This window comes from Polynucleobacter sp. JS-JIR-II-50, assembly GCF_018687895.1.
GTDB lineage: Bacteria > Pseudomonadota > Gammaproteobacteria > Burkholderiales > Burkholderiaceae > Polynucleobacter.
The window spans coordinates 740796-798466 of the sequence record NZ_CP061307.1 but is presented as its reverse complement, the minus strand read 5'-3'; the positions used below and the strand labels follow the sequence as shown (position 1 = coordinate 798466).

The following is a 57671-nucleotide window of genomic DNA, read 5'->3' as shown; positions in this document are numbered from 1 at the left end:
CTTTCCAAGAAATTGACTGCTGCGCGAATACTCAAAGGTCGCACATGCTTATCAGCCAAACGGCAGTTTGTGAAATACGCCTCTGGTAAGAGCAGCTCGAACTCACAACCAGGGAGTAGAGATGCAATCGGCTCCTGCATTGCAGTTTGCCAACCAATCAAACTCACACCCCGCTCTTGGCGAGCTGGTGGCTCAGCCTGCCAACGGAAAATGGGGGAGCCGCTCGGCGCACTTAAGGCGGCAATAATAAAACGCGGATCTGCTAATACGGCAATCGTTTCCGACATATTACGCAACTCAAGCTTGACATCTTTTCCGGAGATTGCCGCGGTTGCCAATGCTTCAGTCAGTACGCGCGTTTGACAATGGGAATGCGGCATTTGATCAATGCTGTAAAGCCAAGGAACAATGGCAATGCGCGTGTCAGTTGAAGCAATCGCGCTATGTAGGGCCTGAGCAGTTGACTCAATAATATTGGCAGGCAATGGGCCAGATGGAATCTGATAACGAGTATGCGCAACGATAGGCATAGCTAGTAACAACACATCCCACTCCCGCCCTTCATGCTCAACCCTCAAAGACTCAGCCAAGGTTTCGGCTATGTCAGCAAGCACTTCAAAGGCTACCGTATTGATGCGAAAGGTTTGATCTAGGGCGGCATCAATCACGTTTTGATTTTGACTTTTGAGCAAGCGCATTAAGCGCACGTTCAGGCGCTCTTCCCAGAAGCGATCCTCGATCTGACTGCCAGATGCGGCCAAAGAAATAGCGTCAGCTACCATCTTCTCCACTTCTGGAGAATTCCGTTGCGATGCTTTAGTGCGATGCACGGCCATTATTTTCTTTCTGCCCTTCTAAATACAGGCTTATCTACTTTTGATTCAGCGGCATAGTACTTGTAACCATCTAAATTAAAGCCCTTTAAATCAGCGGGATCCGTAATGCGATTCTCAACCACATAGCGAGCCATCAAGCCGCGAGCTCGCTTGGCATAAAAAGAAATAATCTTGTACTTACCATCCTTAGCATCCTGAAATACCGGGGAAATGACCTGGCAATCCAATTCTTTAGGCTGGAGTACCTTGAAATACTCTTCTGAAGCCAGGTTCAGAAGGACTGGCTTCTTTTGCTTTTCTAGAACCTTCTTGATGGAATCGGTTACGCGACTCCCCCAGAATGCATAAAGATCCTTACCTCTGGCGTTTTTGAATGAGGTGCTCATCTCTAAGCGATATGGCTGCATCAAATCCAGAGGCTTGAGCGCACCATAAAGGCCGGACAAAATTCGGATGTGATCTTGGGCAAACTCTACCGCTTTGGCATTCAGCGTCTTAACGTCAAAACCATCATAGACATCCCCATTAAAGGCATAGATCGCCGGCTTACTGTTTTCTTCTGTGAATTTCTTAGACCAATCCCGGTAGCGACCGACATTCAGAATGGCCAGCTGATCGGATAAACCCATCAATTTGGCAATGTCTTGCGGTGCTAGCTTCTTGAGATCAGCAATCAGCTTGGCTGATTCCGAGACAAACTCGGGCAAAGTCGGTGCCTTAACCTTGGCGGGGGTCTTGTAATCCAAGGATTTAGCAGGTGAAAGAACGATCAGCATGGCACAATTTGTTTATGTATTTTTACCATTCTAGCGACTACCGGATATATCCGCTGTAAAAGACCGATCATTACCCCTGCCCTTATGAAACCGCTAGAGACACCGTCTTTTCCAAGTCGCCTACCATACGTTGGAACCACCATCTTTACAGTGATGTCCGCTCTAGCGGCAGAGCATCAGGCGATTAATCTTGGGCAAGGTTTTCCGGACTTTCCATGCGACAGAAAACTCATTGCTGATGTGAATGCCGCCATGTTGGCAGATCACAATCAATACCCACCTATGGCTGGAGTTGCAGAACTTCGTCATGGCATTAGTCAGAAGATCAGCAGTTTATATAGCCACCACTACGATGCTGAGACTGAAATCACGATTACTGCGGGTGGTACACAGGCCATATTTACAGCCATACTGTCTTGCGTTGGTCCTGGCGATGAAGTCATCATCATCGAACCCGCCTTTGACTGCTACCGACCTGCAATAGATTTAGCTGGAGGTAAAACGATTGCCATTTCATTGCAGGTTGTACGTGATGAATCAGGACAAGTGGCTTCGTATCAAATTCCGTGGGATGTATTAGCAAATGCAATCAATCCTAAAACGCGACTCATTTTGATTAACACTCCGCATAATCCGACTGGTATGGTGTGGGATACATTAGACCTTGATCACCTAGCAGCCTTAGTTCGCAATACTTCCGCCTTGATTCTGAGCGACGAAGTCTATGAGCATATGGTCTATGACGGTGCCAAGCACCATAGTATCTCCTCCCATCCAGAGTTAGCAGCTAGGAGCTTTCTAGTTTCCAGCTTTGGCAAAACTTATCACGTCACCGGTTGGAAAGTGGGTTATGTGGCTGCGCCATCTGCGCTAACAAAAGAGTTCCGCAAGGTACATCAGTTCAATGTATTTGCCGTCAATACCCCTATGCAATATGGCTTAGCTACTTATCTTGCAGATGAAAACCATTATTTAAATCTTCCCGCCTTTTATCAAGCTAAGCGAGATTTTTTTAGGGCCGGCTTAAGTAAAACCAAATTTACATTGCTTCCTAGTCCCGGTAGTTATTTTCAATGCGCTGATTACTCCGCGCTAGGAATCCCTCAGGCTAAACTGAATGAGGCTGATTTTTGCAAATGGCTTACCAGTGAAGTTGGGGTAGCCGCCATTCCAGTTTCTGCTTTTTATGAACAACCTACCGAGTCTGGCGTCATTCGTTTTTGTTTTGCAAAGCAAGAGCAAACTCTCGCCAATGCGTTACAGCGCTTACAAAATTTATAGAGGAAAAAATGGCAACCCCAAAATCAAAAGAAGTGATTGATGTTTACAGTTGGCCAACCCCAAATGGCCATAAGGTGCACATCATGCTCGAAGAATGTGGCTACCGCCTAGGTCGCGACTGGATTGCTCATCCGATTGATATTGGTGCCGGCGATCAATTTACGCCTGAATTCCTCAAGATTAGCCCCAACAATAAGATTCCAGCAATCGTTGACCCTAGTGGTCCAGACGGAAAACCGATCAATGTCTTTGAGTCTGGCGCCATCCTTCTCTATTTAGCCGGCAAGACTGGCAAATTCTTGCCCCAAAGCACCCGCGGTAAGTACGAGGTGCTGCAATGGCTGATGTTCCAAATGGGTGGCCTTGGCCCCATGCTTGGGCAAAACCACCACTTCAGACTCTACGCACCTGAGAAAATTGAATACGCCATTAATCGTTACACCAATGAAGCCAAACGCATCTATGGAGTATTGGATGGTCAACTGAAAGATAATCCTTATATTGCAGGCAAAACTTATTCCATTGCTGATATTGCGATTTATCCATGGACTCGTAATTGGAAAAATCAAGGCATTGAAATCAATGATTACCCGCATTTCAAAAAGTGGTTTGAAAAGATTGGTGCGCGACCAGCAGTTATACGTGGTTGTGAAGTATTAACCGCATTACGCAAACCCTTGCACGATGACAAGGCTAGAGAGCAGTTATTTGGTTCCACACAGTATCAAAAGAGGAAATAAGATGAGTATTCAATCTGTAGGCGTCATTGGTGCAGGCACTATGGGCAATGGGATTGCACAAGTATGTGCAGTGGCCGGTCTGGATGTCGTGATGGTTGATATTAATGAGGCAGCGGTGCAACGTGGACTTGAGCAAATCAGCAAGAGTTTGGATCGTCTTGTCAAAAAAGAAACGTTGACTGTTGAAGCAAAGGAAGCTGCTCTCAAACGTATTAAAGGAAGTACTTCTTATACTGACTTCAAAGGCTTGGGATTAGTGATTGAAGCTGCAACCGAGAACCAAGCAATTAAAGAAAAGATTCTCAAGCAAGTAGACGAGGTCGTGAGCAAAGACACCATCATTGCCACCAACACCTCCTCCCTATCGATTACCAAACTAGCGGCACTTGACTCAAACCCTGCCCGCTTTATTGGCATGCACTTTTTCAACCCGCCACCCTTAATGGCTTTAGTGGAAGTCATTCGTGGCTTGCAAACTAGTGACGCTACCCACACTGCCATTATTGACATGGCTAAGCGTGTTGGCAAAGAGCCGATTACTGTTAAAAATTCACCTGGCTTTGTGGTGAATCGCATTTTGCTACCAATGATCAATGAGGCTTTCTTTGTTTTATCGGAAGGTCTTGCTAGCCCAGAAGATATTGATGCTGGCATGAAGTTGGGCTGCAATCAACCGATTGGCCCACTAGCCTTAGCAGATCTCATTGGATTAGATACTTGCTTAGCGGTAATGGAAGTGTATTTTGAAAACTTCAGCGATTCCAAATACCGCCCTTGCCCATTACTTCGTGAAATGGTTGCCGCTGGATATCTCGGTCGCAAAACAGGTCGCGGCGTATACGCCTACGATAAATAATTTCATTCACAACCCCTTAACCTAGATATCCCCATCGTGAACCCCATCCCACCTTTAGTTCGCAAACTTGGCTATGCCGGTCTTATTCCATTTATTGGGCTAGCCCTCATGGTGCAATTGGCACCAACACCCATGAATTATTTAAGCGCTGAATCTTTAGCGGGTTATGGTGCCGTGATTACCTCCTTTATGGGGGCTTTGCATTGGGGCGCCAATTTACATCTTCTAGGTAAGGCGCCTGCTGGTGATCGCTGGGAAGACCGTAATGCATGGATCTGGGGTGTCATCCCCGCTTTAGTAGCTTGGTTAGCACTTCATATTTACATTCCAGTGGGCTTGCTTATTTTGGCTTCCACTCTAATCATTCAGCGCAATATTGATCAGAACACCTATCAATATTATTTTGCCGACGAAGCCGCCCGCTCTGCTTTTATGACCATGCGCAATCGCTTGACTTATATTGCAGCAGCCTGCCTTACTTGGGCATCCTTAGTTATTCTCTTTATTCAAGCCTGATGCAATGAGCAGTCTTTTTGATAGCGCGCCGCCTCCACCCTTAGCAGAGGCACTGCGCCCAAAAACGATTGAAGAAGTGATTGGACAAGCGCATTTATTAGCCAGTGGTAAACCACTCAATCTAGCATTTGCCTCCGGCAAGCCTCACTCGATGATTTTGTGGGGTCCTCCAGGCGTTGGCAAGACTACGCTAGCGCGTCTCTCCGCCAAAGCATTTGATCGTGAGTTCATTGCGATCTCTGCAGTCCTAGCGGGCGTTAAAGAAATCCGGGAATCCATTGAGCAAGCCCAACAAAATATGGCTCAGTACGGCAAGCAAACGATTTTATTTGTCGACGAGATTCATCGCTTCAATAAAAGCCAGCAAGATGCCCTGCTACCCCATGTGGAGTCGGGTTTATTCACCTTTATTGGTGCCACTACCGAAAACCCATCATTTGAAGTGAACTCTGCACTCTTGTCGCGTGCTCAAGTCTATGTCTTGAAATCACTCACTCCTGAGGAGCTGAAATTACTCTTTGATCGAGCCCATCAGCACGCGATGCCCGATGTGCAATTTGAATCAACAGCAATCGATACCCTTATCTCTAATGCTGATGGTGATGCGCGACGCCTTCTCAATTTAGTTGAACAAGTGCGCAATGCGGTCCTCACACCAAATGCGGAAGTAAAAATCGTTGATCAGAAATTTATAGAGAACGCACTGAGCGCTCAAGCGCGGCGTTTTGATAAAGGTGGCGATCACTTCTACGATCAAATCTCCGCTCTACACAAATCCGTTCGTGGATCCAACCCCGATGCGGCCTTGTATTGGTTTTGCCGTATGCTAGATGGCGGCGCCGATCCCCGTTACTTAGCCAGACGCATTATTCGGATGGCTTGGGAGGACATTGGCCTAGCTGATCCAAGAGCCATGCAATTGGCTAACGATGCCGCGCAGACCTATGAAAGACTAGGATCCCCTGAGGGTGAGTTGGCTCTTGGGCAAGCAGTGGTTTATCTTGCAGTTGCCTCTAAGAGCAATGCAAGCTACAACGCTTTTAATGCTGCTCGCGCTTATGTAGCAAACGATCAATCCAAACCCGTTCCGAATCATTTGCGCAACGCACCTACCAAACTGATGAAAGAGCTTGGACATGGAAAAGAATATCGCTACGCCCATGATGAGCCGCATGGCTATGCCGCCGGTGAAACTTATCTTCCAGAAGGCATGAAGGAGCCTCATTGGTACGAGCCAGTGGAGCGTGGCCTAGAGTCACAGATCAAAGAAAAGCTAGCGTTCTTAAAAAAGCTCGATGAAGAGCATAAGAAGAAATAAGGCGATATGAGTACAAAGATTTCGGCTACTTTTTATTACGATATTGTTTCGCCATTTGCTTATCTGTACATTAAGCAAAGACAGCGCCTTGAAAGCAAGCTAGAGATTAAACCTGTTCCTATTCTGCTGGGTGGCCTACTCAGAGCTTCTGAAAATAAGGGTCCAGGAGAAGTTGCTGCCAAACGCCCTCATACCTATCAGTTTTGTGTATGGCAGGCGGAGAAGTTAGGCATTCCGTTTCGCTTTCCAGAGCATCACCCTTTTATGACAGTTGCCGCCCAACGCCTTTTGGTTGAACAAAATGCCGATTGGGTGATGGTTGAGAGCGCTTTTGATTATGTTTGGGTGGAAGGTAAGGATCCCAACCTATCTTGGCCAGAATTTTGTAGCTACTTAGGACTTCCCTCAGATACACCTAAACCTGAAAATCCAGAAGTGAAGGCAAAGCTGATCGCTAATACCAATCAAGCAAAAGCCGATGGCGCCTTTGGAGTGCCGGCCCTGATAGTGAATCAACATTGCTTTTGGGGTGTTGACACTATTGACTGGACACTGGACTACCTTGCAAGACCGGGCATGTTTGATGAGGCTTCCTATGCTTATGCCGGCAATGTTCCTAATGGTCTAGGCTAATAAATCATTTAACCCTCTAGTGGTCTTGGGCAATACAATCAAATACAAGCTATTTTTATCTTATTGAAGGAGTTCTTATGCGTAAGCTATTTGCCGCCCTTGTTGTTGCTGTTTCTTGTTTTACTAGTCAAGCAGCATTTGCAGGTCCTAAGGTTGAATTTAAAACTACGATGGGTAACTTCGTCGTTGAATTAGATGATGCGAAAGCACCGAAGAGTTCCGCCAACTTTTTGAACTACGTTAAGAGCGGTTTCTATAACGGCACCATCTTTCATCGTGTGATTGATGGCTTCATGATTCAAGGTGGCGGGTTTACGCCGGACTTGAATCAAAAGCCAACTGATTCCCCAGTGGTTTCTGAAGCGCAAAATGGCTTGAAGAATAATGTTTACACGATTGCGATGGCTCGAACTTCAGACCCTGATTCTGCAACTTCACAGTTCTTTATTAATGTGAAAGACAATGCGGCGCTCGACTACCCTAATGCGATGGGCAATGGCTATACCGTGTTTGGCAAAGTGATCTCTGGCACGCAAACCATAGATGCCATTCGCAAAGTACCGACCATGATTGCCCCAGCTCCGCGTATGGGCAGAATGTCTGATGTTCCTACTAAGTCTGTCATCATCGAATCTGCAACGATTCTGAAATAATTAGAAATTGCTAGGTAAGCTGCGATGATTTTGCTCGATGATGCGCAAAGCACCGCGGCCTTACCCACTAGTCGCCAATATGAAAATGCACTGCACTACTGGCGTGTTCTTCCAAGCGGTGATCATGCGGTAGATTTAATCGCCACCCAGCAGTGCCTTGCTGAAATTTCTGCCGCGCTTGCAAAGGGCGAATTTATTGTTGCTGCCTTTGCTTACGAGTTAGGTAGACAAATTCATAATCTACCTGAGCGAGTCAATCACTCAGATCATCACCATCCCCTCATTGAAGCCTGGTCTTTTGCGGAATTCAAAAAACTGTCTAAGCAGGATGTCGATAGCTTCATTGCTGAGAAGCTGGCTTCGCTAGATCTAGCTCAAGCAAGCGCCGGAGTAATGGATGTTCAGCAATCCTTGAATGAGGAGCAATTTACTGCCGATATTGCAGCGATACAGGAATATATTCGTAGTGGTGATAGCTACCAGATTAACCACACCTATCGAATCACAGGCAAGACTTATGGCACTCCACTCGCCTTATATAAAAGCTTAAGGGATCGCCAGCCTGGGCGCTTTGGTGCTTTTATTGAACATGATGGCAGCTTTTTACTGTCGCAATCGCCTGAACTATTTATTGCGCGAGATGGCGACACTATAAAAGCTATGCCAATGAAGGGTACTGCAAGCGCCCTATCTGCTGTTGCGAGCGCCTTATCGGATGACCCAAAGAATCAAGCTGAGAATGTCATGATTGTTGACTTGCTACGCAATGATCTCAGTCGCATCTCTCTTCCGGGTACGGTATTAGTGCCCAATCTATTTGAAGTTGCAAGACATGGTGATGTGTTGCAAATGACTTCTACCGTGCAAGGTCAGATCAAACCTGAAATTTCTTTATTCGATATTTTCAAAGCGGTATTTCCATGTGGCTCTGTTACAGGAGCTCCAAAAAAACGCAGCATGGAAATTATTCAAGAACTAGAACCCGAAGATCGCGGCTACTATTGCGGTGCCTTAGGCTGGCTTGACCCCAACGGCAATTTTGCCCTTAGTGTTCCCATCCGTACCATCGAAATTAGGCAAGATCACGACTCTCATGCATCAAGCTTTACCCTTGGGGTTGGCGCAGGAATCACCAATGACTCAGATGCAGGCCAAGAATGGCAAGAGTGTCGAATTAAATCCGCATTCCTGATGAACCTACCCAGCGCCACTGGTTTATTTGAAACCATTGCGGTTGTTAATAACGAGCCCCAGAAATTACATGCTCACATGCACCGTCTGTCTAATTCTGCTGCAGCTTTAAGAATCCCTTTTCAACTTGAGACAGCCAAGAATTTGATTTCAAGCACTTGTGCATCGCTTGATAAGAGTTTGTCATATCGATTAAGACTAGACATCTCGCCTGCTGGTGAGATGTCCGTTGCAACTGCTGCAATGGATTTAATCAATCAACCAGTCAAAATATTTTGGGCCAAGGATATTCTTCAAGGTGATGTGACGATGTTCTCTGGGGATGCTTTACTGCGTCACAAAATTAGCAATCGATCCCTTTATGACCAAGCTTGGCAAGAAGCCGTGAACTTAGGTGGATTTGATGCCTTATTTATCAATGAACAAGGCTTTGTTACTGAGGGCGGAAGGACTAGCATTTTTGTCAAACCTCACCGCAGCTCTGAATGGCTTACACCGCCAGCGTCAGCTGGCCTCTTGCCTGGGGTAATGCGTGCCGCCCTGCTTGCAGACCCCATACTAAATGCCCGCGAAGCCAACCTGACTATTAATGATGTTTCAATAGCAGATGAAATTATGCTTAGTAATGCACTACGCGGCGCCATCAAAGCCCATTTTTAGAAAGTCAGCATGAAGTATTGCTCTAACTGCGCCTCTGTATTAACCATCAAAATTCCAGCGGATGACTCTCGTGAGCGTCATGTCTGTGAAGCGTGCGGCAGCATTCATTATCAAAATCCTCGCAACGTAGTCGGAAGTATTCCGGTATATGGCAAGCAAGTTCTCTTATGTCGTCGTGCGATTGAACCTCGTTATGGCTTTTGGACTTTGCCTGCGGGCTTTATGGAGTTAGGTGAAAGTACTAGCCACGGGGCTGCGCGCGAGACTCTGGAAGAAGCTGGTGCCGCCGTGGAAATTGGACCACTCTATTCTTTACTGAATGTGCCCCACGCAGAACAGGTGCACCTATTCTATTTAGCCACAATGACTAATCCAGAATTTTCTGCCGGCGAAGAAAGTCTTGAAGTAGCCCTTTTTCATGAGCATGAGATTCCATGGGAAGAATTGGCCTTTCCCACTGTCAAGCAAACCCTTGAATGGTTCTTTGCTGACTGCGCTGCTGGCAACTTAGAGGCTGGTAAGGAATTTCATGTGCGCAGTCGTGACGTCTTACCCTCTGAGAGAATCTAAAGAGTCAACATGGGTCAGATTGCCTGGCTAGGGCCCAATGACCCTTTCCCAAATCCACTGCTTGAGGCTGATCCCGATCCCAGCGTTCCTGGGCTCATTGCCGTCAGTGAGCGGATATACCCAGGTCAACTAGCTCGCGCCTATCAACAAGGTATTTTTCCCTGGTACTCAGACAACCAACCTATTCTCTGGTGGTCGCCTGATCCTAGAATGGTGTTAAAGCCCAGCGCCTTTAAATGTAGTGAATCTTTGCAAAAGAATATTCGACTCTTTTGTCAAAACACGCAATCACAGATATTGGTTGATGCCGATTTTGGCGCAGTCATACGTTCATGCGCAACGAGCACTCGCAAAGATCAGGATGGCACTTGGATTACCCATGAAATCATTGATGCCTACACCGCACTTCACGAAGCAGGCAACGCCCACAGTATTGCCGTAATTGAAGATGGCCAACTTACTGGCGGACTTTATTGCGTTGCCTTTGGAGGAATGGTATTTGGTGAATCTATGTTTAGCCGTAAGACCAATGCGTCAAAAATCGCCTTAGCAGCCCTAAGTGCATGGTGCCTGATAAATGAAGTCCAGATGATCGACTGCCAGCAAGAAACGGCTCACCTATTGTCCTTAGGCGCCACCCCAATATCCAGGCAGGCCTTTTTAGAGCAACTGCAAATATCCTTAAATCAAACTAAGATTGAGAAATCCTGGACTTTTGACAAAGCAATCTTGCATCACTGGTTATGACTCAGCTTAAAGAACTTCCCCTAACCACCCTGCAGTTCTATGCAACCGCTCCCTATGCTTGTAGCTACCTGCCCAATAAAACAGCTCGCTCACAAGTAGCCACGCCATCTCATCTGATTCATGCGGATGTGTATAACGATTTACTCAACGCAGGCTTTCGACGAAGTGGTTTGTATACCTATCGACCATATTGCGACGAATGCAAAGCCTGTATTTCTACACGTATTTTGGTAAATCAATTTACGCCTTCTCGCAGCCAGCGCCGCGCCCAGAAAAAACACTCTGATCTTCAGGCCTCCGTCCTCAATCTGGGTTACCAAGAGGAACATTACCAACTCTATCAACGTTATCAAACTGAGCGGCACGCGGGTGGCGATATGGATAGCGATGATCAAGATCAATACATGCAGTTCTTATTACAAAGCCGAGTGAACTCCCGTATTGTGGAGTTTCGGGATGGCCCGCATGACCCGCATCCAGGTCGCTTACGGATAATCAGCATGATCGATATCTTGGAACAGGGGATCTCTTCGGTTTATACCTTTTATGACACCACAAGCCCTACTGCAAGTTATGGCAGCTATAGCATTCTGTGGCAGATCGAACAGGCTCGCATATTGGGTTTGCCTTATCTTTACCTTGGCTACTACATCAAGGAAAGCGACAAGATGTCGTATAAGGTGAAATATCAACCCATGGAAGGTTTGATTGATGATCATTGGCAAGAGCTCCCTGAGTCATAATATCTACCCATGATCGATCGTTACTCCCTCCTCCGCCCCTGGCTGTTTTCTATAGACCCAGAAAAGGCGCACAACCTCACCTTAAGCAATATGGACCGTGCGCAGCGCTGGGGTTTATTGGAGCATTTAGTAAGCAAGCCCATTAATGATCCACAAACACTCTGTGGCATTGATTTTCCTAATCCAGTTGGATTAGCGGCAGGCTTAGATAAAGATGGCAAGCATATCGATGCACTCGCTGCATTGGGATTTGGATTTTTAGAAATCGGCACAGTCACGCCACGGCCACAGCCTGGCAATCCTAAGCCACGCATGTTTCGTTTACCGCAAGCTCAGGGCATTATTAATCGCATGGGCTTTAATAACGATGGTGTTGATGCCTGCGTTGCCAGAGTGCATCGCTCTCAGTTTTGGCAAAGTGGTGGTGTACTTGGTTTAAATATTGGTAAGAACGCCAGCACCCCGATTGAAGAAGCTTCTCGAGATTACATCCTAGCAATGGAAGCTGTTTATGAAATCTCTACCTATATCACCGTCAACATTTCCTCACCGAATACCAAAAATCTGCGTGCCTTACAAGGCGAAGAAATGCTCCGCGAATTATTGGGAAGTCTTGATGAAGCCAGGAAGCGCCTAAGCGATCGTTATGGAGTACGCAAGCCACTCTTCTTGAAAATTGCACCCGATCTAGATCATGGTGACATTAATCTCATCGCTGATCTCCTGCTTGAGTTTGGCATTGATGCTGTCATCGCTACCAATACAACCATCTCTCGCGATGCAGTCAAGGGAATGGAATTTGGTGAAGAGGCCGGCGGCTTATCTGGCGCGCCTGTGCGCAATGCTTCTAATATTGTCATCAAAGCTTTAAAGGCGAGATTAGGCAATCAATTACCCATCATTGGCGTGGGCGGCATTATGAGTGGCGCAGATGCCCGTGAAAAGATCATTGCAGGTGCCAGCTTAGTGCAGCTCTATAGCGGCTTGATTTATCGAGGCCCAGACTTAGTCAACGAGTGCGCCGCCGCTTTAAGGCAAGCCTAAAACAGCCCTAATCCCCTGTTTCCCTATAAAACGGGATATTTTCAGCGGATGCGTTTGTAAAATAGGATTTCATAATATGCAATTTCGTCCGAAATCGCTACAATGAGGCCTATGAACACCAGCAAAATCATCAAATCTCCCAAACCTACCGGCGAGGTTGGCAAAACAGCCATCCAGGTAGTGGAGCGCATGATGAATTTGCTGGACGCTCTTGCCGAGCAAGAAGAGTCCAGCAGCCTGAAGAATCTCGCAGAGACAACTGGTCTGCACCCTTCCACTGCCCACAGAATTTTGAATGACCTGGTTGCTTGCCGATTGGTTGAGCGTGGCGACGGCGGTACCTATCGCCTTGGCTTAAAACTTTTAGAGCTGGGTAATTTAGTGAAGGCGCGCTTATCCGTGCGTGAGGCCGCTCAACTACCGATGCGTACCCTGCATAAGCTCACTGGTGAAACCGTCAACTTATCCGTACGTCAGGGCGATGAAATCGTCTACGTTGATCGCGCATATAGCGAACGCTCAGGCATGCAGGTGGTACGCGCCATTGGTGGTCGTGCACCTTTACACCTCACGTCGGTTGGCAAACTCTTCCTAGCAAGCGATGATCCTGGACAAGTACGCGCCTATGTCACTCGCACAGGTTTATCCGGACACACTCGGAACAGTATTACCGAATTAGGCAAACTGGAAACTGAACTTAATCACGTTCGTAAAGTGGGTAGCGCTCGCGATGATGAGGAATTGGAATTAGGCGTGAGCTGTTTAGCTGCAGCCATTCTGGATGACACTGGAAAATTGGTTGCCGGCCTCTCTTTGAGCGCCCCAACGGATCGTATACAAGCAGATTGGCTCCGCGCCCTTCAAGAAACTGCCCTGCAGATATCCAAAGGCATGGGTTTTAAACCCAAGTCTGCCGAGCCGGGCTCAGCAGCTTAATTCCTCAGTTACATCAAGCGACGAATGGGTTGCGCGCCAGATGGCATGCGCTCATACCAATCGCGCACCCGCACTGCATCGGCAAAACGGGATTGCGTTCCTACCGAATCTAAAAAGACCAATAGCAATGGCGTGTTATTGACTCTCGCCTGCATGACTAAACATCGACCTGCAGCATTAATGAAGCCCGTCTTCTGCAATCCGATATCCATATCCCCAGAGCGCACCAAACGGTTTGTATTCAAAAACTTTTGCGGGCGATTGGCGATCACCATAGTTAAATCTGGCCAGGTTGAAAACTCACGAATAGTTTTGTACTGATAGGCAGCATTTAGCATCCGCGTGAGATCTTCAGCCGAAGCAACGTTCTCACTAGTCAGCCCGGTAGGATCCTCAAAATGAGAGTGCTCCATGCCGAGATCTTTTGCCTTACGGTTCATAGCAGACACAAATGCTGGTAGGCCGCCAGGATAGTTTCTGGCCAAGGTATATGCAGCACGATTCTCAGAGGACATCAAAGCTAAATGGAGTGCATCTTCACGAGTCAGTGCAGTACCTTCAGCCAAACGGGAGTGCCTATAAATATGGGCGTCTTCAGCATTAATGACGATGACCTCATCCATTGGCAATTTTGCATCGAGCGTCACCATGGCAGTCATAAGCTTGGTGATGGAGGCAATGGGCAAGCTAACAGATGGATTCTTCTCGTAATAGACTTCCTTCGTATCTTGATTGACCACCATTACTACGGTGGATTTAAGATTGAGCTCATCTCGTTGACCACGCAAACCTAATGCAGTAGCCAATGATGGAGGTCCTGCAACTACGGGAGTGGATGATCTAGTAACAGTGACGCGGACAGTCTTGGCTCTTTTGGGTGACTTAGTCACCACTTTTGTCGACTTTGCCTGCTTTTGCTTATCATTTGTTGAGGCATGAACAGATGCATTACCCAGTACCCCAAGCGAAAAGAGCAATGCAATGACGAGGGGCCAAAATCGATTCAAACGCATCCCAAAATACCTTCCAAAACTTTCAACATACGGAATGATAATTAATTTCCAAAGACAAAGCGCTTTTATTCGCCCCAATCTAGGTAATTTATCCCACCAAATCACTGCCCTACTCGGCAATTGTCGCCACTGTATTGGTCTGACGAGCATTCACCAGGACCACGCCAGTCATCGTCAAACACAAACCTACCGCCATCAGCAATGTAAATGGTTCACCAAATAAGAGCCAAGCCATTGCAGCAGTAGTCGGTGGAACTAAATAAAGAAAGCTTGTGACTTTAGTAGCAGCTCCCTTGCGAATCATCATAAATAGCAAACTAATCGATCCAATTGACAGGGGGAAGATGGCCCATAGTAAGGCGCCAACAACAGATGGGTTCCAAACCATCACGCCAGACTCAAAGAAATACATACAAAAGAAACACAAAACTGCCGATACCCCAAACTGAATAGAGGATCCGGCACGCAGATCAAATACGGGGCAGAATTTCTTTTGATACAAAGTACCAAACGTAATAGAGAGCAGTGCAATAAATGCCAAAACGTAACTAACAAAAGGAATGTGTGCAAAGCCAATCTTCTCGGCGACTACCAACGCAACACCCGCAAATCCAAATCCTAGACCTATCCATTGACGCGAGCTAACCTTCTCAGAAATCCAAGCAGCAAACCAGGCTGTAATAATGGGTTGCAGACCAACAATAATGGCCACTAAACCTGCCGTCATCCCTAGGCGGACAGCAAACCATACGCCCAGCAAATAGCCAAACTGCAGCAAGATCCCAGCAATGGCGATGTGCTTGATTTGCGACCAACTGGGCCAAGTAATCTTCCAAACTAGACTGAGCGCTGCCATGGCTGCCAGAACCCCTGCAAAACGCCAAAATAGAAAGGTGGCTGGCTCTACATATGGCATCGCTAATCGCGCAATTACAAAACCAGTACTCCAAATGAGGACGAAGATCGGTGCAATGGCGTTATCAAGCGAAAGCTTCATGGGTAACTTACTGAAAATATTAAGATTTTTTACTGAAGCCCTGATTTTAGGCTCTTTTCTCGTTTGAACTATTCATCGATGGGGTGTGTTACTTATGCTGCAACGCAACATCTATGCCATACAATGGTGCAAAGAGAGTACATTAGATAAAAGCCGAAGATCAAAATACACGAAACAGTTAAACGGAAAGAGATGCAGATGAACTTAACTCCAGAACAAATTGCAGCCGCACAGAAAGCAAACTTAGAGACTTTGAGTGGCTTGACCAATCAAGCATTGCAAAGCATTGAAAAGTTGGTGGAGCTCAATATGCATATTGCTAAACAAAGTTTGAGTGACAGTATGAATAGCGCTAAGAAAGCACTGGAAGTGAAAGACATTCAACAGTTGCTAGCCCATCAAGCCGAGGCAGTGCAACCAATGGCAGAAAAAATTATGGCTTATAGCCGTCATTTATATGAGTTGGCACATGAGACTCAAAACAGTTTCACAGAATCTGCTGAAAAAGAATTCCAAGCTGGCCAAAAGAAAATTAACTCTTTAGTAGAAGAGTGGACAAAGAATGCGCCGGTGGGATCAGATGCAGCCGTGCAAGCAATGAAGCAAGCGATTGCCTCTGCAAACAATGTATTTGAAACCAGTCAAAAAGCAGTCAAACATGCAGTTGAAGTTGCGCAAACCAATCTTAGCGGCGCAACAGAAACTGTATTGAAGACTGCAGAGAAAGCTAGCAAGGCGACCAAGAAGAAATAATTTTTAGCGAGTGTCTTGACTGCAAAAGCCCCGATTGCTCGGGGCTTTTTCTTATGGGTTAAATAGCTTGATTTATTCTTTACCAAAAACGTACCTTACCCAGCGCACTTTTATACTAATTTCTTCAAATGACTAAAAATCTCAATAGAGACGAGTTACTTTCCCTAGCCAAGTCTTTTGACCCTAAAGATAAATGCTCTGACTGTCTGTCGCTGAGCTGTGAAGGCTGGGAAAGTATCCCAGGCGGTTTCATGACAAATTCTCTGGAGTGCGTTGGAACTCTGAGAGTCGAAGAGGCTCCGGAATGCTGGGAGGAAGATCTTCTTAAGGGAATGACTATCTGGTCTAAGGATGCCCCTATTTCTACAGCCTTCCATCCATACAATAAATCTGATGTATTTGAATGCAAGCATTGTGGAGCTAAATACCTACGATATACGGAATGCGGGGGCTACTATGTGGATGAGCGTATTCGTGAGCTCAATGCCAAACTGATTTCATAGAATCCATCCTCATAGATGCTGAAATGCAAAAGCCCCGATTGCTCGGGGCTTTTCTTTTACACCTTAAGCGCTACTTAAGATTTCTTTTTCACTGGCGGCAAATCAGTGCAATGACCGTGCGCTGCTTCAGCCGCAAGACCTACTGACTCACCAAGGGTTGGGTGTGGATGAATCGTTTTACCGATATCCACCGCATCAGCACCCATCTCAATAGCCAAACACACTTCACCGATTAAATCACCAGCGTGCGTGCCAACAATACCGCCACCAATAATCCGATGGGTAGTAGCATCAAAAATGAGTTTTGTGAAACCTTCATCACGTCCATTAGCGATCGCACGTCCACTAGCTGCCCATGGAAATAAACCCTTCTCATAAGCAATGCCTTGGGCCTTGCACTGCTCTTCTGTCAAACCAGCCCAGGCCACTTCAGGATCAGTGTAGGCAACAGATGGAATTTGCTTGGCATCAAAGTAGGATTTTTCGCCAGCAGCCGCTTCCGCAGCAACGTGACCTTCATGCACCGCCTTATGCGCCAACATCGGTTGACCAACTAAGTCACCAATTGCAAAAATATTAGAGACGTTGGTCCGCATTTGTTTATCGACAGGAATAAAGCCGCGCTCATCCACTTGCACACCCGCTTTACCAGCATCAATCTTTTTGCCATTCGGAGTACGTCCTACGGCAACCAATACCAAGTCATAGGTTTGAGGCTCAGCTGGTGCATTTTCACCTTCGAAAGAAACTTGAATTCCATCAGGCTTAACTTCTGCCCTAGCAGCACGAGTCTTAAGCATGATCTTTTCAAAACGTCCGGCATTGAACTTCTCCCAAACTTTTTCTAAATCACGATCAGCACCCGCCATTAAGCCATCCATCATCTCAGCAATATCAATGCGTGAACCAAGTGTGCTGTAAACCGTAGCCATCTCTAGGCCAATAATGCCGCCACCAATAACGAGCATCCGCCTTGGAATGCTCTTGAGCAATAAAGCACCGGTACTATCTACAATGCGTGGATCCTCAGGTAAGAAAGGTAACTTCACAGGCTGACTACCAGCGGCGATGATAGCCTTCTGAAAGCGCACCACTTCTTTTTTACCAGCGAGATCCTGACCAGTACCATCAGTTAAATCTACCTCGACATGGTTTGCATCTAAAAACTTACCTAGGCCACGCACTACTTTTACTTTACGAGCCTTTGCCATACCAGCAAGACCACCGGTCAATTTAGCGATCACAGATTCTTTGTAGCCACGGAGTTGATCGATCTCAATCTTCGGCGCGCCAAAAGTAATGCCATGCTTAGCCATGGTTTTGACTTCGTCCATGACTGAGGTGGTGTGCAGCAATGCTTTAGATGGAATACACCCAACGTTTAAGCAAACCCCGCCCAAAGTAGGATAGCGCTCCACTAAAACAGTATTCATACCCAAGTCGGCACTACGAAACGCTGCGCTATAACCACCAGGGCCAGCACCAAGTACCAACACTTCACACTCATGATCAACCTTACCGCTGTACTGCCCTGCTACTGAAGCAGGGGCAGCTGTCATTGTTGGTGCGGCTGGTGCTGCTGGCGCAATTGATGTAACAGGTTTTTCTGCTGGAGCCGGTTGAGGCGCAGGCGCTGCACCACTAGCCTCAATCTCGGCAATCACAGAGCCTTTACTCACCTTATCTCCAAGCTTGACTGCAATACTAGTAACTGTGCCTGCAGCATCGGCTGGAACTTCCATGGTTGCTTTATCGGATTCAAGAACTAATAGCGCTTGTTCTTTTTCAATCACGTCACCAACTTTAACCAGCACTTCAATGACCGGTACATCTGAATAGTCACCAATATCCGGAACGAGGATCGTTTGCTTAGCCATAGATCCTCCTTACAGGCTAGCGCGACGGAAGTCGGCTAAGAGCTGAGCAATGTATACATTGAAGCGAGTAGCTAAGGCGCCATCAATTACACGGTGATCTGCAGAGAGAGACAATGGGCAAATGAGGCGTGGCACAAACTGCTTGCCATCCCACACCGGCTTCATAGCCGCTTTGCTCACACCCATAATTGCCACTTCAGGAGCATTCACGATTGGGGAGAAATACGTCCCACCGATACCACCTAGTGATGAGATCGTAAAGCTAGCGCCTTGCATTTGATCTGGCTTTAATTTGCCATCACGAGCGAGTGCCGCCAAGTCAGAAGTTTCTTTCGCCAACTCAAAAATGCCTTTCTTATCGGCATCTTTAATGACCGGCACAACTAATCCAGTTGGAGTATCTGCGGCAAATCCAATATTGAAGTACTTCTTCAAAATCAGATCATCACCATCCAAAGAACTGTTGAACTCTGGATATTTTTTCAATGCAGCGACTGCAGCCTTCATTAAGAAAGCAAGCATCGTGATCTTGATGCCCTTCTTCTCATTTTCTTTATTAGTAAGAACGCGGAACGCTTCTAAATCAGTGATGTCAGCATCTTCGTGATAAGTCACAGCCGGGATCATCACCCAGTTACGGCCTAAATTGGCTGCAGTGAGTTTCTTAATACGGTTGAGTGGTTGACGCTCGATCTCACCAAATTTTGTGAAATCAACTTTCGGCCAAGGAATCAGATTCAAACCGCCTAAGCTACCGCCACTAGAAGCAGCTGCAGGACTACCTGCACCACCACTCATAGCTGCCTTCACAAATGCTTGGACGTCTTCCTGAGTAATGCGACCTTTAGGGCCAGATCCTTTAACTTGCGTAATCGTGACACCAAGCTCACGTGCAAACTTACGCACAGATGGACTTGCATGGCTTACTGCGGCATCGGCTGGCGGAGGAGTATTACTGATAGGAGGTGGTGCGGGTGCGCGCGCAATCGGAGGCTCTACAGCTTTAATTGCTGGCGCGGCTGGTACAGCTGCAGGAGTAGACACAGGAGTCGATACGCCAGATGCCCCACCTTCCAAGATGACAACTACCGATCCTTCCGATAAGTTATCGCCTACCTTTACCTTAACTTCTTTGACGATGCCTGAGTGTGAAGAAGGAACATCCATGGTGGCTTTATCAGACTCCAGCACAACGATGGATTGTTCTTTCTCAATCTTATCGCCGGCTTTCACCAAGACTTCGATCACTGGTACATCTTTATAGTCACCGATATCCGGGACTTTGATTTCAATAGGTGCACCGCCGGTACTTACTGCTACAGGTGCGCTGGATAGAGAGGCTGCTGCTGGAGCTGGTGCTGCTGCCGCACCCTCTTCCAGGGTAATTACAAGGGATCCTTCAGACAGGTTGTCGCCTACTTTGACTTTGACTTCTTTCACAATGCCAGAGTGTGAAGAAGGAACATCCATGGTGGCTTTATCAGACTCCAGCACAACGATGGATTGTTCTTTCTCAATCTTGTCACCGGCTTTAACCAAGACTTCGATCACTGGTACATCTTTATAGTCGCCGATATCCGGGACTGTGATTTCAATTATTTGACTCATAGTATTTGTCTCTTATCAAACCGTCATTGGGTTTGGTTTAGTAGTGTCGATGTTGTACTTCTTAATCGCCTCAGCCAACTTAGAGCGATCAAGCTGACCAGCATCAACCAAAGATCTCAGGGCAGTAAGAACGACCCAGCGACGATCTACTTCAAAGAAGTCACGGAGTTTTTCACGAGTGTCAGAACGTCCAAAGCCATCAGTACCCAATACCTCATAACGGCGACCCATATGCTGAATTGCTGGACGAATCTGCTCAGCAAATAAACGAACATAGTCAGTAGCTGCAACGATTGGGCCTGAAGTATCTTTTAGGCACTTCTCCACATGAGATAAGGCGGGTGCAGCAGTTGGGTTCAACAGATTGCTACGGTGAACCGCAGTCCAATCACGGCCTAACTCAGTAAAGCTTGGGCAACCCCATAAGTCAGAGGCAACACCCCAGTCTTTATGCAGAATCTCCGCAGCTTCAATCACTTCACGGAAGATAGTTCCAGAACCTAAGAGTTGTACACGTAGTTTTGCTTTGTCGTCACCAACGGACTTGAGCTTATACATGCCCTTGATGATGTCTTTCTCCGCACCCTTAGGCATTGCTGGGTGTGAATAGTTTTCATTCATCAAAGTAACGTAGTAGTAAACATCTTCCTGAACTTCCAACATACGACGCATACCATCCTGAATCACTACAGCCAATTCAAATGAGAAGGTTGGGTCATAGCTGATGCAGTTGGGAACCGCACCACTCCACAAATGACTATGGCCATCTTCGTGCTGCAAGCCTTCGCCGTTCAAGGTAGTTCTACCAGCTGTACCACCTAGCAAGAAACCACGGCTACGCATATCCCCTGCGGCCCAAGCTAAGTCACCGATACGCTGGAATCCAAACATGGAGTAAAAGATATAGAAAGGCAACATCGGTACGCCATGGGTAGAGTAAGAAGTTGCGGCGGCGATCCAGTCGCACATACCACCAGCCTCGTTAATACCCTCTTGCAGAATTTGACCTGTCTTGTCCTCTTTATAGAACATCAATTGATCGTGATCTTCTGGTGTGTAAAGTTGTCCTAATTGATTCCAGATTCCTAATTGACGGAACATGCCTTCCATACCAAAGGTGCGGGACTCGTCTGGAACAATCGGTACTACCCGCTTACCCAAAACCTTATCGCGCACTACTGTATTGAGAATACGTACAAACGCCATGGTTGTAGAAATCTCACGACCTTCTGTAGTTGCCTCAAGCAATGGAGCAAATACATCTAAAGCGGGAACTGGCAAGCTCTCCGCTTTGGTGCGACGTTGCGGCAAGTAACCACCCAACTCTTGACGGCGCGCCTTCATGTACTCCAATTCAGGGCTACCTTCGGCAAACTTGACCAAAGGCATTTCATCTAACTCTTCATCTTTAACGGGAATCTCAAAGCGATCGCGGAAGCGACGTACGTCATCATCGTTCATCTTCTTCGCTTGGTGGGCAATGTTCATCGCCTCACCTGAGCCACCCATGCCATAACCTTTAATGGTGTGGGCTAGGATTACTGTAGGTTGATTCTTGTGATTTACCGCCGCATGGAATGCCGCATAAACTTTATGTGGATCATGGCCACCGCGATTCAGTTGCCAAATTTCATCATCACTCCAGTCGCTTACTAAAGCCTTTAATTCTGGAGTATTGAAAACGATCTCGCGAACGTAGCTACCGTTCTTAGACTTCATAGTCTGATACTGGCCGTCAACGATCTCACCTAAGCGCTGCATCAGGATGCCTTTTTTATCGCGCGCAAAGAGAGCGTCCCACTGACCGCCCCACACTACTTTGATCACATTCCAGCCGGCACCGCGGAACTCACTCTCAAGCTCTTGAATAATGCTACCGTTGCCGCGCACTGGTCCGTCTAGACGTTGCAAATTACAGTTAATTACGAAAATCAGATTATCGAGTTTTTCACGACCGGCCATACCAATCGCGCCCAAGGATTCTGGTTCGTCGGTTTCACCATCGCCCAAGAATGCCCAAACTTTACGGCCTTGCTCTTGAATGAAGCCACGGTCTGTTAGGTACTTCATAAAGCGCGCTTGATAAATCGCCATGATCGGGCCTAAGCCCATCGATACCGTTGGGAACTGCCAGAAGTCTGGCATCAACCAAGGATGTGGATAGCTAGAGATACCTTTGCCGCCAACTTCCTGACGGAAGTTATTGAGCTGACCTTCTTCGAGACGGCCCAACATATAGGCACGTGCATAAACACCTGGCGCTGAGTGTCCTTGCACAAAGATTAAATCGCCACCATTCTCAGGGGACGGTGCGTGCCAGAAATGGTTGAAGCCAACGTCATACAAAGTAGCCGCTGACTGGAATGATGAAATGTGTCCACCAACGTTCGTGTCTTTGTTCGCACGCAGCACCATCGCCATGGCATTCCAACGCGTGTATGAACGAATGCGATGTTCCACATTTTGATCGCCAGGCAAGCGTGCTTGATTTTCAACAGGAATAGTATTGATATATGGAGTCTCGGCATGGAATGGCTGCACCACTCCATTTACACGAGCATGAGAAATTTGTTGATCGATGAGATAGGCAGCTCTTTCAGGACCTTCGTTACGAATCACGCCATCGAGCGCTTGTAACCATTCCTGAGTCTCGCCAGGATCCACATCCTGAGTGTTCTGTTTACCTAATACCTGGTCTGGAACTGCTGCCATTTTTGTCTCCATTAAATAGTGCTTAATTTGTCATCAACTCTATAGCCAACATTCTAGGAAGGTATATGGGTGTAAACAAGCAATTTTCCACATAATGATAGTATTTCTCATAATGTGGTATTTTATTGCGGCGCAAATAAGAAGCTATAAAACAGGCAGAATTGGCTATTTGGAAGGGCAAATAAGGCAAAATGCTTTGTATTCATGAGAAAAACAGCATTTTCCAGCCTCGTCCTTAGCCCCCTTAGGTGGCTCCGCAAAATACGCGGGTTTAGGATTGTTTACACCCCACTTTTAGCCATTGTTCTGTTTACTGCGGTCATGGGCATTATTTTGGGAACGCTGCATTTACAAGAAAAGAATCAGCAAGAGGCCGCCCTATTTAGAGAGCTTTCATTTGCCAAGCAGCGTATTCAATCTCGTTTCGCTAGTAACCTTGATGCATTAACTACGATTAATCGAGAAGTGGCTGCAAGCGAAGATCAATTGAAGCTCAAACAAATTGCGCGTGAGCAAGCAGAAGATCTCGTTTTAAATAACCATGAGATCGTCAAAATCATTTGGCTAAATAATCAAAATCAGCGGCTATGGGTAGCTCCCGCCGAAAGTAATAAATCGGATTGGATTAGCAAAACTCAAAATGATCAACTCATTAATTCCAGCCTTGCATCAACTATTGAGCTTAGCCGAGTAACTAGTCGAGCAGCTTTTAGTCAGTTTATTTCGTTAAACCTACCCGGTGATGCGCCGATTTCCTCAGATAGAAAAATTGTTCTGTGGCAAGTGGTGCCTAATATCGTTGGCGGCGAAGTTGTTGGATTCTTGGCGGCTCTCTATACGACTCAAGGAATACTGGATGCCCTGCCCAGCGAACTGAAATCCCACTACCGCTTTACCTTGCTTACCGACAATGAAAGAGTATTGGGCATCTCCTCCGATAGAGATACTCCCAAAAGAGCCTTTAGCAATCAGACGAGTTTAGACATTGGGGTCTTAAGCCCCAATATTAATTTACGCATTGACACCTACCCTCCGCCAACCAATCTCACCTTTAGGATGTTGATTGGCGTGGTGATTGGATTAAGCGCATTCGTAGTTTGGAGTCTTTGGTCTGTACTGAAGCAAATGCAAGTGCGTCAAGAAGCCGAAGCAAGTTTACGCAAAGAAACCAGTTTTCGTAATGCAATGGAAGATTCCACCCCCGTGGGTATTCGTGCGCATGACATGCAAAAGCGCATTACTTATGTGAATAGAGCCTTTTGCGAAATGACAGGCTGGACATCAGAAGAGTTAATAGGACTCACTCCGCCATTTCCATTCTGGCCAGACAGCAGAAGAGATGAACTTGTTGAGAAAATGAATCGGGCTATGAAATCCGATATCAGCGTTGTGATGAGGAGCGGAATCGAAGGGGTCATCTTAAAACGAGATGGCAGCCTAATACAGACACGCACCTTTATTGCACCACTAGTTAATGAAAAAGGTAAGCAGACTGGTTGGGTTACCTCATTAATTGATATTTCTGAACCTAAGAAGATTCGCGAAGAATTAGCTGCTTCTCAAGATCGCTTTACCACTGTTCTAGAAAGTCTAGACGCCGCTGTGTCGGTGGTCTCCCTAGAGACCAACGCCCTGCTATTTGCTAATCGTTTTTACCGGGAGCGCTTTGGTGATGATTCTCGGGGTCACTTCCAATTGGCGGGGAGCGATACTAACAACACGACGATGCGAGATATTGCTGAAGATCTTGAGGATTCCCCTCCCGGAATTCCAACATCATTCTTATATCAAGAATCCGAGTCCGAAGAGGTTCAGCTAGGTGATGACAATAATCAGTGGTTTGAAGTTAGGCGTCGTTACATCCCGTGGGTAGATGGACATCTTGCACAGCTATTGATCGCCACTGACATCACTGCTCGCAAAGAAGCAGATGATCTAGCCCTGCAACAACAAGAGCGTATGCAGTTCACCAGTCGTCTCACTACGATGGGTGAAATGGCATCTTCTTTGGCCCATGAGCTGAATCAACCTCTTTCAGCTATATCAAACTACTGTATGGGCGTTGCTAAGCGTTTAGATGGGCACCTAGATCCTGCCCTAACCAAAGAAATTTTGCCGGCTCTAGAAAAAGCTTCTGACCAAGCCCATCGTGCTGGCACCATCATTCAGCGCATTCGAGGTTTTGTAAAACGCAGTGAGCCTCAACGTAAAGCGGCAAACATTGCTGAAATTATTAATGATGCAGTTGGCTTGGTTGAAATTGAGGCTCATCGCCATCGCTTAGTTATTAACTCGGAAATTGCTGAAAATCTGCCCGTAGTTAATCTGGATCCCGTCTTAATCCTGCAGGTAGTGGTCAATCTTCTGAAAAACGCCTTGGATAGTGTCCGCGAGGCTTACCCCCTTTCCTCCCGTTGGTCAGCGCCGCCAGTTCGGATTAGCGCAGATTTGGACACCAGCATCTTCCCAGCCATGCTCAGAATCCAGGTTACCGATGCTGGGGGCGGAATCTCGGAAAACGTCCTGGAACGCATATTTGAGCCGTTTTTCAGTACGAAGTCCGATGGAATGGGTATGGGGCTCAATATTTGCCGCTCCATTATTGAATCTCACCATGGCAGGCTTTGGGCCACCAATGTCCAAGACTCAGAACAGACCAAGCTGGCTGGCTGCACCTTTACAATACTTCTACCACTGGAATCCCCTGGATCCAAGGCTGCTGTTTAACTTCGAATTTAAAGATTTATCACGCGAGAACTGATATGAACTTAAGCGCTACCGCAAAACCAAACCAAGCTGAAGTTGTCTATGTAGTGGATGATGACGAAGCGGTAAGAGATTCGCTTACGTGGCTCTTAGAAAGCAATGGTTATGTTGTGCGATGCCATGCCAGCGCAGAACGTTTCTTACAGTCTTTGCAAAGCACCGATAAGTCCACCATCTCCTGCGCCATTTTGGATGTGCGGATGCCTGGGATGTCAGGCCTTGAATTGCAAGAACGCCTAACAAGCGAAAACCTACCAATGCCAGTTGCTTTCATCACTGGTCATGGCGATGTATCGATGGCTGTTTCCACTATGAAACGTGGCGCAGTAGACTTTATTGAAAAGCCTTTTAAAGAAAATGATCTGTGTGGTTTAGTGGATCGCATGCTTGCTAAAGCGCGTATCGACTATTCACAAGCGAGTCAACGAAAAATTACCCAGAGCTTACTCAGCAAGTTAACTGGTCGTGAGCGCCAAGTTCTTGAACGCATTGTTGCGGGCCGCTTGAATAAACAAATTGCTGATGATCTCGGCATTTCCATTAAGACTGTTGAGGCGCACCGTGCCAACATCATGGAAAAGCTCAACGTCAACACGGTTGCCGACCTACTCCGTCTGGCCTTGTCTGATCCCCAGCCTAATTAATACCAGAGTTTTCTATGCCAGCACAATTACTAGACGGTAACGCCCTTTCTAAAAAACTACGTACGGAAATTGCTGCACGTGGTGCAATCGTCACCGCCAAAGGCACTAGACCAGGTTTAGCAGTGATTGTGGTTGGTGACAACCCCGCTAGCGCGGTATATGTTCGCAATAAAGTAAAGGTCTGCGAAGACGTTGGCTTTCACTCTGTTTTAGAGCGTTATTCCGCAGAACTTGGCGAAGAAGAATTGCTCGCGCGTATTGCCACTCTCAATGCGGATCCTGCAATACACGGGATCTTGGTGCAACTCCCGCTACCAGAGCACATTGCCTCTGAGCGCGTATTAGAAGCAATTGCTCCAGAAAAAGATGTGGATGGCTTTCACGTAGCAAATGCTGGTGCCTTGATGGTTGGTCAACCAGAGTTCAAGCCTTGCACTCCTTATGGATGCATGAAGATTCTTGAAAGCATTGAGTATCCTATCCGCGGTGCTCGCGCTGTGATTGTTGGCGCCTCCAATATTGTGGGTAAGCCAATGGCGATGCTGCTATTGCAAGCAGGTGCAACGGTCACCATTTGCAATAGTAAGACTCGTGACTTGGCACATCACACCAAGGATGCCGACATTTTGGTGGTTGCCACCGGCAAACCCAAAATGATTAGTGGTGACATGGTGAAAAACGGCGCCGTTGTCATTGACGTAGGTATTAATCGCCTGCCTGATGGCAAGCTCTGTGGCGACGTAGATTTTGATACTGCCAAGTATGTTGCTGGCTGGATTACCCCGGTTCCAGGTGGTGTGGGCCCGATGACCATCACAATGCTCTTAATGAATACCTTAGAAGCCGCTGAAAAAGCCGCCAAGCATTAAGGAATTACTGGGACTTTTGGCAAAATTGCTCCCAGTCCATTAAGCTAGAGGGATGAATATATCCGCATCTACACCCCTCTCCAGCACTCTCCCCGCAGAATTACAAAATAACCCTCTAGTGACTTTTGGGCGTGGCATTGCAGCTTACTCAGAAGTACAGCCAGAGCATATTGCACCTGCGATTGAGTATTTACTCAAGCATGCACAAGATGCAGTAGATATAGCAGTCAATCCAAGTACTCCATCTACTTGGGATGCTCTCGCCGAACCGCTAGAAGATGCTACTGAATTTTTTGGTAGATCCTGGGGTGTGATATCTCATCTTAATAGCGTTGCCGATACCCCAGAATTGCGCGCTGCCTATGGCGAGATGTTACCTAAGGTCACTGCTTTCTTCTCAAGCCTTAGTCAAAATTTAGAGCTATACAAAAAGTTTAAAGAACTCAGCAAAGCGCCTGACTTTTCAAAATTAAGTGCAGCTCAAAAGAAAGTCATTGAAAACTCCTTGCGAGATTTTCGTCTGGGCGGAGCAGAACTCAGTGAAGCAGACAAGCCCCGCTTTTCACAAATTCAGGATGAGCAAGCAACTTTAGGCAAAGCCTTTTCAGATCATGTTCTAGATGCTACCGATGGCTTTGTTCATCTGATCACTGATAAAGCTGAGTTGGTGGGGTTGCCTGAGGACGCCATTGCAGCTGCTGCAGATACTGCCCAGCAGAAGAGCCTCCAGGGCTGGGCCTTTACTCTGCACTTCCCCTCTTATTACCCCGTTATGCAGTATTCAGAAAACCGGGCGCTGCGTCGCTTGATGTATGAGGCCTATGTCACGCGAGCTTCAGAGCTTGCACCTCAATACGCCAAGGGAAAATTGGATTGGGACAACGCTCAAAATATGCTCGATCAGTTAAGGCTGCGCGATGAGGAAGCTCGTATGCTCGGCTTCAAAAACTATGCCGCACTGAGTTTGGCTCCAAAGATGGCTAGCAGTGTTGATGAAGTCGACTCCTTCCTGACCAACTTCGCGCAGAAAGCAAAACCATTTGCATTAAAAGATTGGCAAGAGCTATCTGAGTTTGCCAAGACCGAGCTATCTATTGCTGATGGCTTAGAGCCATGGGATGTTGCTTTTGCATCCGAAAGATTGAAGCAAGCACGCTATTCCTTTTCGGAAAATGAGCTCAAGCAATACTTCCCTCTACCAAAGGTGCTAGATGGTCTCTTCCAAGTCATTCAGACTCTGTTTGGCGTCAAGATTGAAGCGGCAAATTTGCCAACTTGGCATACCGATGTGCAATCCTTTTCCGTGAAAAATGCCAAGGGTAATATCGTGGCCTACTTCTACCTGGATCCCTATGCTCGTCCTGGCAAGCGTGGCGGGGCTTGGATGGATGATGCCCGTGGTCGTAGAGTTTTACCTAATGGTGAAATTCAAGTGCCCGTTGCTTATTTAGTTTGCAACTTTGCGCCGCCAGTCAAGGTCGATGGTGTGTTGCGTCAGCCTACTATTACTCATGATGATGTCATCACCCTTTTTCATGAGAGTGGCCATGGTTTACACCACCTTTTAACTCAAGTTAGCGCTTTAGGGGTTTCAGGCATCAATGGTGTTGAATGGGATGCGGTAGAGCTACCGAGCCAGTTTATGGAAAACTTCTGCTGGGAGTGGGAAGTGCTAGAAAAGATGACCGCACATGCCGAAACTGGCAAGCCTCTTCCACGTGAATTATTTGACAAGATCCTCGCTGCTAAGAATTTCCAGAACGGTTATATGACTCTGCGTCAGATCGTGATGTCTCTCACCGACTGGCGCTTACATGCGAGCTTTGATACGAAAAATGCTCAAGGTCACGCAGTATTGGACCTTTCCAGAGCGATTGCTGATCAATTCAACGTTATTCCACAGCCAGCCATCTCTCGTTGGATCAATACCTTTAGTCATATCTTTGCTGGTGGTTATGCAGCCGGCTATTACAGCTATAAGTGGGCGGAAGTGTTATCTGCTGATGTCTACTCAGCCTTTGAGGAAGCAGCAAAACTCACTGGCAGCGTCTTGGATGAGAAAACAGGTACTCGTTATCGTGAAGAGATTTTAGAGGTTGGTGGCAGCCGCCCTGCGGCTGAATCTTTTAAAGCCTTTAGGGGTAGAGAGCCAAGTATCGATGCCCTGCTAAGACATGGTGGACTCGCTTAACAATGAGATTTGCGATTTCAATTTCAAATAACTAATTTATACGCATTCAATGAGCATCTTCACCACCGAATTACTAATTTTAATTGCTGCAACAACGCTCATAACAGCTGGCGTAGCTTATGCAATTTACTGGGTGCTGAATGATTCGCCCATATCGCGATGGCTCCATGATTCAGATGCAGTAGTGCCCTCTTTTCTTTCCATTACCTCCTTTATTTTCGGTCTGGCGATCTCCACTCTAGCGGGCTACTCATTTGAGCATCATCAATCAGCCATCTCAAATGTCATCACCGAATCCAATGCAGTCGAGACCATAGTAAGTACGGCGACAGTCCTTCCTGCGAAGGATCAGGTAAAAATAATCTCCGGAATGAAAAACTATCTGACCGCAGTCATCGAAAAAGAATGGCCTGCCATGGAAAACAGAGATGCCAGTAAACGTGGAATTTCAACGCCTGAATTTTTAGCTTTAAATAAAATCATCAATGACATCGCCTATCAGCCCAATCAACGTAGCGGCATTGAAAGCCAGCTCCTGACAGCCATTGGCACTATTCGCCATGACCGGCAAGCGAGGCAATCACTGGCATACGATAACGATAGCCTTAAAAAATGGCCATCCATACCAGTCTTCTCATTCTTGCTGCTGTTATCAGTGGGCATAGTCCATCTGGGAAGCATTAAAGCAATGAAGGTGTCTTTATCTATAGCCTCTTTGTGTATTGTGACTGCAGTAATATTTTTATTTATCGCCGTATCACCATACCGTGGCTGGAATCCAGTGGAACCCATTAAACTCCAAGAATCTTTGCAGATGCTAGATAACCTAAAGACGAATTAAGTAATTTACCTTGAGGTGCCATTTGCATGACGGCAGCATCAAATAGCTTTGAAGTTAAAGAAAAAGCCACTCAATGAGTGGCTTTTAACTTTGGGAATACAGAACTAGCTAGTCTTTTTGGAGAAATACATTCACAGTTTCAGAAAGCTTCTTATAGCTTTGGAATAAGAATGCATGGCCGCCTTCATAAAAAGCCAACCAAGCAAAGGGGATTTGATTGGCAATCACAACTGAGTTTTTTGGGTTATCGATAATATCCTCACGACCGTCAGCAACTAGAACGGGCACCTTAATTTTCTTCAAATCCTGGTAGTTCTGATTATCAGCATTCCACAGAGTGATACGAGCACGAACTTGGCGCTCCTTAGCTTCTTTAGAGATTACAAAATCATCAGGTATGGTTCCTGCAGCTTTTGCTACCATAAATCTCCCGTATACAACTTTGGCAGCTGCTTTGCCTTCAGGACTAATTGGGAATAACAACTCGAAATTCTCCATAGGAGAAAGGCTTGGATTGTTCAACTCCTCCCCAACCTTTTTATCAATAGCGATCTGATATTTTCCACCGGGATTTGGGGCACACAGAATAACTTTGTTAACCAACTCTGGATGTCTGATAACTAGCTGCTGGCCAATTCGTGCGCCCATTGACCACGAGAACACGTTTACCTTTTTAAAACCCAGTGCCTTAACTAAGCCTGCGGCGTCATCTGCCATTTGCGGGATGGTTGTGTAGTTTTCTTTAGTGTCGGTAGAAAGTCCAGCGCCGCGGTTATCAAAAATGATCAGCTGGTTATTCTTTGACAACTCACCGAGCAGGGCTGGATCCCAAGCACTCATGGTGGCGGCATAGCCCATGATAAGGAGCATGGGGTCCCCTTGGCCTTTTAGGTAGTAGGCTAATTTCACATCTCCTACTTGAGCATACTTAACTTCAGGTTTTTCTTGGGCTTGCACTGGAATGCTGAGGCTTAGAAAAATGAAAAGTGTGCCAACCGTTAAATTAATACCTCGCATTAAAGCGGTAGTCAAAACGCTTAGGGAGCTATTAAGAGCTATCATAAAGTCCTAGGTTGGATTGGTTTTAAAGAGTCATACTAGCATTTCAATATAGCGCTAATCGAGAATGTCTCATTACTCGACCTTGGTCAAGGATCATATTGGCGCATTATTTGACAGTCAAAGAAAAACCACCCAAAGGTGGTTTTTTTATATCGCCAAGAATCTTTTAACTTGCTAGCTGAGCTGCCTGTGCGCAATTATTGATAGCAGGCTTGCCGGCCAAGCGATCTTTAATCCAGGGTAGGTAGAGCTGCTTGGAAGATCCAGGAGTTGTGAAATGAGTGTTGTCGCCCGGCAACTCAACCCTATTAACATTGCCTCCTAATTTACACATCTGCTCCTGATAGAGCTTACCCATGATTGGGGGATTCGTGGTGTCCTTATTACCCCAATAAATCACTACCGGTGCAATAGGTTTTTCAGGATTCACGCTGCCCTTGACCATGGCTTTTGTCCACTCAAGAGAATTGGTGAATTGATCTTTTAATAATGTTTTGTATTGGCTGCTGTAATTGAAATTCAGTGTATCTGCCACAGCATGCATACATTTGTTTCGGATAACCTCATCCAGTACTTTAGCGCCGTCAGTTGTAAAGATATCGGTGAGTTTTAGATTTGGATTACCAGCCCTCACACCCCACATACTCATTGCCATATGTGAAAAATCAAAAACATTGCCAGTGAACATCTTAACGATTCCACTTAATGATTTTTGTGCGCTCACTTCATCTACTGTTGAGTTGGGCATCATGATGGCAATATCATCTGGAGCCAAGGCAACCACGCCAACGAGCTCAATGCCATCGGCAATTGTTCCCTTTTTGGAGATGTATTCTGGCATGCTTGCTGCAGCAACTACAGCGCCACCACCCTGCGACCAACCATAGATAATCGTCTTCTTACCGGCGCCAGCCTCCTTTAAGGCACTAGCAGCTCTAGCCGAATCAATCATATCCATGGCATTGGTTGCTGCTAAAGCATATTGATGCTCGCCTCCACCACCCAGGCCTTGGTAATCCGTTGCAACTACTACATATCCGTCTTTGATAAATTCTTCAATACTAGGGATGCCGTAATCCGTCCAAGAATTTCCGCCAACTAAAAAGTATTCATTGAGGGGTGCTGTTGGATTAAGAACTTGTGAAGGGCCGCAATTTTGTGCAGCGCCAGTAGTCCCATGCCCCCAAGCCATGATAGGCCTACCCTCTTTCGGTGGAGTGCCAATCGGGGCTACTACCAAGCCAGTAGCAAGATGCTTACGCCCGCCAACATCAGATGTGACGTAGGCAATCTTCCAAGCTTGAGCACCCTGAACAGACGTCTTAATTTTTTCCTTTTTCAGAATTTGTCCGAGCTTACCATCGGGACTCATTTTGATAACCTCCTCATAAAAAGGAGGAACAGGCGGATCAGCATATACGGCAGTAGAAAGAATACTTAAAGCAGTGCCGAGCGTTAAAACTAAAGTGGAAATAGGAGTCATTTTTTTCATAGCTTAAATGGGTAAGTTAGGATCCAAAAATATCATTAAACAGTAAGATCCAGTGGGCAGCAATACATCCTATTTGCTTCGTTTATATTACTGACCCTTGGTCGCTTTCTTGTTCGCGCGGCGCTCAAAGAAGGTTTCGATTTCTACATAGAAGACCGGTACTAATGCCACCGCAAGGCAGGTAGAGGCAATCATGCCGCTAAATACGGTAATACCTAAGGAGATACGCGCTGCTGCACCTGCACCAGTAGATAGAAGCAAAGGCATGACACCCAAAATAAAGGCAATCGATGTCATGACGATTGGCCTAAAGCGCTCTCTGGAAGCCTCTAGAGCAGCATCAACAAAACTCATACCCTTATGTCTGCACTCAATGGCAACCTCAACAATCAAAATCGAGTTTTTACATGAGAGCGCAATCATTAACACTAGGCCAATCTGAACATAAATATTATTTGGCAGGCCTGTTAGCAATAAGGCTAATACAGTTCCGGATAAAGAAAGCGGTACTGCAGTCAAAACAGCTAGCGGCGCTATCCATGTTTCATATTGAGCAGCGAGTACTAAGTACACCAACAAGATGGATAGCGCAAAAATCAAGATCACGGTATTTCCAACTAAATCTTCTTGATAAGACATGCCAGCCCACTGGTACGCGACACCATCTGGCAAAGTCTTGGCGGCTACCTGCGCCAGTACCTTCATCGCCTGTCCAGAGCTATAGCCATCATTGGCAGCACCCAGAACAGCAGCAGAAGGATAAAGCTGGAACTGTGAAGCAAACGCAGGTCCAGTAGTGTCTTTGACATCAATGAAGGATCCAAGCGGAACCATATTGCCACTCTTATTTTTTACATAGAGTCGATTCACCTGCTCTATAGCATTGCGGTACTTACCATCAGCCTGAACATACACTTGGTAGGTTTGGCCGTATTTGAAGAATTGATTGACGTAAGAGGATCCAAGATAGGATTGCAATACATCGTAAGCATCCCCAATATCAACGCCAAAAGTTTCAGCCCTACCTACATTGAAGGTGAGTTGGAGTTGCGGAACATTATTTTGGAATGGCGTAAAGATCATCATGATCTCTGGATGCTTTTGCGCCTCAGCAATAAAGGTCTTAGCGGCAGCATCTAACTTAGCAAAATTGTTACTGCCATCCGTCAACATCAGTCTCATCTCAAAACCACCCGATAGACCTAAGCCCGGAATGGCTGGCGGCAAGAGCACAAAAGACTTAAGCTCTTGAACTTGCTTAAGGCCTTGATTCATATTGTTATAGATATCACGCAGGCCCTCACCTTTGCCCCGCTCTTCCCATTTCTTCATGATGACGTATAAGCCGCCCGCATTGGATTGGGAGCTACTGTTGTTAAGTAAGTTAATGCCGCCGATCACCACAACCGTGTCAACACCAGGAACCTTCTTGATGACATCAACTGCTTTTTTCATCCCATCCTCGGTCCGCTGCAAAGAGGCTGCATCAGGCAAGGTAGTTGAAACCACCAAATAGCCTTGGTCTTCGTTTGGAATAAAGCCAGATGGTACAAACATCAAGCCGATGAGAGAGGCGGCAATAATCACAATGCCCACCATCGATGCTTTAGCTCGATTCTTCATCAAGCCTTCAATTTTGTGTCCATACCAAGTGGCTAAGCGATTGAAATACAAATCAAATTTTTGATAGAGCTTATTTTTAACCTTGTTAGGGTCAATCGGCTTGAGATACTGCGCTGACTGGGTTGGCTTCAGAGTAATCGCATTGATACCGCTAATCAAAGCAGTTGCTGCAATTACCAAAGCAAACTGTCGATACATTTGTCCGGTAATTCCAGCAATAAACGAAGCAGGAATAAACACGGCCATCAAGACCAAGGTAATACCAATAATCGGGCCCATCAAAGCAGTCATGGCATCAATTGCACCCTGCTTTGGATCCTCGCCCCCTTCTACCTTCTTGGAAACCGCCTCAACCACCACAATCGCATCATCGACCACAATGCCGATACATAAAACGATCGCGAACAAGGTCAGCAAGTTGATAGAGAAACCAAGTGCGGCCATACAAGCAAATGCGCCAATAATCGTGACAGGCACTGTTGTTGCAGGTACCAGCGTGGCACGCCAGTTCTGCAAGAAAATCATGATTACGAGTAAAACTAAGATGCCCGCCTCGTAGAGGGTTTTATAAACCTCATGAATAGAGGCCTTAACAAACATCGTGGTATCAAATGGAATGGCCCAAGTCACTTCCTTTGGAAGCGTCTTGGCAATACTCTTCATCTCATCCTGAACTGCTTGTGCGGTAGCAATCGCATTGGCGCCCGGCATTTGGTAAATAGCTATGCCACCTGCAGGTTTGTCATCAATCTTAAAGAGCTGACTGTAGTTCTGACTACCCATTTCTATTCTGGCGATATCACGCAAGTACGTGATTTCAGCCTTGTTACCAGCCTTGACAACAATTCTGCCGAACTGCTCAGGCGTTGTCATAGCACTAGTGACATTGAGTGTCAGCTGAAAATCTTGACCCAGCGGTGTTGGTGGGGCGCCAATTTGACCCGCCGTGAGCAAGACGTTTTGCCGATTAATGACGGCAATCACATCACTTGGAGTTAGATTGCGCATCTTGAGTTGGGCTGGGTCAAGCCAAACTCGCATACTGTAATTGCCCACACCAAAGACGTTGGCAGCAGCTACGCCCGGTAATCGCGCTAAGCGTTGCTGTAACTTGAGATTTGCCAAGTTACTTAAAAATAAGCCGTCATGCTCCGGATTAGATGAAGTCAGGGTTACGAACTGCAGAATGGCAGTTGATTGTGTTTTGGTTGTGACGCCCTGTTTTTGAACTGCCTGCGGTAAGGAAGGAAGCGCAATAGCCACTCGGTTTTGCACATTGACCTGAGCTAAATCAGGGTTCGTACCCACCTTAAAAGTAACGGTAAGGGTATAGTTTCCGTCATTGGTGGATGCGGACTCCATGTAGAGCATGCCATCAACACCATTCACCTGAGTTTCAATATTACTCGCTACTAACTGCTGTACAAGCGTGGCGCTTGCACCTGGATATCGTGCTGTTACCTGAATCGTGGGTGGAACGATATTTGGGTACTGAGCAATCGGCAAGCTATTAATGGATACCGCTCCAATCAATAGCATGACCAGAGCAATCACATTGGCCAGTACCGGCCGTTCGATAAAAAATTTAGAGAGCATGATTATCGAGCTGGCATTGCCTCAAGCGTAACCTGTGTTGGGTTAGCAATTTGGTTAATGCTTAGATTAATAAACCCATTAATAACCACCTTGCTATCTGGCATCAATCCTTTGCTGATCTCGACATACTTCTCAAAGCGCTGACCTAAGCTAATGTCTTGACGTTGCGCTCGCATGGCATTATCCAAAACAAAAACATAATCACCCACCTGATCCGTCATTACAGCAGTCTTAGGTAGCAGTAAAGCCTGCCTTGGCGCGCCATACTGAGCCATAACCCGAGCATATAAACCCGGAATTAATTGGTAGTTCTCATTTTTGAAGATTGCCCGCAATTGCAAGGACCCAGTCTCTGTAGAAATCAAATTAGCGGCGTAATCCAAAACACCTTCAAAAGGATATCCAACCTCGCCTTGAAGACCGGCATAGATAGGCAAGGTATTTACTTCAGACTTACGTTCTGCGTTTGCATCTTGACTCTTTTGAAACTTTAAGTAATCCCTCTCATTAATAGAGAAGTACACATAAATAGGTGAGATTTGCTGAATAGTAGAGAGTTGCACACCCTTTGTAGTGGAATCTAAATAGGTACCGACATCCAATAAGTGCCTTCCCATGAGCCCATCAAAAGGCGCCCTGATTTCGGTATAGCCCAAATTAATCTTTGCGAGCGTTAAATTAGCCTCCGATTGCTGGTATTGCGATAAAGCCTTATCAACGGCAGCTTGAGAGGTTGCATTCTCTTTGAGCAAAGATTTTTGACGGCCATACTCAAGCTTCGCCTCGGTATAAATTGCCTGCTTTAATTTCACCTCTTGTATATATTGGTCTTGCTCAATGACAAACAGAAGATCGCCCTTCTTCACCATCGCTCCGTCAGCAAAACCAATCTTAGTAAGGTAGCCCTTAACGCGCGCATCCAAGTTCACTGTGAGGTATGGGTCCACCAGACCATCAAAGGTCGCAAAACTGCGGATCTCTTGAGACAGTGGTTGAGCGGTTGTCACTGGAATTGGGGTCTGCTTAATTTCTTTGCCACAAGACTTCAAGCAAATCAGCGCAATCAAAGCAACGAGAACAAATAAAGAAACTCCAATTGTGCGTGGTGAAAGTTTCTTCTTGAGAATAGGAATCTCAACCGTGCTTAGCTTTACTAGGAATGCATTCCATTTTCCTAAGAGCGAGTCCCATAGAGTTATAAGCTTCCCCCACAAGGGCATCAGCAAAAGTTTGGCTTTTATTAATAGATCTTTCATGGCGCAGCACTTCCCTGGGTCGGCGGAGTCGTTATATTTAATGGTGTATTTAAAGTAGCCGGCACTGTAGTTTGTGCGGGCTTTGATGGATCAGGGGCATCTACCAAAAACTTGCCAGCCTTCACCGTTAATGGATCACCTGTCCTGGTGAGAACAGAGCCCCAATCAGTGCGATCAGCCATATCGGCAATCATCTGGTCTGGCAACTTGGGAGGACTCATGTCCGCAGCCCAACCGCCACCAAGCGCTTTAAATGCGCCTACATATCCAATAAGCTCATTTGATGAAGTTTGGACTAAGGAGTTTTGGATATTTAATAGATTCTGTTGAGCAGTAATCACCGTGGTGTAATCATTCTGCCCAGCCTTATAACGCTCAAGAGCTAAATCTGCAGCACTTTGTGCCGCAATCACACCGCGGGTTAAATCTTCTTTTGAACTTTTAGTGGTCGAGATAGTAATGAGCGAATCTTCAACTTCCTTCTGGGCATTCAAGACTTGATTTTGATAGGCCAACAGACTCTGCTGGAAAATAGCGTCCTGCACGCGGACTTGATCCACAATTGCGCCTCTATAAAACAGCGGCAAGTAAAGTCCGGCATTTACCCCAGAAGAGTTGTTGCCCCAACTAAATAAATTGGCAGAGGATAAAGTTCCGTAATTTGAGGTGGCATAACCAAAGATGCCACCTAAGGTAAATGTTGGGAACAGTTGCGCCTTGCTTACGCCAATTAAGGCGGATTTAGAGGCGGCATCAAATTCGGCCTGCAGAACATCTGGGCGACGACGTAATAAATCCCTTGGCATACCAACGCCAAGCTCAGATGGAGGCTTCAGACTTCCCTTAGTATTTCCGTAAGTCTTTTCATAGTACTCGGGAGGCTCGCCTAGCAAAATACTCATGGCATGCTGGTTTTTCTTTAAATTCGCGATCAAAGCCGGAATCTGCGCCTTTGTCTGCTCATACTGGGCTTGCGCCTGACTCAGATCCAACATCGAGGTGGCACCGTATTTAAAGCGCGCGCCTGCAATACGTAAACTTTCTTTTTGCAAAGCTAGATTGGTTTTAGCAACCATGATCAGCTCCTCATAGTTGCGGATATTGATGTAAGTATTCGCAACATCTGCAGTTAAAGACACATCTGCCGAGTAGAAGGCTGCAACCCCCGATAAATATGAGGTCAATGAACTTTGGATTCCACGACGATTCTTGCCCCAAAAATCAATCTCCCAACTCATTTGAACTAAGGCATTTTTAGAGACCAGATTATTGGAATCATTAATCGCCTCTTGTATTGCGCTATTTCGATTGTTGGAATAGGAAGCACTTAAATTAAGAGTTGGTAATAATGCGGCATCACTCACACCCAGTTGTGCCTGCAGTTGGTATATCCGTAGCGCAGTTTGTTGCAAAGTAAGGTTTTGGGCTGTCGCTTGCTTTAATAAGACATTGAGAGTCGGATCATTAAAGCTTTTCCACCACTCCACTGGGTCCAGAATCTTGTTTGAGTTTTCACCCAAAGATTCGGTAAATTCCGTTTGAGCTGTGGGCTTATATTGATCCACTGCCTTAACAGGGGGTCTTGCAAAATCTGGGCCAACCATCATGCAACCGGCAAGCATCAAGGTGCCAGAAATTATGAGTGCATGGGTAATCGTGTTTCTAGGTAATGGCATTCAAGAGCTTAATTTTTAAACTGATTGCCTTGTCTAAGGGCGGAAATTATCGATACTAATCATAAGGATAAAGCAAGATTCAGAATGCTGGGCTAGTGTAAGCCCTAGGCCTGCGGATTAAGACTTTTGGATCTGCGCAATCACCGGAGCGTGGTCCGAAGGCTGCTCCCAGGCTCTAGGCACTTTATCTACCGTGCTAGCACTACATCTTCCCTTGAGCGCCTCACTCAACAAAATGTGATCAATGCGCATGCCGGCATTTCTTCTGAAACCCATCATGCGGTAATCCCACCAACTAAAGGTTTTTGGTGCCTGCTCAAACATTCTGAATGAATCATGGAGTCCAAGCTTAATCAGATCTTGAAATGCTTCACGCTCTGGTGGTGAAACTAGGTTCTGCCCCTCCCATGCCTTAGGGTCATGAACATCTTCATCTGCCGGAGCAATATTGAAGTCACCCAAGAGTGCCAAGCGTTCATTCTGTTGGAGTTCTTCTGTTAACCAAGTTTGCAATGCCTTCAACCAGCCTAGTTTGTATTGGAACTTGTCGCTATCGGGCGATTGCCCATTTGGAAAATAGGCTGATACCAGCCTCATCGGTTTCGTACCAGCAAAGCACACTGTCGCCGCGAGGATGCGCTGCTGCTCATCTTCGTAGTTGGGTATGTTTCTAGTGGGCTTCAGAAAGGCTGTTTCTATATCTGAAGCGATAGGTGCGAGTGCCGCTTTACGCAAGATGATCGCAACGCCGTTATAAGTCTTTTGACCAGCAGCCAAACTGAGGTAACCCGCATCTTCCAGCTCTTTATGGGGGTACTTATCATCCGTAAGCTTAAGCTCTTGCAAGCAAAGCGCATCAATCGGCTGTTTCTTGCTTTCCTGATCCTGCAACCAACGAAGCACTTGTGGAAGGCGAACCTTTAAGGAGTTCACATTCCACGCGGCTATTCGAACCGAATCAGTCATCAATACCGAGCTCTTGCAACTTACGAGTAATCGTATTACGTCCAATACCTAGACGCTGAGCAGCCTCTACTCTTCTGCCACGAGTAACTTCTAAAGCTGCCTGCAATACCGCCTTTTCAAAACGTGCGGTCAAGGCATCAAAAACTTCTTTATCACCATCTTGCAACATCTTGACAGCCAGGCGACCCAAACCATTCTCCCAGTCACCTACAGGAACCTTGGCAGCAACGGGATTACTTGGCGAAGACTCGCCGTGAATAACGATGGGTTGTTCACTCGCTTCCGAAACAATGTCAGCTGGAAGATCGCTTACACCGATGACGTTTGCAGACGTCATGACTGTTAACCAGTGACATAAGTTCTCTAATTGACGTACGTTTCCTGGAAAAGGCATTGCGCTCATTTCTTTTAAGACTTCATCTGACAATTTTTTAGGTTCAACGCCCAAAGACTTGGCGCAGCTCAACATAAAATGTCTAGCTAACATTGGAATGTCTTCACTACGCTCATGTAATGAAGGCATACGCAAACGAATCACATTCAGGCGATGCAACAAGTCTTCCCGGAAGAACCCAGCAGCTACCCTAGCATCCAGATTTTGATGTGTCGAAGCAATGATCCGAACATTTGCCTTAATCGGATCATGTCCACCGATGCGATAAAAATGTCCGTCAGTCAGAACGCGGAGTAAACGGGTTTGAAGATCAAATGGCAAGTCTCCTACCTCACCCAAGAATAGAGTGCCGCCGTCAGCCTGCTCAAAACGACCTCGGCGCAAAGTCTGCGCACCCGGGAAAGCACCGCGCTCATGACCAAATAACTCTGACTCCAATAAATCCTTTGGCACAGCTGAAGTACTTAAGGAGATAAACGGACCTTTGGCGCAAGGGCTATGCTTATGCAAGGCATGGGCAACCAACTCTTTGCCTGTACCAGACTCACCAGTAATGAGTACCGTGGCGTTAGATTGCGCTAAGCGCCCAATCGCGCGGAAAATTTCCTGCATTGCTGGTGCTTGCCCAATAATCTCAGTGGCGTCTTGCCTCCACGCAGTTAACTCTTTCGCACCAGAGTCATTACGAATACCCTGCTCTACCGCACGATGAATTAATTCAATCGCCTTTTCGACATCAAAAGGTTTGGTGAGATATTCAAAGGCGCCACCTTGAAATGAGGAGACGGCAGAATCTAAATCAGAATATGCCGTCATGATGATGACCGGTAAATTCGGGTGACTTGCTTTCACGTGCTGCAATAAATCCAAGCCATTACCACGTGGCATACGGATATCAGAAATCAGCACCTGAGGAGATTCTTTTTCGAGAGCATTGAGCACATCATTTGGATTAGAGAAGCTCTTATGCGGAATATTTTCACGCGCTAGAGCTTTTTCTAAGACCCAACGAATAGATTGATCATCGTCAACGATCCAAATTGGTTTCATGATGCTTTCTCCTGCCTACGGTATGGAATTTGAATATGAAAATCGGTGCGCCCTGGACGGCTATTACAAGCAATAGATCCCTGATGCTGCTGTACAAAGGTTTGCGCTAGGGTAAGGCCAAGACCACTGCCGCCCTCCCTTCCCGAAACTAGTGGGAAGAAGATGCGCTCAATAATTTCTTCTGGAATGCCGGGCCCGTTGTCAATCACATGCAGATCCATTGCCAATTTGTAACGATGCTTTGCAATCGTAACGGAACGTGCCACACGGGTCTTCAGTTCAATTTGTGCAATACCACTGCCAATCTCTTCTGAAAGCGCTTGTGCAGCGTTATGCACAATATTTAAAGTTGCCTGAATCAATTGTTCGCGGTCACCAAGTACATCAGGAAGACTTGTGTCGTAGTTGCGAATAATTCGTAAACCTTTTGGAAACTCTGCCAACACTAGACTACGCACGCGCTCTAATGCTTCGTGCACATTGAAGGATTCCATCACATGCGCTTTGCGATGCGGCGCTAAGAGACGATCAACCAAAGTCTGCAAACGATCTGACTCTTTAATAATGACTTGCGTGTACTCGCGCAAGCCTTTGTCAGGTAACTCAAACTCTAATAGCTGAGCTGCCCCACGAATACCGCCCAATGGGTTTTTAATCTCATGCGCCAAATTACGCATTAATTGTTTATTTGCCTCAACTTGCTGCGTGACGCGTTCATCACGCTCACTACGCAACTGTTGATCGATCGGAAACCACTCCATCATGATCAGTGCGGGATCCTCCAAAGCTGCAACCACTACGTGTGCCGGCATGGAATCTTGATGAATGCTGCCCGGCAATGAATGCAAAACCATTTCTTGGCGTTGGGCCAATACATGACCCTGTTTCACCTCAGAAATCATGTCACTTAATGCTAAGTTATCGCCAAATAAATGATGCACAGATTGACCCTCAAGTGATTTACGCGAGAGATCCAAGGCTGACTCAGCAGCCGGGTTCACGTACACCAATTGTTGGGTCTCAGCCTCAAATACCACGATGGCATTGGGCATCTGATCAAGCAATGTCGGAAAAAAAGGAGCAGCCGAAGCTGCTCCCTTGAACGAATTGCGCAACAGACCTGCGCTCAAGTTCTCTCCTTCGCTTACAGGGAGTAGTACATATCAAATTCGATTGGATGAGTAGTCATACGGAAACGTGTGACATCTTCCATCTTCAAATTGATATATGCATCAATCATAGATTCAGTAAATACTCCACCGCGAGTCAAGAACTCGTGATCTTTCTTCAATGCGTCCAATGCCTCTTCCAAGCTCGCGCAAACGGTTGGAATCTTTGCATCTTCTTCTGGTGGCAAGTCATACAAGTTCTTGTCAGCAGCTTCGCCTGGATGAATCTTATTCTGCACCCCATCCAAACCAGCCATCAGCAATGCTGAGAAGCAGAGGTATGGGTTAGCCAATGGATCTGGGAAACGAGTTTCAATACGACGACCCTTAGGATTAGGAACGTGTGGAATACGAATTGAAGCAGAACGGTTACGTGCTGAGTAAGCCAATTTCACCGGAGCCTCAAAGCCTGGAACCAAACGCTTGTATGAGTTTGTACCTGGGTTGGTAATTGCATTCAATGCTTTAGCGTGCTTGATGATGCCGCCAATGTAGAACAATGCAAACTCTGACAAACCTGCATAACCGTTACCAGCAAACAAGTTCTCACCGTTCTTCCAAACGGATTGGTGAACGTGCATACCAGAACCGTTATCGCCAACTACTGGCTTAGGCATGAAAGTTGCTGTCTTGCCATAAGCATGAGCAACGTTATGAATGACATACTTCTGCCAGATAGTCCAGTCAGCGCGTTGAGTCAATGTGCTGAACTTAGTGCCCAATTCGTTTTGGCCTTGGCCAGCAACTTCATGGTGATGAACTTCAACTGGAATACCCAATGATTCAAGAATCAAACACATTTCAGAACGCATGTCCTGGAATGTATCTACAGGAGCAACTGGGAAGTAACCGCCTTTTTTACCTGGACGGTGACCAGTATTACCACCTTCGATTTCTGCACCAGATGACCATGGAGCCTCTTCGGAATCAATCTTCACGAAGCAACCCTGCATATCGGCACCCCAACGCACACCATCAAAAATGAAAAACTCTGGCTCTGGACCAAAGTAAGCAGCGTCACCTAAGCCGGTACTCTTCAAATACGCTTCAGCGCGCTTAGCGATAGAACGTGGATCGCGATCGTAACCTTTGCCATCAGCTGGCTCGATAACGTCACATGTGAGAACCAAAGTTGGCTCTTCATAAAATGGATCGATGTAAGCAGCTGTTGGATCTGGTTTGAGCAACATATCTGAAGCTTCAATACCCTTCCAACCAGCGATAGAGGAACCGTCAAATGCATGACCGCTCTCAAATTTATCTTCGTCAAAAGCAGAGATAGGAACTGTCGTGTGTTGTTCTTTACCCTTTGTATCCACAAAGCGGAAATCAACGAAAGTACATTCTTTCTCTTTAACCAACTTCATCACATCAGCGACGGTCTTCGTCATGCAAATCTCCTCTATTAACTAAATTCGGAATCAAAACTTAAGGCATACACCCTTGTTCATTCCAGGCACCAAACATGCCTACTGGATGTATGTAATTTACTGAAGCAAACAAACGGGAGCACTCATTATTGCACTGTTTAAGTGCTGAAATACCCCTCATATAAGCTCAAATATCTCTATTTGCACTTTTTTAGTGCAAATAGCTTAGCTGATATCGTGGATTTCGTAACCCAACTCTTCTGTACCCGCTCTCAAAGCAATCCAAGCGCTTTCAAGAAGGTTGGCGTTGCCCTTAATGCCCAGCTCAATATGGCGCTGGGCATATACACCACCCCTAGAGGAATCGCCTACGGATGGAAGGCTAAATACCTTCACCCCCGGAAAATTGGCCTCTATACGCTCCATCAAGGGGGTTAAGGTCGATTCAATTCCCTTGGGTACGATAAAACTTTGCTCAGCCCAATTTTCTTGATGGAAAAGGTCTTTGTAATAAGTGTCCAAGCACCAAGCCATCATGGGTGCAGCCATTACCGGAAAGCCCGGAACAAAATGATGTTCCTGAATCCGAAAGCCGGGAATCTGGTTATAGGGATTGGGAATAATTTCACTACCAATCGGAAACTCCCCCATCTTGAAGCGATGCTGGTTTTCTGGAGTACTTAAATCCGACTTGATGGGATCACCTTCAGCCATTGACTGAATGCGACCAGCAATCAATTCTTGCGCAGTTGGATGTAATTGCGTTTTCGTACCAAGCGCAAGTGCCGCGCATTGACGGGTGTGATCATCTGGCGTCGCGCCAATGCCACCAGTACTAAAGACGACATCGCCACTTGCAAAACTATCTTTGAGTGTTGCAGTAATTTGCTCAGGATCATCGGCAACGTATTTAGCCCATGCAAGACTGAGGCCGCGCTCATTAAGCAACTCGATGAGCTTACTCATATGTTTATCTTGTCGACGGCCTGACAAGATCTCATCGCCAATCACGATTAAACCAAAGCGACGCTGGGCTTTGCTCGGCACTTCTATTTCAACTTTTTTCATTGCATCAACCATGGTAAGGCAGTTCCATATCAACAATACGCGATTGCACTGTGAGCGCCTGGTCCAACTCTTCTTCCCTCAATTGCTTGAGCGCATCTAATAAGAAGTAGCTAAACCATAAAGCAGCAAACACAAAAATCAGAGAATAAATCCAAAGAGCGATAAAGCTCACTATTGGAAACAAAACTAACGCTAATGCGGAGGTAGCCCAAAAGAAAGTTGGCACTGCACCCAACATCCCGGATGCAATACCCATACAGAACAATGGCCAACGATACCTTTGCAGCAGGAGATCCCGCTCTTCTGAGCTGGCATGCTTTGCCAGAACGTCATACGACATCAGGCGCATCGTTAACCATCCCCATAGCAATGGAGGCAAGACAGCCACAAGAGGAGGAACCCACCAAACAGGCAAGGTGAGCATCACCAACGCGAGACAAATGAGGGCTGACCATAGGCTGTAGATCAAACTACCAAAGAAGCCACCACCCTTCTTACACTCCAGATTTTGAAATTGTGATTGCCTAGAGGCGATCTTCACAATCGCAGGTACCGTTGAAAACGCGATGAAGACTAACAAGCTAATCGTAATCAAGGGGATGATGAGCATGACAAAAAATAATGGCGCGATCCATGCCCTAGCATTTTCAAAACCCGCCCAAACTAAACCCTCTTGTATCCAGCTGGTAAAGACAGAAGTTGTTAGAAAGACACCTAATGTCTCTAAAGCTGGCGTCCATGTGAGCCAAATGAGGCAACCCCACAAAACTGAGACGATCAAGAAAGGCCTAAAGCTAAGCCATAACATTCGCGGATGCATGGTTCCAACTAAAGCCATCCCAAATGATTTAAATACTTGCGGTAATCCAATCATACAACTCCTATTGCCCGCAGACCTTTAGTCTACTTAGGCTTGAATTCTTTAGCGGCACGAACCAAGCTTTGCCATTGTTGAGCGAAAATATTTTCTGAAACAGTTAAATTTCTGACTCCCGTAGGATAGATCTCTTTAGTGAAGATGGCGGTTCCGAATAACATATCCCACCACGGAAATAAAATACCAAAATTACAACCGCCCAATACGCCGGGTTTTCCTATAGCCTCATGACCATAGCCCACGGCATGATGCATACGGTGAAACATTGGGGATACCAATAAGTACTTAGCAGACCCTAAGTGAACCTTAATATTGGCATGCTGCCAACTTTGAATAAATTGGCTTAGCGCAATCAACATGATGAATTGTCCTGGAGATACGCCAAACAACAGCGCAAAGAAAGCCATGAGGGTTGCACGCATGATGTCGTCGAGAATGTTATTACGATTATCTGACCAGGCAGTCATTACTGTTTGACTATGGTGCAAGGCATGTAATTGCCACCACCAATTAAATGCATGTGATGCGCGATGGTAAAGGTAATCTATAAAGTCCAGAAGGATGAGATAGATCAAGAAGCTAACAACGGGAACTGATGTCACACCAGGCCACCAGGACTCTACATTCAGGCGATCAAAACGGAAATCATGCAGGATGGAATCAATCTCGAAAAAGAATCCAGATAGGCATATAAAAATCAAGCCATGAAATATTCCTAAGCGATGAAACAAGGTATAGAGGACATCCGCCCTACTCGACTTTGAAAAACGCTCTTGCTTTTCCGCTGGGGCTAGGCGCTCCCACGTTCTTAATACAACCAGAATTAAGAAGAGCTGAACACAACCAAACAAGAACCAATCGATCCCATCAAATACGTCCTCGGCCCAAGACATTAAATCGAATTGGTACAGAATCGGACCCACCATATTGGAAAACAGAAACTCCTGAACGCTGGCATAAGCATTCGCAATCATGGAGGTGACGGTAGTGAGGTCCATGCTTTATTTTGACTGATTTGCAGAATCTTTGGGTAGTAGCCCAAAACAGAAACCACGACCCTTTAGGTTAACAATCAACTGCTCCAAAACCGCAGGTGCCCATGGATCTTTTCTAGACCAAATTCCTAAGTGAGCCATGGTGATATCGCCATCTTTTACACCCCCGCTCGCTTTTTCCAAAAGCACATGATTGGGATGCTTCTCGGAGCTCAACTCATCACCTAAGAAACCAGCAGGTGCCCAGCCAATATGCTGATAGCCGCACATATCACCCATTCGAATCAAGGTAGGCGAAGTTTTACCTCCGGGAGCACGCCAGATTTTCTGCAGCGGCTGATTTGTCATTTCTTGAAAGCGCTGATCAACCCGACGAATCTGCTTACACATTGCCGCCTCGTTATACAAAACAGTTTCTCCTGCCTTTGGACCAAATTGCGGCCTCTCAAAAACCTGCCCCTTAGGGCCATCCTTTACAAAGTAATCATGGTCGTAGGTATGACTACCAAAATGATTGCCTTCCTTTGCTAATTGCTGCCAAAAGGGTTTCCAAGAATCATCTAAAGCAAAGTCACCGCGATAGGTTTTTTCATTGGCAAGGAAAAAAGTAGCCTTTACGTTTTGCCGCTTGAGAATCTCAGCCACTTTTTCAGCCACTGACATATTGCCAGTATCGAAGGTGAGGTAGACCTTCTTGCTACATTCTGTGGCTTGAGCATTGGCGCCCAATGAAAAACAGCCGAGCATAAGCACGGCTGCGATACGAATGAATGCGTTAGGACTTAGGCGCTTCATGATATTAATTATTCCCATCCAGCCCTTGGAGTGAAAAACACACCATGTGGTGACTTACCAACCGGAATCACTGTTACCAACTTCATTGTTGGGATATCTATTACCCCAACCTTTTTGGAAAAGCGGAAAGTAACCCACATCGTTTTACCATCTGGAGTAATTTCCATATCGTCTGGACCAGCTGGCAGTCCAGTGATATCGCCCACCTTCTCCAGGGTTTGCATGTTGATCAAGCTGATCGTAGAAGCAATGCGGTTGCTTACAAATACATGCTTTTTGTCCCCTAAAGGACGGAAGTTATGGGCACCCTTCCCTGTAGGGATGCGCTTTACTTCTTTGCGATTTTTCCAATCAATCACCTGAACATAGTCTTCGCCCGTAATACCCACTAAGAGGTATTGATCGCCGGGCGTCATCCACAAACCAGCAGGCACTTTACCTGTGGGCATTACCCACAATACATTTTGTGTTTCGAGATCAATTGCGGCAAGCTCACTAGAGTCTTGCAAAGTAATAAATGCGATTTTGCTATCCGATGTAAAAGCAATATGACTAGGTGTCTTACCTAGCTTTACGGTCTTAGCTAATTTAAGATTTGCACTATCGGCAGCATAAATATCCACTCGATCCAGGCGATTGCCATTAGCTATAAACCATTTGTGGTTTGGGGAGTAACCGATTTGGTATGGATCAATAATGTTCGGAATCTTGCCGGTTAACTCACCCGTGGTTGGATTCATCAACACAACATCATTGCCTGCAGCATTGGCAATCAATAGCGATTTTTGATCAGGGGTCATCATGAGGTGATGAGGTTCCTTGCCAACCGGGATTGTTTTAATAACCTCACGCGTGTTCATATCAATCAAACTGACAGATGCAGAACCAGAATTCAGAATCACCGCCAACTTGGGTTGATTTGCAGGAGTTGCTGAGGCTACGGGGCTAGTAGTTTGCCCAAGAGCAGTTTGATTGGCAACCAGAAGTGCCAATAATGCAGAGGTCGCGATTGTGCGAAAACCTCTAATCTTGATAAATTTGTACATCCCTCCATTGTAAGCAATTGGGGAGATTGAATAGGCCTCCAAATCCAGTGGATATGCTTTGGATTTGACCTAGCGCAAGCTTGCTAAAACCTTTTCGAGCCGCTTTAAGGACATGGGGGTTGGGGTTTTGAGCTCTTGAGCATACAAAGCCACCCTCAACTCCTCCAACTGCCAACGAAAATCCGTTAAAGCCTGATCCTCGGCCATCGCATAAGAGGCAGATCCCCTGTTACCCTGCATCAGTTTTTGCCAAGGACGAGCAACCGATTCCCAATCCTTTTGACATTGGGCATCACGACTAGGGTTTGATCGTAATTTATCAATCCGCATTGCAATTGCTTTTAAGTAGCGTGGCAGATGCACCAATTGGGAGTACGGTATCTCCGCCACAAACTTAGGAAAGATTAATCCCTGTATCTGTACCTGTATATCGGTGTAGGCACTTGGCGAAGCCGCTTTTGCACTCGCAATCTTTTTCTGCAAATCGGCATGGGCTTGCAATGCATTTAATGCGTGGCGAGAAATCTCTTGGGCAATAAGTGCCAATCTCGGTTTTCCAGCTTGTAGACGCTCGGTAAATTGTTCTGCATTTGCCGGAAGTTGCTCGGTCATAAAAGCACGCTCAAGGGCAATATTCAGAATCTGATCAATCAAGCCCTCCACCGATCCCACATTGATAAATAGCAAACCCAATTCACGTATACCGGGCAATTGTTTTTGTAGGGCCTTGAGCGTGTCTTTATTGCTCAGAGCAAATAAGCGACGTAGTCCTAAAGCATGCTGTTTACGAGCTTCTTCTAAATCATCAAATACCTCAAGATCACAAAAGTCAACGCGATCTACTAGGGCGGGGTAACCAAACAGAGTTTTATTCCCCTTTTGAATCTCTAATGTTTCTGGCAACTCGCCAAACTCCCAAGCGCGATAGCCGCCCTGCTCTACCTTACGAGTGGTATCGGCGGTATTCGCACCTCCGTTTGCATTAGGTTTAGATTTTTCGCTCGCCGGTGGTTCAACGCCCAACTCAATCTGGGCAGTCTCCTGGGCAATGGCTTGGAAGGCATTGCGAGCAGTCTGACCGTATTCCGATCGTAAGCGAGCTAAGTTGCGCTCTACCTCGAGCTGGCGTCCATGTTCGTCAATCAGACGGAAATTCATCGATGAATGCAGTGGTAATGCCTCTGGCCTAAAGTCAGTTCGTTTAATTTCTAAGCCGCGCTCTTTGCGAATATCGCCAATCAGACTATCTAAAAAATCACCAACGCCAAATTGCTTTTCTTCTAACTTACGCTCAAGAAAGGACTTTGCATAATCCGGCAATGGCACGCAATGGCGCCTTAATTTCTGAGGCAGTGATTTAAGAAGCAGCAATACCTTCTCCTCACACATACCAGGTACTAGCCATTCACAACGACGGCCATCCACTTGATTAAGTTGGGTCAAAGGAACAACAAGGGTTACACCATCCTTTGGGCTGCCGGGCTCGAAGTGATAGGTGAGACTCAGCTGTGCACCACCGACTAACATCGTCTTTGGATAGCGATCTACGGTGATACCAGCTGCCTCATGACGCATCAAGTCCGCTTTTTCTAGGCGAAGTTGAGTATCAAGATCTTTTTCGGTATTCCTATCTTTCGTTAGCCATGCCTTAAGACTTTCACGACTTCGCACTTCCTTAGGTATTCGAGATTCATAAAAAGCAAATAGCAAATCATCGTCTACCAATACATCGGGTCGACGTGAGCGATGTTCTAAGGCTTCGATTTCTTTTATCAAGCGACGGTTATGCCAAAAGAATCCAAACACATTAGGATATTTTTTCTTGGCATCGGTTTCTGTTTCACGCTGGAGCGCAGGTGTATCCATGCGCCCAAACATTTCTTCCTGCACCAGGGCTTGACGAATAAATAACTCTCTGGTCTCTTCGGGGTTGTGCGGCTCATACCGAACCCTACGACCATGATAGATGGGCAAGCCATACAAAGTGCCCCGCTCAAAAGCCATCACCTCGCCCTGACGGTTATCCCAGAAAGGATCGCTAAGGGATTTGATTAGACGATGCGCGGCAACACGCTCGATCCATTGCGGCTCGATCTTTGCAATCGTTCTGGCATACATGCGATTCGTTTCTTGCAATTCACCAGCCAGGATCCAAGCGCCCGCCTTTTTGCCAATAGTAGAACCAGGCCATATGAATGGACGAATACCCCGCGCGCCTACGTAACCACCTGTTTTACTATTGCGATCTTGAGATTTCTCGTCTTCTTCTTTTTTAGCTACATATCCGAGCAAGCCTGTTAATAAAGAAAGGTGTACCTGCTCATATGTTGCGGCCAAAGGATTTTCTTTCCAGCCCTTCTCACCCAGCATGGTATGCAGTTGACCGTGAACATCGCGCCACTCACGCAAGCGACGTGGAGACAGAAACTTACTTTTACACAGACTCTCAAGCTGTCGATTGCTGTGCTTGTGTTGTAGGGCATCTTGATACCAATTCCAGAGTTTGACGAAACTCAGAAACTCAGAGCGCTCATCCGCAAACTGTAGGTGGGCTTGATCGGCGGCGGCAGCTTGGTCCATCGGACGATCACGCGGATCTTGAGTTGCCAAAGCAGATGCAATGATGGCGACTTCTTTTAAGGCACTCTGCTCTTTAGCAGCTAAGAGCATTCTGCCAATGCGCGGATCAAGGGGTAAGTCTGCTAATTGTTTGCCAATAGCCGTGAGCTTGAAGCTGTTATTAATATTCTTACCATCCGCAGACTCTGATTCATCGAATTCAATTGCGCCTAATTCATCTAGAAGTTGCACACCATCGGCAATCGCTCTACCCAAGGGTTTATCAATGAAGGGGAAATACTGAATCTTGGGTAAGCGTAAGGAGCTCATGCGCAACAACACTGCAGCTAACGAGCTACGCAATATTTCTGGATCAGTAAATTTAGGCCGGCCTTGATAGTCTTGCTCGCTATAAAGGCGCACACAGATGCCGTCCGATACACGACCGCAACGACCAGCCCTCTGGTTAGCGGCGGCCTGGGAGATGGGCTCAATCTGTAGTTGCTCTACCTTATTTCGATAAGAGTAGCGCTTGACTCTCGCTAGACCACTATCGATCACATACCGAATGTTCGGCACTGTTAACGAGGTCTCTGCAACATTGGTTGTCAGAATGATGCGTCGTCCATTGCCCGGGCTAAACACCCTCTCTTGCTCAGCGACTGATTGACGTGCGAACAAACTCAAAATCTCTGGATGAAAGCGCTGCTGCAAGACATGATCTTTACGCAATGCCTCTGCGCAATCGCGTATCTCTCGCTCGCCTGGTAAGAAGACCAACACATCACCGGCACCTGCTGCTCCCTCTCGCCATAAGCTGGCGATCCCTTCAGTCACCGCATCCGAAATTTCCTTGGCAGTTTTGGATTCTTTTTTGCCGTCTGGCTTGGCATCCGGTTCTAGCGGTGCATAACGCTGCTCTACCGGAAACAATCTGCCGCTGACTTCGATAACGGGAGCTACCTTGCCATTGATGGCAAAGTGTTCCGCAAAACGTTGGGCATCAATGGTTGCTGAAGTGATGATGAGCTTGAGGTCCGGCCGCTTAGGAAGTAACTGCCTCAGGTAACCCAATAAGAAATCAATATTCAGGCTACGTTCATGCGCCTCATCAATGATAAGTGTGTCATAGGCGCGCAACTGTGGATCTCGCTGAGTCTCAGCCAGCAAGATACCGTCTGTCATTAGCTTGATAGAAGCGGTGTGACTGGACTTGTCAGCAAAGCGTACCTGGTAGCCTACATCCTGGCCAATGGGTGAACCTAGCTCTTGGGCAATTCGCTTAGCCGTAGCGGTAGCTGCAATCCGGCGTGGCTGAGTATGGCCGATGAGCTTGCCACCATTAATCGTGCCTCGACCTAAATCCAAGCAAATCTTCGGTAGCTGGGTAGTCTTGCCTGAGCCAGTCTCACCACACACAATCACTACCTGGTGGCTCTGCAGGGCATCCTTGATCAGCTGACGCTGACCAGAGACCGGCAATTCCTCCGGAAACCGAATTTCTAGCCGGCGTGAGGTGTTGGAAGCAGGCACAGGCTGTGGCATTGCTTTGGGTTTTTGTTGGTTTATAGGCTCTTGCACCCTATAATTTTCTCACTATGCCAACAAATGCACCGAACCAGGCCTTAATGGCCGAAGAAACGACCTCCAACTTCCCCTTCGTAGGGTGGTTGCGCGATGTTGCGCCCTATATTCATAGCTTCCGCGAGAAGACCTTTGTGATTGCCTTTGCGGGTGAACTTGTCCAAGAGATCGGCCTTGAGAATCTGATTGAAGATATCGCCATGCTCCATGCTATGGGGATGCGGATTGTTCTGGTTCACGGTATCCGCCCACAGATTGAAGAGCAGTTGATGCTCCGGAATATCAAAAGCAAGTTTGGCAAGAGCGCCCTGCATAGCTATCGGATTACTGATGCAGCCGCACTAGAGTGCGTTAAAGAAGCTGCTGGTGAATTACGTCTGGATATTGAAGCAGCATTTAGCCGTGGTTTGCCAAATACTCCAATGGCTGGCTCACGTATTTCTGTGATCTCAGGCAACTTTATTACTGCAATGCCAGTTGGTGTCGTAGAGGGTACCGACTACATCCATACCGGATTGGTCCGCAAAGTAGACTCTGGCTCTATTAGGCAGTCTTTGGATAGCAACAAGATTGTGTTGCTATCGCCTTTAGGTTTTTCACCAACAGGCCAAGCATTTAATCTGGCATACGAAGATGTAGCTGCATCCACTGCTGCCGCTCTTAAAGCGGATAAGCTGATCTTCTTAAGCCCTTATGCTGGTTTAAAAGATGCTGAAGGTGATTTCATTACCGAACTATCTATGCCGCAACTACAAGAATATATCGCGCAGAACAAAGATATGGATCTTGGCATGAAGAGCTTACTAAGTATCTCTGGCAGAGCAATACGGGCAGGCGTTAGCCGGGTTCACTTTTTGCCCTGCAATCAAGATGGCGCACTCCTCGAAGAGCTCTTTACCCATGATGGTATTGGCATGATGCTAGCCTCATCTGATATTGAGAACTTGCGTGAGGCCAACCAAGATGACGTTGGCGGTATCTTGCAATTAACCATGCCCCTGGAAGATGAAGGTATCTTGGCGGCTCGCGGACAAGATGTGATTGAGCGTGACATTCAGCGCTTCTCAGTGATAGAGCATGACCGCGTTCTCTTTGGTTGTGCTGCCCTCTTCCCATTCCCGAACGGTGTTGGTGAGCTAGCTTGTCTCGCAGTAGATCCTGACGTTCAAGGATCCGGTGATGGCGAGCGCCTATTAAAGCGTGTTGAAATGCGCGCTAAGCAAGAAGGCATTAAAAAATTATTTGTTCTCACTACCAGAACTGAGCACTGGTTCTTAAAGCGTGGCTTTAAACGGGCATCGGTTGATGATTTGCCTGAGGAAAGAAAACAAATTTATAACTGGGACCGCAAGTCCATGGTTTTAACTAAAGATCTATAAGTAATTTAAGAAACTGAAGAAATACTAGAAAGGTATTGCAGATGGCACGCATGGTTCAATGTATCAAACTCAATAAAGAAGCTGAGGGAATGGATTTTGCCCCGCTTCCAGGCGAGCTAGGTAAGAAGGTCTGGAATCAAGTCTCCAAAGAGGCTTGGGCTGCTTGGTTAAAGCACCAAACAATGCTGATTAATGAAAACCGCCTCAATATGGCAGACCCACGCGCACGCCAATACCTCTTAAAGCAAGTAGAAAAGTACTTCTTTGAGGGTGGAGCTGATATGGCGCAAGGTTACGTACCTCCTGCAGAGTAATTAAAAATCGATTACCGTGTTGCAGCAAGTATTTTATTGAAAAATATATTTTGGATTGCTGTTGACACTGCCAACGATAAGCGTAGGATGAAGTTGTGGTGAGACAGAAGTAGTGTCCCACTCACATTGGCGAAAGCCACTTAAGATGGGTGCATCTGTGCACTCATAGATGTCGGAACTAATTACCTTCCGATTATCTGCGCCATGCATACCATGGCAGACAAACCCGATGGGCATACCCCGTCGGGTTTTTTATTACTAAATCAATTATGAGAGTGCGATACGCTCAACACCAGCAGCATTGCTGACCAACAAAATATTGGCCTTTTCTTTAGCAAATAAGCCAACAGTGATCACGCCAGCAATTTGATTAATCTGTGCTTCCATCTGAATAGGGTCAGCAATCTTCAGACCGGCTATATCCAAGATCCAACCACCGTTATCGGTCACAAATGGCTCGCTTGGTGTTTGGTTCAGGTCTGCACGGGTGTTCTTGGTTAGGCGCAAAGTCACTTTACCGCCAAACTTCTCCAGCTCCCTGCTAACCACGCCTTTAGCCAAGGGAATGATTTCTACTGGCAATGCAAAGTTACCTAGTACCGGCACTTGCTTCGATGAATCGCAAATGCAGATGAATTGCTTTGCCATAGAGGCGATAATTTTTTCCCTGGTGAGCGCTCCGCCACCGCCCTTAATCATGTGCCCCAAAGGATCAATCTCATCAGCCCCATCAACATAGGCCGGCAGACCTTGCACATCATTTGGATCTAGTACTTTAAAACCATGTTTGAGCAAGCGTTCAGTGGTTGCGTTAGAGCTCGATACCGTGCCAGAAAAATGCCCCTTATAAGAGGCTAGTGCATCTATAAAGCAGTTTGCAGTTGAGCCTGTGCCAATTCCCAAAACCTGTCCAGCGGGCAATTTAAGTACTTCGTCTCTAGCCGCCTCGCCCACCATTTGCTTTAGTTGATCTTGATTCATATAGCTATCAAATGCCTTTACTGGAACTGAGTAATTAATCCATCTATCATATGATATCTATCAGAAAACCACCCTAGAGCAGCGAGCAAGCCCATGAATAGCACCCCTTCGTCACTAAACCAACTAGAGCAACTCAAGAAACTCACCACGGTTGTGGCTGATACAGGCGATTTTGAGCGGATGCAGGCTTTTCAGCCGCAAGATGCGACCACCAACCCTTCACTTATTCTGAAAGCTGCTCAACAAAGCAATTATCAGGATTTGGTGCAGTCAGTCAAAGCAGCTCATCCAGGCATGAGCCCGACTGATTTGGTGGATTACATTTTGGTTGCGTTTGGCCTGGAGATTCTGAAGATTGTTCCGGGACGTGTTTCTACAGAAGTAGATGCCCGACTCTCATTCGACACCAAGGGCACTATAGCTAAGGCCAAGCATTTAATTACTCTTTATGAGTCTCATGGCATCGATCGTAAACGTATTCTGATTAAATTAGCCGGCACATGGGAAGGCATTGCTGCCGCCAAAGAATTAGAGGCGCAAGGCATTCATTGCAATATGACCCTGCTCTTCTCGCTCGTGCAAGCAGCTGCGTGTGGCGCCGCCAATGCCAAACTGATCTCTCCATTTGTGGGTCGCATTACTGATTGGAATAAAGCTAAGTTAGCCAGTAACTGGAGTGATAGCGCCAATGGCGGAGCAAATGATCCTGGCGTGACTTCAGTGAAGAGGATTTTTCATTACTACAAGCACTTTGGCATCTCTACGGAGATAATGGGTGCCAGCTTTCGCAATACCAGTCAGATATTAGAGTTGGCTGGCTGCGATCTGTTAACCATTAGCCCAGAACTCTTGGCAGAACTCCAGATTAGCAATGCGTCTGTTGAAAGAAAACTAAACTCTGCAAATGCTCAAGCAGCCTTACAGGCAGAAGGTATTGCCCCGCTGAAGTTAGATGAATCTAATTTCCGCCTTCAATTGAACAATGATGCAATGGCAACGGAGAAATTGGCTGAAGGGATTCGGAACTTCTGCATAGATACTGAGAAGCTGGAAGTACTGCTGGCTAAGTAATGGGGATTGGGGCTACTACTTATTAGGGAGCAAGCCCCCATACCCGAAATAATTTAAAGTCGTTTTTACCAATTTTTTAGCATGACAAAATTTTGCAGATATTAATATCGTCTTTTCGGCGCACTAGCAAAAGATTGCTTCTTCTCAATATGTCTAAATGTGATTCGGCCTTTGCTCAAGTCGTAAGTGGAGAGCTCTAAAGAAACTTTATCTCCGGCCAATATACGGATGTGATTTTTTTTGACTCTTCCTGCTGTATAGGCAATAAGCTTATGGCCATTGTCTAAGGTAACCCGATAACGAGAATCCGGCAGAACTTCATCAACAAGTCCTTCCATTTCAAGCAACTCTTCTTTTGCCATTTAACATCCTTAATAAAAATAAAAAGCCCAGTCATGCTGGGCTTTGGGCCAGGCAAATAATTTCCGCCTGGTATTTGCTTCTGATTTAAACAGGTTGAATATTGGATGCTAACTTGCCTTTAGGGCCGGTAGTAATATCAAAAGTCACCTTTTGACCTTCAGCCAAAGACTTAAATCCGCTGCTATTAATTGCTGAAAAATGGGCAAATAAATCTTCGCCACCGAGTTCAGGGGTAATAAAGCCGAAGCCTTTAGCGTCGTTAAACCATTTCACAATTCCGTTTGCCATATCTGACTATTCCTTAAAAAAATATAAAAGAGGCAATGCCCCAAATGAGGCGAAAGTCAAGAATGGCGGGGGAGATGCTAAGAAGAACTATCGCAGAACTGCGGTATTAATTACTAGTACAACAACACTATTAGCTTGAAAATCGCTATATATATTTTACTCTACTTTTGTCATAAAAGGTTACTTAATAACAAATCACCCTCATAACGGACCTTGTTACAGGTAAAAGTGCTTTGGTAATGCTGCGCCAGGCTCAAAAGGTTAATAACAAATAAGTAGCAAGAATGCCTCGCTATAGCTCAGGAATGTCGTTTTTATCAACATGTGAGGCTACAGTACTGGAAAATGAAAACGCCCCGAGACTCTAGTTAACGACTGCATACGACCCAAAGCAGACTTTGGTGGATCATAATCTCCGCTAGT

At 46.3% G+C, this 57671-nt stretch carries 48 protein-coding genes (1 of these 48 only partly in view); 23 read left to right on the top strand and 25 right to left on the bottom strand.

Annotated features, from left to right (window positions below):
• On the bottom strand, positions 1–836 hold the 5' portion of the coding sequence (locus tag FD963_RS04130) for a DUF2863 family protein (RefSeq protein ID WP_215363258.1). The gene continues 376 nt to the left of window position 1, outside the view; the window shows 836 of its 1212 coding nt (coding positions 1–836); the start codon lies at positions 834–836; its stop codon lies beyond the left edge, outside the window.
• Positions 836–1612, bottom strand: coding sequence for a peroxide stress protein YaaA (gene yaaA, locus FD963_RS04125; protein ID WP_215363256.1), 777 nt, complete (start codon positions 1610–1612; stop codon positions 836–838). The genes FD963_RS04130 and yaaA overlap by 1 nt, the downstream gene beginning before the upstream one ends.
• A gap of 84 nt (positions 1613–1696) precedes the next feature.
• On the opposite strand from yaaA, the gene FD963_RS04120 reads away from it, so the two are divergent.
• The 13 genes from FD963_RS04120 (at position 1697) to FD963_RS04060 (ending at position 13500) form a co-directional block, all read left to right on the top strand.
• Positions 1697–2893 (top strand): pyridoxal phosphate-dependent aminotransferase, encoded by a 1197-nt coding sequence (locus tag FD963_RS04120; protein WP_215363254.1) that lies wholly within the window; start codon positions 1697–1699, stop codon positions 2891–2893.
• A gap of 32 nt (positions 2894–2925) precedes the next feature.
• Positions 2926–3633: a glutathione binding-like protein gene (locus tag FD963_RS04115; protein ID WP_215363844.1), complete on the top strand. Its 708-nt coding sequence runs from the start codon at positions 2926–2928 to the stop codon at positions 3631–3633.
• Position 3634: 1 nt separating this feature from the next.
• Entirely contained in the window at positions 3635–4489 is an 855-nt protein-coding gene (locus FD963_RS04110; RefSeq protein WP_215363252.1) for a 3-hydroxybutyryl-CoA dehydrogenase, read from the top strand.
• 36 nt (positions 4490–4525) lie between these two features.
• On the top strand, positions 4526–5005 hold the full coding sequence (locus FD963_RS04105; RefSeq protein WP_251367316.1) for a DUF3429 domain-containing protein: 480 nt from the start codon (positions 4526–4528) through the stop codon (positions 5003–5005).
• Positions 5006–5009: 4 nt separating this feature from the next.
• The gene (locus tag FD963_RS04100) at positions 5010–6323 is read left to right on the top strand and encodes a replication-associated recombination protein A (protein WP_215363250.1); all 1314 of its coding nucleotides are present in this window, start codon (positions 5010–5012) and stop codon (positions 6321–6323) included.
• Between the two features lie 6 nt (positions 6324–6329).
• Positions 6330–6956, top strand: coding sequence for a 2-hydroxychromene-2-carboxylate isomerase (locus tag FD963_RS04095; RefSeq protein WP_215363249.1), 627 nt, complete (start codon positions 6330–6332; stop codon positions 6954–6956).
• Positions 6957–7033: 77 nt separating this feature from the next.
• A complete protein-coding gene (locus tag FD963_RS04090; RefSeq protein WP_215363248.1) occupies positions 7034–7609 on the top strand; it encodes a peptidylprolyl isomerase in 576 nt (191 codons plus the stop codon).
• Positions 7610–7633: 24 nt separating this feature from the next.
• Positions 7634–9460, top strand: a complete 1827-nt coding sequence (locus tag FD963_RS04085) for a bifunctional chorismate-binding protein/class IV aminotransferase (RefSeq protein WP_215363246.1) — start codon at positions 7634–7636, stop codon at positions 9458–9460.
• 9 nt (positions 9461–9469) lie between these two features.
• The gene (locus tag FD963_RS04080) at positions 9470–10030 is read left to right on the top strand and encodes an NUDIX hydrolase (RefSeq protein ID WP_215363244.1); all 561 of its coding nucleotides are present in this window, start codon (positions 9470–9472) and stop codon (positions 10028–10030) included.
• A 9-nt stretch (positions 10031–10039) separates the two neighbouring features.
• The gene (gene aat / locus FD963_RS04075) at positions 10040–10777 is read left to right on the top strand and encodes a leucyl/phenylalanyl-tRNA--protein transferase (protein WP_215363241.1); all 738 of its coding nucleotides are present in this window, start codon (positions 10040–10042) and stop codon (positions 10775–10777) included.
• A complete protein-coding gene (locus FD963_RS04070) occupies positions 10774–11520 on the top strand; it encodes an arginyltransferase (RefSeq protein ID WP_215363238.1) in 747 nt (248 codons plus the stop codon). The genes aat and FD963_RS04070 overlap by 4 nt, the downstream gene beginning before the upstream one ends.
• Positions 11521–11529: 9 nt before the next feature.
• Positions 11530–12564 (top strand): quinone-dependent dihydroorotate dehydrogenase, encoded by a 1035-nt coding sequence (locus FD963_RS04065; RefSeq protein WP_215363235.1) that lies wholly within the window; start codon positions 11530–11532, stop codon positions 12562–12564.
• A 102-nt stretch (positions 12565–12666) separates the two neighbouring features.
• Positions 12667–13500 carry an IclR family transcriptional regulator gene (locus tag FD963_RS04060; RefSeq protein WP_215363232.1) on the top strand — a complete coding sequence of 278 codons (834 nt, stop codon included), beginning with the start codon at positions 12667–12669 and terminating at the stop codon, positions 13498–13500.
• An 8-nt stretch (positions 13501–13508) separates the two neighbouring features.
• Here the strand turns inward: FD963_RS04060 and FD963_RS04055 are convergent, their stop codons facing one another.
• Both FD963_RS04055 and FD963_RS04050 read right to left on the bottom strand, forming a co-directional pair.
• Positions 13509–14513, bottom strand: coding sequence for a serine hydrolase (locus FD963_RS04055; RefSeq protein WP_215363229.1), 1005 nt, complete (start codon positions 14511–14513; stop codon positions 13509–13511).
• Positions 14514–14622: 109 nt separating this feature from the next.
• Positions 14623–15510, bottom strand: coding sequence for a DMT family transporter (locus FD963_RS04050; RefSeq protein ID WP_215363227.1), 888 nt, complete (start codon positions 15508–15510; stop codon positions 14623–14625).
• A gap of 198 nt (positions 15511–15708) precedes the next feature.
• Between FD963_RS04050 and FD963_RS04045 the strand changes: the two genes are divergently transcribed.
• Positions 15709–16263, top strand: a complete 555-nt coding sequence (locus FD963_RS04045) for a phasin family protein (RefSeq protein WP_215363225.1) — start codon at positions 15709–15711, stop codon at positions 16261–16263.
• 128 nt (positions 16264–16391) lie between these two features.
• On the top strand, positions 16392–16766 hold the full coding sequence (locus FD963_RS04040) for a hypothetical protein (protein ID WP_215363223.1): 375 nt from the start codon (positions 16392–16394) through the stop codon (positions 16764–16766).
• Between the two features lie 74 nt (positions 16767–16840).
• On the opposite strand, the gene lpdA is transcribed toward FD963_RS04040, so the two are convergent.
• From lpdA to aceE, 3 genes are read right to left on the bottom strand one after another with little or no spacing between them, the layout of a single operon-like run.
• Positions 16841–18643, bottom strand: a complete 1803-nt coding sequence (gene lpdA, locus FD963_RS04035; RefSeq protein ID WP_215363221.1) for a dihydrolipoyl dehydrogenase — start codon at positions 18641–18643, stop codon at positions 16841–16843.
• Positions 18644–18652: 9 nt separating this feature from the next.
• Positions 18653–20251: a dihydrolipoyllysine-residue acetyltransferase gene (aceF, locus tag FD963_RS04030; protein ID WP_215363219.1), complete on the bottom strand. Its 1599-nt coding sequence runs from the start codon at positions 20249–20251 to the stop codon at positions 18653–18655.
• Positions 20252–20266: 15 nt separating this feature from the next.
• The gene (aceE, locus tag FD963_RS04025; protein WP_215363216.1) at positions 20267–22963 is read right to left on the bottom strand and encodes a pyruvate dehydrogenase (acetyl-transferring), homodimeric type; all 2697 of its coding nucleotides are present in this window, start codon (positions 22961–22963) and stop codon (positions 20267–20269) included.
• Between the two features lie 321 nt (positions 22964–23284).
• Between aceE and FD963_RS04020 the strand changes: the two genes are divergently transcribed.
• Genes FD963_RS04020 through FD963_RS04000 form a run of 5 tightly spaced genes read left to right on the top strand, consistent with a single transcriptional unit; the run spans position 23285 to position 30274 of the window.
• The gene (locus FD963_RS04020) at positions 23285–25690 is read left to right on the top strand and encodes a PAS domain-containing sensor histidine kinase (RefSeq protein WP_251367315.1); all 2406 of its coding nucleotides are present in this window, start codon (positions 23285–23287) and stop codon (positions 25688–25690) included.
• Between the two features lie 35 nt (positions 25691–25725).
• On the top strand, positions 25726–26373 hold the full coding sequence (locus FD963_RS04015) for a response regulator transcription factor (RefSeq protein ID WP_072582210.1): 648 nt from the start codon (positions 25726–25728) through the stop codon (positions 26371–26373).
• Positions 26374–26387: 14 nt separating this feature from the next.
• Entirely contained in the window at positions 26388–27242 is an 855-nt protein-coding gene (gene folD, locus FD963_RS04010; RefSeq protein ID WP_215363210.1) for a bifunctional methylenetetrahydrofolate dehydrogenase/methenyltetrahydrofolate cyclohydrolase FolD, read from the top strand.
• A gap of 52 nt (positions 27243–27294) precedes the next feature.
• Complete coding sequence (locus tag FD963_RS04005) at positions 27295–29433, top strand: M3 family metallopeptidase (RefSeq protein ID WP_215363207.1); 2139 nt, start codon at positions 27295–27297, stop codon at positions 29431–29433.
• A 49-nt stretch (positions 29434–29482) separates the two neighbouring features.
• Positions 29483–30274, top strand: a complete 792-nt coding sequence (locus FD963_RS04000; protein ID WP_215363204.1) for a hypothetical protein — start codon at positions 29483–29485, stop codon at positions 30272–30274.
• Between the two features lie 108 nt (positions 30275–30382).
• On the opposite strand, the gene FD963_RS03995 is transcribed toward FD963_RS04000, so the two are convergent.
• The 15 genes from FD963_RS03995 to hrpA form a co-directional block, all read right to left on the bottom strand.
• Complete coding sequence (locus FD963_RS03995) at positions 30383–31306, bottom strand: alpha/beta fold hydrolase (RefSeq protein WP_215363202.1); 924 nt, start codon at positions 31304–31306, stop codon at positions 30383–30385.
• Positions 31307–31502: 196 nt separating this feature from the next.
• Positions 31503–32828, bottom strand: a complete 1326-nt coding sequence (locus tag FD963_RS03990) for a lipase family protein (protein WP_215363201.1) — start codon at positions 32826–32828, stop codon at positions 31503–31505.
• An 87-nt stretch (positions 32829–32915) separates the two neighbouring features.
• The gene (locus FD963_RS03985) at positions 32916–36047 is read right to left on the bottom strand and encodes an efflux RND transporter permease subunit (RefSeq protein ID WP_215363200.1); all 3132 of its coding nucleotides are present in this window, start codon (positions 36045–36047) and stop codon (positions 32916–32918) included.
• A gap of 2 nt (positions 36048–36049) precedes the next feature.
• The gene (locus FD963_RS03980; RefSeq protein ID WP_215363199.1) at positions 36050–37303 is read right to left on the bottom strand and encodes an efflux RND transporter periplasmic adaptor subunit; all 1254 of its coding nucleotides are present in this window, start codon (positions 37301–37303) and stop codon (positions 36050–36052) included.
• Positions 37300–38979, bottom strand: coding sequence for an efflux transporter outer membrane subunit (locus tag FD963_RS03975; RefSeq protein WP_215363198.1), 1680 nt, complete (start codon positions 38977–38979; stop codon positions 37300–37302). The genes FD963_RS03980 and FD963_RS03975 overlap by 4 nt, the downstream gene beginning before the upstream one ends.
• A 117-nt stretch (positions 38980–39096) precedes the next feature.
• Positions 39097–39945 (bottom strand): exodeoxyribonuclease III, encoded by an 849-nt coding sequence (gene xth / locus FD963_RS03970; RefSeq protein WP_215363197.1) that lies wholly within the window; start codon positions 39943–39945, stop codon positions 39097–39099.
• Entirely contained in the window at positions 39938–41389 is a 1452-nt protein-coding gene (gene ntrC / locus FD963_RS03965; RefSeq protein ID WP_215363196.1) for a nitrogen regulation protein NR(I), read from the bottom strand. The genes xth and ntrC overlap by 8 nt, the downstream gene beginning before the upstream one ends.
• Positions 41386–42441: a nitrogen regulation protein NR(II) gene (gene glnL, locus FD963_RS03960; protein ID WP_251367351.1), complete on the bottom strand. Its 1056-nt coding sequence runs from the start codon at positions 42439–42441 to the stop codon at positions 41386–41388. Before glnL ends, ntrC begins: the two co-directional genes overlap by 4 nt.
• 92 nt (positions 42442–42533) lie before the next feature.
• On the bottom strand, positions 42534–43949 hold the full coding sequence (gene glnA, locus FD963_RS03955) for a type I glutamate--ammonia ligase (protein ID WP_215321863.1): 1416 nt from the start codon (positions 43947–43949) through the stop codon (positions 42534–42536).
• A 204-nt stretch (positions 43950–44153) separates the two neighbouring features.
• The gene (locus tag FD963_RS03950) at positions 44154–44996 is read right to left on the bottom strand and encodes a molybdopterin-binding protein (protein ID WP_251367314.1); all 843 of its coding nucleotides are present in this window, start codon (positions 44994–44996) and stop codon (positions 44154–44156) included.
• Between the two features lie 4 nt (positions 44997–45000).
• Positions 45001–45870: an EI24 domain-containing protein gene (locus FD963_RS03945; RefSeq protein WP_215363187.1), complete on the bottom strand. Its 870-nt coding sequence runs from the start codon at positions 45868–45870 to the stop codon at positions 45001–45003.
• 29 nt (positions 45871–45899) lie between these two features.
• The gene (locus FD963_RS03940) at positions 45900–46871 is read right to left on the bottom strand and encodes a sterol desaturase family protein (protein WP_215363185.1); all 972 of its coding nucleotides are present in this window, start codon (positions 46869–46871) and stop codon (positions 45900–45902) included.
• Positions 46872–46874: 3 nt separating this feature from the next.
• Complete coding sequence (locus FD963_RS03935; RefSeq protein ID WP_251367313.1) at positions 46875–47681, bottom strand: polysaccharide deacetylase family protein; 807 nt, start codon at positions 47679–47681, stop codon at positions 46875–46877.
• On the bottom strand, positions 47672–48709 hold the full coding sequence (locus FD963_RS03930) for a cytochrome D1 domain-containing protein (protein ID WP_215363183.1): 1038 nt from the start codon (positions 48707–48709) through the stop codon (positions 47672–47674). The genes FD963_RS03935 and FD963_RS03930 overlap by 10 nt, the downstream gene beginning before the upstream one ends.
• Before the next feature lie 69 nt (positions 48710–48778).
• Complete coding sequence (hrpA, locus tag FD963_RS03925; RefSeq protein ID WP_371818485.1) at positions 48779–52849, bottom strand: ATP-dependent RNA helicase HrpA; 4071 nt, start codon at positions 52847–52849, stop codon at positions 48779–48781.
• Positions 52850–52866: 17 nt separating this feature from the next.
• Between hrpA and argA the strand changes: the two genes are divergently transcribed.
• Both argA and FD963_RS03915 read left to right on the top strand, forming a co-directional pair.
• On the top strand, positions 52867–54231 hold the full coding sequence (gene argA, locus FD963_RS03920) for an amino-acid N-acetyltransferase (RefSeq protein WP_215363181.1): 1365 nt from the start codon (positions 52867–52869) through the stop codon (positions 54229–54231).
• A gap of 41 nt (positions 54232–54272) precedes the next feature.
• On the top strand, positions 54273–54545 hold the full coding sequence (locus FD963_RS03915; protein WP_046330271.1) for an oxidative damage protection protein: 273 nt from the start codon (positions 54273–54275) through the stop codon (positions 54543–54545).
• A gap of 267 nt (positions 54546–54812) precedes the next feature.
• Here the strand turns inward: FD963_RS03915 and rpiA are convergent, their stop codons facing one another.
• The gene (gene rpiA, locus FD963_RS03910; protein WP_215363179.1) at positions 54813–55526 is read right to left on the bottom strand and encodes a ribose-5-phosphate isomerase RpiA; all 714 of its coding nucleotides are present in this window, start codon (positions 55524–55526) and stop codon (positions 54813–54815) included.
• A 93-nt stretch (positions 55527–55619) separates the two neighbouring features.
• Here rpiA and tal point away from each other — a divergent pair, with 93 nt between their 5' ends.
• On the top strand, positions 55620–56597 hold the full coding sequence (tal, locus tag FD963_RS03905) for a transaldolase (RefSeq protein ID WP_215363178.1): 978 nt from the start codon (positions 55620–55622) through the stop codon (positions 56595–56597).
• A 101-nt stretch (positions 56598–56698) separates the two neighbouring features.
• Here tal and infA read toward each other — a convergent pair whose 3' ends face one another.
• Positions 56699–56959, bottom strand: a complete 261-nt coding sequence (gene infA, locus FD963_RS03900) for a translation initiation factor IF-1 (protein WP_215363176.1) — start codon at positions 56957–56959, stop codon at positions 56699–56701.
• Positions 56960–57044: 85 nt separating this feature from the next.
• The gene (locus FD963_RS03895) at positions 57045–57248 is read right to left on the bottom strand and encodes a cold-shock protein (protein WP_072583619.1); all 204 of its coding nucleotides are present in this window, start codon (positions 57246–57248) and stop codon (positions 57045–57047) included.
• Between the last annotated feature and the right edge of the window lie 423 nt (positions 57249–57671).

Excerpts from the sequence above, each read along its gene's own strand:
- yaaA (WP_215363256.1), bottom strand. The coding sequence starts at position 1,612 with ATGCTGATCGTTCTTTCACCTGCTAAATCCTTGGATTACAAGACCCCC.
- FD963_RS04120 (WP_215363254.1), top strand. The coding sequence starts at position 1,697 with ATGAAACCGCTAGAGACACCGTCTTTTCCAAGTCGCCTACCATACGTT.
- FD963_RS04110 (WP_215363252.1), top strand. The coding sequence starts at position 3,635 with ATGAGTATTCAATCTGTAGGCGTCATTGGTGCAGGCACTATGGGCAAT.
- FD963_RS04100 (WP_215363250.1), top strand. The coding sequence starts at position 5,010 with ATGAGCAGTCTTTTTGATAGCGCGCCGCCTCCACCCTTAGCAGAGGCA.
- FD963_RS04095 (WP_215363249.1), top strand. The coding sequence starts at position 6,330 with ATGAGTACAAAGATTTCGGCTACTTTTTATTACGATATTGTTTCGCCA.
- FD963_RS04090 (WP_215363248.1), top strand. The coding sequence starts at position 7,034 with ATGCGTAAGCTATTTGCCGCCCTTGTTGTTGCTGTTTCTTGTTTTACT.
- FD963_RS04085 (WP_215363246.1), top strand. The coding sequence starts at position 7,634 with ATGATTTTGCTCGATGATGCGCAAAGCACCGCGGCCTTACCCACTAGT.
- FD963_RS04080 (WP_215363244.1), top strand. The coding sequence starts at position 9,470 with ATGAAGTATTGCTCTAACTGCGCCTCTGTATTAACCATCAAAATTCCA.
- aat (WP_215363241.1), top strand. The coding sequence starts at position 10,040 with ATGGGTCAGATTGCCTGGCTAGGGCCCAATGACCCTTTCCCAAATCCA.
- FD963_RS04070 (WP_215363238.1), top strand. The coding sequence starts at position 10,774 with ATGACTCAGCTTAAAGAACTTCCCCTAACCACCCTGCAGTTCTATGCA.
- FD963_RS04065 (WP_215363235.1), top strand. The coding sequence starts at position 11,530 with ATGATCGATCGTTACTCCCTCCTCCGCCCCTGGCTGTTTTCTATAGAC.
- FD963_RS04060 (WP_215363232.1), top strand. The coding sequence starts at position 12,667 with ATGAGGCCTATGAACACCAGCAAAATCATCAAATCTCCCAAACCTACC.
- FD963_RS04055 (WP_215363229.1), bottom strand. The coding sequence starts at position 14,513 with ATGCGTTTGAATCGATTTTGGCCCCTCGTCATTGCATTGCTCTTTTCG.
- FD963_RS04050 (WP_215363227.1), bottom strand. The coding sequence starts at position 15,510 with ATGAAGCTTTCGCTTGATAACGCCATTGCACCGATCTTCGTCCTCATT.
- FD963_RS04045 (WP_215363225.1), top strand. The coding sequence starts at position 15,709 with ATGAACTTAACTCCAGAACAAATTGCAGCCGCACAGAAAGCAAACTTA.
- FD963_RS04040 (WP_215363223.1), top strand. The coding sequence starts at position 16,392 with ATGACTAAAAATCTCAATAGAGACGAGTTACTTTCCCTAGCCAAGTCT.
- lpdA (WP_215363221.1), bottom strand. The coding sequence starts at position 18,643 with ATGGCTAAGCAAACGATCCTCGTTCCGGATATTGGTGACTATTCAGAT.
- aceF (WP_215363219.1), bottom strand. The coding sequence starts at position 20,251 with ATGAGTCAAATAATTGAAATCACAGTCCCGGATATCGGCGACTATAAA.
- aceE (WP_215363216.1), bottom strand. The coding sequence starts at position 22,963 with ATGGCAGCAGTTCCAGACCAGGTATTAGGTAAACAGAACACTCAGGAT.
- FD963_RS04020 (WP_251367315.1), top strand. The coding sequence starts at position 23,285 with ATGGGCATTATTTTGGGAACGCTGCATTTACAAGAAAAGAATCAGCAA.
- FD963_RS04015 (WP_072582210.1), top strand. The coding sequence starts at position 25,726 with ATGAACTTAAGCGCTACCGCAAAACCAAACCAAGCTGAAGTTGTCTAT.
- folD (WP_215363210.1), top strand. The coding sequence starts at position 26,388 with ATGCCAGCACAATTACTAGACGGTAACGCCCTTTCTAAAAAACTACGT.
- FD963_RS04005 (WP_215363207.1), top strand. The coding sequence starts at position 27,295 with ATGAATATATCCGCATCTACACCCCTCTCCAGCACTCTCCCCGCAGAA.
- FD963_RS04000 (WP_215363204.1), top strand. The coding sequence starts at position 29,483 with ATGAGCATCTTCACCACCGAATTACTAATTTTAATTGCTGCAACAACG.
- FD963_RS03990 (WP_215363201.1), bottom strand. The coding sequence starts at position 32,828 with ATGAAAAAAATGACTCCTATTTCCACTTTAGTTTTAACGCTCGGCACT.
- FD963_RS03985 (WP_215363200.1), bottom strand. The coding sequence starts at position 36,047 with ATGCTCTCTAAATTTTTTATCGAACGGCCGGTACTGGCCAATGTGATT.
- FD963_RS03980 (WP_215363199.1), bottom strand. The coding sequence starts at position 37,303 with ATGAAAGATCTATTAATAAAAGCCAAACTTTTGCTGATGCCCTTGTGG.
- FD963_RS03975 (WP_215363198.1), bottom strand. The coding sequence starts at position 38,979 with ATGCCATTACCTAGAAACACGATTACCCATGCACTCATAATTTCTGGC.
- xth (WP_215363197.1), bottom strand. The coding sequence starts at position 39,945 with ATGACTGATTCGGTTCGAATAGCCGCGTGGAATGTGAACTCCTTAAAG.
- ntrC (WP_215363196.1), bottom strand. The coding sequence starts at position 41,389 with ATGAAACCAATTTGGATCGTTGACGATGATCAATCTATTCGTTGGGTC.
- glnL (WP_251367351.1), bottom strand. The coding sequence starts at position 42,441 with ATGCCCAATGCCATCGTGGTATTTGAGGCTGAGACCCAACAATTGGTG.
- glnA (WP_215321863.1), bottom strand. The coding sequence starts at position 43,949 with ATGACGAAGACCGTCGCTGATGTGATGAAGTTGGTTAAAGAGAAAGAA.
- FD963_RS03950 (WP_251367314.1), bottom strand. The coding sequence starts at position 44,996 with ATGAAAAAAGTTGAAATAGAAGTGCCGAGCAAAGCCCAGCGTCGCTTT.
- FD963_RS03945 (WP_215363187.1), bottom strand. The coding sequence starts at position 45,870 with ATGATTGGATTACCGCAAGTATTTAAATCATTTGGGATGGCTTTAGTT.
- FD963_RS03940 (WP_215363185.1), bottom strand. The coding sequence starts at position 46,871 with ATGGACCTCACTACCGTCACCTCCATGATTGCGAATGCTTATGCCAGC.
- FD963_RS03935 (WP_251367313.1), bottom strand. The coding sequence starts at position 47,681 with ATGGGAATAATTAATATCATGAAGCGCCTAAGTCCTAACGCATTCATT.
- FD963_RS03930 (WP_215363183.1), bottom strand. The coding sequence starts at position 48,709 with ATGTACAAATTTATCAAGATTAGAGGTTTTCGCACAATCGCGACCTCT.
- argA (WP_215363181.1), top strand. The coding sequence starts at position 52,867 with ATGCCAACAAATGCACCGAACCAGGCCTTAATGGCCGAAGAAACGACC.
- FD963_RS03915 (WP_046330271.1), top strand. The coding sequence starts at position 54,273 with ATGGCACGCATGGTTCAATGTATCAAACTCAATAAAGAAGCTGAGGGA.
- rpiA (WP_215363179.1), bottom strand. The coding sequence starts at position 55,526 with ATGAATCAAGATCAACTAAAGCAAATGGTGGGCGAGGCGGCTAGAGAC.
- tal (WP_215363178.1), top strand. The coding sequence starts at position 55,620 with ATGAATAGCACCCCTTCGTCACTAAACCAACTAGAGCAACTCAAGAAA.
- infA (WP_215363176.1), bottom strand. The coding sequence starts at position 56,959 with ATGGCAAAAGAAGAGTTGCTTGAAATGGAAGGACTTGTTGATGAAGTT.
- FD963_RS03895 (WP_072583619.1), bottom strand. The coding sequence starts at position 57,248 with ATGGCAAACGGAATTGTGAAATGGTTTAACGACGCTAAAGGCTTCGGC.